54 protein-coding genes (1 of these 54 running past the window's edge) are annotated in these 57671 nt (G+C 42.5%); 21 read left to right on the top strand and 33 right to left on the bottom strand.

Annotated features, from left to right (window positions below; all coding sequences use genetic code 11):
* Nucleotides 1–305: the beginning of an HTH-type transcriptional repressor PurR gene (gene purR, locus Xmir_RS16480; RefSeq protein WP_099115292.1), read on the bottom strand. Its footprint begins 721 nt before the window's first position; 305 of the gene's 1026 nt are visible here — the first part of the coding sequence; it begins with the start codon at nucleotides 303–305; its stop codon lies off the left edge, out of view.
* A gap of 556 nt (nucleotides 306–861) precedes the next feature.
* Nucleotides 862–1440 carry a superoxide dismutase [Fe] gene (sodB, locus tag Xmir_RS16475; RefSeq protein ID WP_099115290.1) on the bottom strand — a complete coding sequence of 193 codons (579 nt, stop codon included), beginning with the start codon at nucleotides 1438–1440 and terminating at the stop codon, nucleotides 862–864.
* 368 nt (nucleotides 1441–1808) lie between these two features.
* Between sodB and Xmir_RS16470 the strand changes: the two genes are divergently transcribed.
* Entirely contained in the window at nucleotides 1809–2174 is a 366-nt protein-coding gene (locus tag Xmir_RS16470) for a Grx4 family monothiol glutaredoxin (RefSeq protein ID WP_422646022.1), read from the top strand.
* Nucleotides 2175–2291: 117 nt separating this feature from the next.
* Here the strand turns inward: Xmir_RS16470 and rnt are convergent, their stop codons facing one another.
* From rnt to Xmir_RS16440, 6 genes are all read right to left on the bottom strand, one after another.
* Nucleotides 2292–2951: a ribonuclease T gene (gene rnt, locus Xmir_RS16465; protein ID WP_099115286.1), complete on the bottom strand. Its 660-nt coding sequence runs from the start codon at nucleotides 2949–2951 to the stop codon at nucleotides 2292–2294.
* 232 nt (nucleotides 2952–3183) lie between these two features.
* Complete coding sequence (gene gloA, locus Xmir_RS16460) at nucleotides 3184–3591, bottom strand: lactoylglutathione lyase (RefSeq protein WP_099115285.1); 408 nt, start codon at nucleotides 3589–3591, stop codon at nucleotides 3184–3186.
* A gap of 132 nt (nucleotides 3592–3723) precedes the next feature.
* On the bottom strand, nucleotides 3724–4569 hold the full coding sequence (gene fghA / locus Xmir_RS16455; protein ID WP_099115283.1) for an S-formylglutathione hydrolase: 846 nt from the start codon (nucleotides 4567–4569) through the stop codon (nucleotides 3724–3726).
* Between the two features lie 155 nt (nucleotides 4570–4724).
* Nucleotides 4725–5834 carry an S-(hydroxymethyl)glutathione dehydrogenase/class III alcohol dehydrogenase gene (locus tag Xmir_RS16450; protein ID WP_099115281.1) on the bottom strand — a complete coding sequence of 370 codons (1110 nt, stop codon included), beginning with the start codon at nucleotides 5832–5834 and terminating at the stop codon, nucleotides 4725–4727.
* Nucleotides 5835–6266: 432 nt separating this feature from the next.
* Nucleotides 6267–6662: a structural protein gene (locus Xmir_RS16445; RefSeq protein ID WP_099115280.1), complete on the bottom strand. Its 396-nt coding sequence runs from the start codon at nucleotides 6660–6662 to the stop codon at nucleotides 6267–6269.
* A complete protein-coding gene (locus Xmir_RS16440) occupies nucleotides 6662–6976 on the bottom strand; it encodes a phage holin, lambda family (RefSeq protein WP_099115278.1) in 315 nt (104 codons plus the stop codon). The genes Xmir_RS16445 and Xmir_RS16440 overlap by 1 nt, the downstream gene beginning before the upstream one ends.
* A gap of 928 nt (nucleotides 6977–7904) precedes the next feature.
* Here Xmir_RS16440 and adiA point away from each other — a divergent pair.
* The 7 genes from adiA to Xmir_RS16405 all read left to right on the top strand — a co-directional run bounded on the left by adiA (nucleotide 7905) and on the right by Xmir_RS16405 (nucleotide 16531).
* Entirely contained in the window at nucleotides 7905–10178 is a 2274-nt protein-coding gene (gene adiA / locus Xmir_RS16435; protein ID WP_099115276.1) for an arginine decarboxylase, read from the top strand.
* 17 nt (nucleotides 10179–10195) lie between these two features.
* Nucleotides 10196–11524 (top strand): arginine/agmatine antiporter, encoded by a 1329-nt coding sequence (gene adiC, locus Xmir_RS16430; RefSeq protein ID WP_099115275.1) that lies wholly within the window; start codon nucleotides 10196–10198, stop codon nucleotides 11522–11524.
* Nucleotides 11525–12025: 501 nt separating this feature from the next.
* Nucleotides 12026–13117 (top strand): PfkB family carbohydrate kinase, encoded by a 1092-nt coding sequence (locus tag Xmir_RS16425; protein WP_099115273.1) that lies wholly within the window; start codon nucleotides 12026–12028, stop codon nucleotides 13115–13117.
* Entirely contained in the window at nucleotides 13114–14058 is a 945-nt protein-coding gene (locus Xmir_RS16420) for a pseudouridine-5'-phosphate glycosidase (RefSeq protein WP_099115272.1), read from the top strand. Before Xmir_RS16425 ends, Xmir_RS16420 begins: the two co-directional genes overlap by 4 nt.
* A 114-nt stretch (nucleotides 14059–14172) precedes the next feature.
* Entirely contained in the window at nucleotides 14173–15429 is a 1257-nt protein-coding gene (locus tag Xmir_RS16415; protein ID WP_099115270.1) for a NupC/NupG family nucleoside CNT transporter, read from the top strand.
* 128 nt (nucleotides 15430–15557) lie between these two features.
* Nucleotides 15558–15986, top strand: a complete 429-nt coding sequence (locus Xmir_RS16410) for a universal stress protein (protein ID WP_099115269.1) — start codon at nucleotides 15558–15560, stop codon at nucleotides 15984–15986.
* 107 nt (nucleotides 15987–16093) lie between these two features.
* The gene (locus Xmir_RS16405; protein WP_099115267.1) at nucleotides 16094–16531 is read left to right on the top strand and encodes a universal stress protein; all 438 of its coding nucleotides are present in this window, start codon (nucleotides 16094–16096) and stop codon (nucleotides 16529–16531) included.
* A gap of 97 nt (nucleotides 16532–16628) precedes the next feature.
* On the opposite strand, the gene Xmir_RS16400 is transcribed toward Xmir_RS16405, so the two are convergent.
* Entirely contained in the window at nucleotides 16629–16811 is a 183-nt protein-coding gene (locus Xmir_RS16400; RefSeq protein ID WP_047964321.1) for a hypothetical protein, read from the bottom strand.
* A gap of 281 nt (nucleotides 16812–17092) precedes the next feature.
* Here Xmir_RS16400 and Xmir_RS16395 point away from each other — a divergent pair, with 281 nt between their 5' ends.
* Both Xmir_RS16395 and phoH read left to right on the top strand, forming a co-directional pair.
* Nucleotides 17093–18097, top strand: a complete 1005-nt coding sequence (locus Xmir_RS16395; RefSeq protein WP_099115266.1) for an endonuclease — start codon at nucleotides 17093–17095, stop codon at nucleotides 18095–18097.
* Between the two features lie 460 nt (nucleotides 18098–18557).
* Entirely contained in the window at nucleotides 18558–19346 is a 789-nt protein-coding gene (phoH, locus tag Xmir_RS16390) for a phosphate starvation-inducible protein PhoH (protein WP_208620450.1), read from the top strand.
* Between the two features lie 77 nt (nucleotides 19347–19423).
* Here phoH and Xmir_RS16385 read toward each other — a convergent pair whose 3' ends face one another.
* The 4 genes from Xmir_RS16385 to Xmir_RS16370 all read right to left on the bottom strand — a co-directional run bounded on the left by Xmir_RS16385 (nucleotide 19424) and on the right by Xmir_RS16370 (nucleotide 23214).
* The gene (locus Xmir_RS16385; RefSeq protein ID WP_099115263.1) at nucleotides 19424–20662 is read right to left on the bottom strand and encodes an ATP-binding protein; all 1239 of its coding nucleotides are present in this window, start codon (nucleotides 20660–20662) and stop codon (nucleotides 19424–19426) included.
* A gap of 66 nt (nucleotides 20663–20728) precedes the next feature.
* A complete protein-coding gene (locus Xmir_RS16380) occupies nucleotides 20729–20911 on the bottom strand; it encodes a DUF2474 domain-containing protein (protein WP_099115262.1) in 183 nt (60 codons plus the stop codon).
* Nucleotides 20868–21875 (bottom strand): cytochrome d ubiquinol oxidase subunit II, encoded by a 1008-nt coding sequence (gene cydB / locus Xmir_RS16375; protein WP_099115260.1) that lies wholly within the window; start codon nucleotides 21873–21875, stop codon nucleotides 20868–20870. The genes Xmir_RS16380 and cydB overlap by 44 nt, the downstream gene beginning before the upstream one ends.
* On the bottom strand, nucleotides 21865–23214 hold the full coding sequence (locus Xmir_RS16370) for a cytochrome ubiquinol oxidase subunit I (RefSeq protein WP_099115258.1): 1350 nt from the start codon (nucleotides 23212–23214) through the stop codon (nucleotides 21865–21867). Before Xmir_RS16370 ends, cydB begins: the two co-directional genes overlap by 11 nt.
* Nucleotides 23215–23354: 140 nt before the next feature.
* Between Xmir_RS16370 and Xmir_RS16365 the strand changes: the two genes are divergently transcribed.
* A complete protein-coding gene (locus Xmir_RS16365) occupies nucleotides 23355–24776 on the top strand; it encodes an aminotransferase-like domain-containing protein (RefSeq protein ID WP_099115257.1) in 1422 nt (473 codons plus the stop codon).
* Between the two features lie 126 nt (nucleotides 24777–24902).
* Nucleotides 24903–25472 (top strand): HutD/Ves family protein, encoded by a 570-nt coding sequence (locus Xmir_RS16360; RefSeq protein WP_099115256.1) that lies wholly within the window; start codon nucleotides 24903–24905, stop codon nucleotides 25470–25472.
* A gap of 111 nt (nucleotides 25473–25583) precedes the next feature.
* Here the strand turns inward: Xmir_RS16360 and Xmir_RS16355 are convergent, their stop codons facing one another.
* The 4 genes from Xmir_RS16355 to Xmir_RS16335 all read right to left on the bottom strand — a co-directional run bounded on the left by Xmir_RS16355 (nucleotide 25584) and on the right by Xmir_RS16335 (nucleotide 30783).
* Complete coding sequence (locus Xmir_RS16355) at nucleotides 25584–26243, bottom strand: methyltransferase (RefSeq protein ID WP_099115254.1); 660 nt, start codon at nucleotides 26241–26243, stop codon at nucleotides 25584–25586.
* Between the two features lie 285 nt (nucleotides 26244–26528).
* A complete protein-coding gene (gene lhgO / locus Xmir_RS16345; protein WP_099115251.1) occupies nucleotides 26529–27719 on the bottom strand; it encodes an L-2-hydroxyglutarate oxidase in 1191 nt (396 codons plus the stop codon).
* Nucleotides 27712–29685, bottom strand: coding sequence for a TRAP transporter permease (locus Xmir_RS16340; RefSeq protein WP_099115250.1), 1974 nt, complete (start codon nucleotides 29683–29685; stop codon nucleotides 27712–27714). Before Xmir_RS16340 ends, lhgO begins: the two co-directional genes overlap by 8 nt.
* Before the next feature lie 54 nt (nucleotides 29686–29739).
* Entirely contained in the window at nucleotides 29740–30783 is a 1044-nt protein-coding gene (locus Xmir_RS16335) for a TAXI family TRAP transporter solute-binding subunit (protein ID WP_099115248.1), read from the bottom strand.
* Between the two features lie 246 nt (nucleotides 30784–31029).
* Between Xmir_RS16335 and Xmir_RS16330 the strand changes: the two genes are divergently transcribed.
* Complete coding sequence (locus Xmir_RS16330) at nucleotides 31030–31881, top strand: alpha/beta fold hydrolase (RefSeq protein ID WP_099115246.1); 852 nt, start codon at nucleotides 31030–31032, stop codon at nucleotides 31879–31881.
* 195 nt (nucleotides 31882–32076) lie between these two features.
* Here Xmir_RS16330 and Xmir_RS16325 read toward each other — a convergent pair whose 3' ends face one another.
* Nucleotides 32077–32256, bottom strand: a complete 180-nt coding sequence (locus Xmir_RS16325) for a hypothetical protein (RefSeq protein WP_099115245.1) — start codon at nucleotides 32254–32256, stop codon at nucleotides 32077–32079.
* Nucleotides 32257–32845: 589 nt separating this feature from the next.
* Here Xmir_RS16325 and Xmir_RS16320 point away from each other — a divergent pair.
* A complete protein-coding gene (locus Xmir_RS16320; RefSeq protein ID WP_099115243.1) occupies nucleotides 32846–34234 on the top strand; it encodes an amidohydrolase family protein in 1389 nt (462 codons plus the stop codon).
* A 680-nt stretch (nucleotides 34235–34914) separates the two neighbouring features.
* Here the strand turns inward: Xmir_RS16320 and ychF are convergent.
* Both ychF and pth read right to left on the bottom strand, forming a co-directional pair.
* On the bottom strand, nucleotides 34915–36006 hold the full coding sequence (ychF, locus tag Xmir_RS16315; protein ID WP_099115242.1) for a redox-regulated ATPase YchF: 1092 nt from the start codon (nucleotides 36004–36006) through the stop codon (nucleotides 34915–34917).
* A gap of 111 nt (nucleotides 36007–36117) precedes the next feature.
* Nucleotides 36118–36708, bottom strand: a complete 591-nt coding sequence (pth, locus tag Xmir_RS16310; RefSeq protein WP_099115241.1) for an aminoacyl-tRNA hydrolase — start codon at nucleotides 36706–36708, stop codon at nucleotides 36118–36120.
* 274 nt (nucleotides 36709–36982) lie between these two features.
* On the opposite strand from pth, the gene ychH reads away from it, so the two are divergent.
* On the top strand, nucleotides 36983–37258 hold the full coding sequence (ychH, locus tag Xmir_RS16305) for a stress-induced protein YchH (protein WP_099115240.1): 276 nt from the start codon (nucleotides 36983–36985) through the stop codon (nucleotides 37256–37258).
* Between the two features lie 116 nt (nucleotides 37259–37374).
* Here the strand turns inward: ychH and Xmir_RS16300 are convergent, their stop codons facing one another.
* The 5 genes from Xmir_RS16300 to lolB all read right to left on the bottom strand — a co-directional run bounded on the left by Xmir_RS16300 (nucleotide 37375) and on the right by lolB (nucleotide 44859).
* On the bottom strand, nucleotides 37375–39357 hold the full coding sequence (locus tag Xmir_RS16300; protein WP_099115239.1) for an autotransporter outer membrane beta-barrel domain-containing protein: 1983 nt from the start codon (nucleotides 39355–39357) through the stop codon (nucleotides 37375–37377).
* 279 nt (nucleotides 39358–39636) lie between these two features.
* Nucleotides 39637–41580 (bottom strand): autotransporter outer membrane beta-barrel domain-containing protein, encoded by a 1944-nt coding sequence (locus Xmir_RS16295; protein ID WP_099115238.1) that lies wholly within the window; start codon nucleotides 41578–41580, stop codon nucleotides 39637–39639.
* 785 nt (nucleotides 41581–42365) lie between these two features.
* On the bottom strand, nucleotides 42366–43313 hold the full coding sequence (prs, locus tag Xmir_RS16290; protein ID WP_145956918.1) for a ribose-phosphate diphosphokinase: 948 nt from the start codon (nucleotides 43311–43313) through the stop codon (nucleotides 42366–42368).
* 59 nt (nucleotides 43314–43372) lie between these two features.
* Complete coding sequence (ispE, locus tag Xmir_RS16285) at nucleotides 43373–44248, bottom strand: 4-(cytidine 5'-diphospho)-2-C-methyl-D-erythritol kinase (RefSeq protein WP_099115236.1); 876 nt, start codon at nucleotides 44246–44248, stop codon at nucleotides 43373–43375.
* Nucleotides 44248–44859: a lipoprotein insertase outer membrane protein LolB gene (gene lolB / locus Xmir_RS16280; protein WP_208620452.1), complete on the bottom strand. Its 612-nt coding sequence runs from the start codon at nucleotides 44857–44859 to the stop codon at nucleotides 44248–44250. Before lolB ends, ispE begins: the two co-directional genes overlap by 1 nt.
* 316 nt (nucleotides 44860–45175) lie before the next feature.
* On the opposite strand from lolB, the gene hemA reads away from it, so the two are divergent.
* The 5 genes from hemA to kdsA all read left to right on the top strand — a co-directional run bounded on the left by hemA (nucleotide 45176) and on the right by kdsA (nucleotide 50166).
* The gene (gene hemA, locus Xmir_RS16275) at nucleotides 45176–46438 is read left to right on the top strand and encodes a glutamyl-tRNA reductase (protein ID WP_099115234.1); all 1263 of its coding nucleotides are present in this window, start codon (nucleotides 45176–45178) and stop codon (nucleotides 46436–46438) included.
* A gap of 30 nt (nucleotides 46439–46468) precedes the next feature.
* Complete coding sequence (prfA, locus tag Xmir_RS16270) at nucleotides 46469–47551, top strand: peptide chain release factor 1 (RefSeq protein WP_099115233.1); 1083 nt, start codon at nucleotides 46469–46471, stop codon at nucleotides 47549–47551.
* A complete protein-coding gene (prmC, locus tag Xmir_RS16265) occupies nucleotides 47551–48411 on the top strand; it encodes a peptide chain release factor N(5)-glutamine methyltransferase (RefSeq protein ID WP_099115232.1) in 861 nt (286 codons plus the stop codon). The genes prfA and prmC overlap by 1 nt, the downstream gene beginning before the upstream one ends.
* Complete coding sequence (gene sirB1 / locus Xmir_RS16260) at nucleotides 48395–49204, top strand: invasion regulator SirB1 (RefSeq protein WP_099115231.1); 810 nt, start codon at nucleotides 48395–48397, stop codon at nucleotides 49202–49204. The genes prmC and sirB1 overlap by 17 nt, the downstream gene beginning before the upstream one ends.
* 107 nt (nucleotides 49205–49311) lie before the next feature.
* Nucleotides 49312–50166, top strand: coding sequence for a 3-deoxy-8-phosphooctulonate synthase (gene kdsA, locus Xmir_RS16255; RefSeq protein WP_099115230.1), 855 nt, complete (start codon nucleotides 49312–49314; stop codon nucleotides 50164–50166).
* Nucleotides 50167–50292: 126 nt separating this feature from the next.
* On the opposite strand, the gene Xmir_RS16250 is transcribed toward kdsA, so the two are convergent.
* From Xmir_RS16250 to Xmir_RS16220, 7 genes are read right to left on the bottom strand one after another with little or no spacing between them, the layout of a single operon-like run.
* Nucleotides 50293–51621 (bottom strand): MSMEG_0569 family flavin-dependent oxidoreductase, encoded by a 1329-nt coding sequence (locus Xmir_RS16250; RefSeq protein ID WP_099115229.1) that lies wholly within the window; start codon nucleotides 51619–51621, stop codon nucleotides 50293–50295.
* 12 nt (nucleotides 51622–51633) lie between these two features.
* Nucleotides 51634–51924 carry an MSMEG_0570 family nitrogen starvation response protein gene (locus tag Xmir_RS16245; RefSeq protein WP_099115228.1) on the bottom strand — a complete coding sequence of 97 codons (291 nt, stop codon included), beginning with the start codon at nucleotides 51922–51924 and terminating at the stop codon, nucleotides 51634–51636.
* A 50-nt stretch (nucleotides 51925–51974) separates the two neighbouring features.
* Nucleotides 51975–53027 (bottom strand): sll0787 family AIR synthase-like protein, encoded by a 1053-nt coding sequence (locus Xmir_RS16240; RefSeq protein WP_208620449.1) that lies wholly within the window; start codon nucleotides 53025–53027, stop codon nucleotides 51975–51977.
* Complete coding sequence (locus Xmir_RS16235) at nucleotides 53027–53599, bottom strand: MSMEG_0567/Sll0786 family nitrogen starvation N-acetyltransferase (RefSeq protein WP_099115227.1); 573 nt, start codon at nucleotides 53597–53599, stop codon at nucleotides 53027–53029. Before Xmir_RS16235 ends, Xmir_RS16240 begins: the two co-directional genes overlap by 1 nt.
* Nucleotides 53600–53611: 12 nt before the next feature.
* On the bottom strand, nucleotides 53612–54691 hold the full coding sequence (locus Xmir_RS16230; RefSeq protein WP_099115226.1) for an MSMEG_0568 family radical SAM protein: 1080 nt from the start codon (nucleotides 54689–54691) through the stop codon (nucleotides 53612–53614).
* Nucleotides 54692–54717: 26 nt separating this feature from the next.
* Nucleotides 54718–55719, bottom strand: a complete 1002-nt coding sequence (locus Xmir_RS16225) for a Nit6803 family nitrilase (RefSeq protein WP_099115225.1) — start codon at nucleotides 55717–55719, stop codon at nucleotides 54718–54720.
* 29 nt (nucleotides 55720–55748) lie between these two features.
* A complete protein-coding gene (locus Xmir_RS16220) occupies nucleotides 55749–56231 on the bottom strand; it encodes an MSMEG_0572/Sll0783 family nitrogen starvation response protein (RefSeq protein WP_099115224.1) in 483 nt (160 codons plus the stop codon).
* Between the two features lie 435 nt (nucleotides 56232–56666).
* Between Xmir_RS16220 and Xmir_RS16215 the strand changes: the two genes are divergently transcribed.
* A complete protein-coding gene (locus Xmir_RS16215) occupies nucleotides 56667–57482 on the top strand; it encodes a phage tail fiber protein (RefSeq protein WP_099115223.1) in 816 nt (271 codons plus the stop codon).
* 27 nt (nucleotides 57483–57509) lie between these two features.
* On the opposite strand, the gene Xmir_RS16210 is transcribed toward Xmir_RS16215, so the two are convergent.
* Nucleotides 57510–57671 (bottom strand): tail fiber assembly protein (locus Xmir_RS16210; protein WP_208620451.1); only part of this gene is annotated, 162 nt, incomplete at its 5' end.

The raw sequence follows: 57671 nt of genomic DNA, 5'->3' as shown, positions 1-57671 counted from the left end.
TCAAGATTGTTATGAGAATTACACAAAATCAGCGTGTAGCCTTTGCCATAGCAGCTATTTTCAACAGATTCTATGATTTCAGCAAAATAAGGGGCTTCACTTGATGTTGCCAACAATCCAATGGATTTAGTGTGATTAACTTTCAAGCTGCGAGCAACCGCGCTGGGAGAATAATTCAGCTCCTTAATCGCAGCCCAAACTGTAGCCTTTGTATCTTCGGCGACGAAGCGGGTTTTATTGATAACATGGGACACGGTTGTGGTCGAAACACCAGCGCGTTTGGCCACATCTTTAATCGTTGCCATGATAAAAAGGACTCCTGACCTTATGGTCTAAATTGATATACCCTTCATTTTTCAGGCTGCCACATAGTTGATTGCTCTAACTTGTGTCACTTTGCAACCTGAAATCTATTGGATGTAGATATTTGTTAAGCGTTTGCCAATATATTTATATATAGAGTGATGGTTGGCAATAATTTAGCAATGAACCTTGAATTTTGTCTGATCTAGCTCAAAAGTGAAAGTAATAATCGATGTTATAAAGAGTATGGCTCAAGGATTACAGTATAGTTTTTTAGATAATGCGATAAATAACCATCTAGAGCTTATGGTATTGAGATATCTTAATTTTCACATTGAGGATAGTCTATGGATACAGATCTGAAGTTGGGATTATTGGCTGCCAGCAGTGCATTAATCATGATTGTTTTTCTGGGAAGCCTTTGCCTTATCTGATCGAGTTCGAGAAAAAGAATTGAGTATAACATCACTTGTTCTAAGGGTAGGTGCACCTGTTCATAATGTGATGAATAGGTGCACTTGCCCTTGTTATTTCAAACAGGGACGAGAATTAACCTTATTAAGCCAGGTTTTCTTCAACAAATTTCCAGTTAACTAAAGCCCAGAAGTGCTCCAGGTATTGAGGGCGCGCATTGCGGTAATCGATGTAATATGCGTGTTCCCAAACGTCAACTGTCAGTACTGGCTTATCTTCGCCTGTCAGTGGAGTTGCTGCGTTAGAGGTATTAACGATAGCGAGGCTGCCGTCAGTCTTCTTGACCAGCCATGTCCAGCCAGAACCAAAGTTTTTTAGGGCGGCGTCAGTAAACTGCTGTTTGAACTCAGCAAAAGAGCCGAAAGCACTATTGATAGCATCTGCTACTTTTCCGGTTGGTTCGCCACCGCCATTTGGTGACAGGCTATGCCAGTAGAAAGTATGGTTCCAGACTTGCGCTGCGTTATTAAAAATGCCGCCTTCAGATGTTTTGATGATCTCTTCCAGTGATTTTCCGGCAAACTCGGTCTCTTTAATCAGATTATTCAAGTTTACAACATAGGCGTTGTGATGTTTGCCGTAATGATATTCTAGAGTTTCTGCAGAAATGTGTGGTTCCAGGGCATTTTTGGCATAAGGTAATGCTGGTAATTCAAAAGACATTGCATGCTCCTTTTTAATATCGGGATTTTAGCTCTGTAAACCATGACTTAGATACTGAATCATGGGCAGAGCAAATTTAAGCTTATTATCATGTTGCTGTTTTGATAATTATCTTAACAACTTTTTTGCTAAATAACAGAAGAAAAGATGCTACTTAGCTGCGAACTGGCGTAGAACTGAGCTATAACATGAACTTAATACGGCTAATTAGGATAAAATAACTGATGAATACTTGTTGTAAATCATGGCAAAAATTTGCCATGGAAAGTTCGCGGTAGAAAAATCAGAGTAGAAAGTGGTATTCTGAATCAAACTTTTCTGATGCTGATGAATAGCACTTGCAGTTTAAGGAAGCAAAAATGACGACTATGAATACGAACACAGTTACTAATACAACAACTGAAGAAACCATTGAAAAAATCAAACGCCAAATTAGTGAGAACCCAATCCTGCTGTACATGAAAGGTTCTCCTAAATTGCCGAGCTGTGGTTTCTCTGCACAGGCGGTTCAGGCATTATCTGCCTGCGGTGAGCGTTTTGCTTATGTGGATATTCTGCAAAACCCAGATATTCGTGCTGAATTGCCTAAATATGCGCATTGGCCAACGTTTCCCCAGTTGTGGATTGATGGTGAACTGGTTGGTGGCTGTGACATTCTTGTTGAGATGTACCAGCGCGGTGAATTACAGGCTTTAATCAAAGAAACTGCTGACAAATACCGTGAACAAGAATAAATAAGTGAGTAATTCATCGGAATGATGAATGATTCCTGTAGCCCCATTCCCATAATAGGAGTGGGGCTTAATGTATCAGAATTAATATATTAGAATTAATGTATTAGAATTAATGTATTAGGGCTCGTTGTCAGCAGTATCTGCGGAAGGTAATGGCCAGCCACCCAGTCGTTTCCAACGATTGACGAGTTCACAGAAAAGCAGGGCAGTTCGATCGGTATCATAAAGCGCGCTGTGTGCCTGATTACTGTCAAACGGTATTTCCGCAGTGATGCAAGCTTTGGCAAGGATCGTCTGACCAAGAACCAACCCACTGAGAGCCGCAGTATCAAATGTCGCGAATGGATGAAATGGATTCCGCTTTAACCCGGAACGCTCTGCGGCTGCCATAACAAAATTATGATCAAAACTGGCGTTATGGGCGACCATGATTGCACGGTTGCAATTAGTGTTTTTCATACCCTTGCGGATCATTTTGAAAATAGCATGCAATGCAGTGTATTCGCTGACTGCTCCTCTTAAGGGATTTGTGGGGTCAATGCCTGTGAATGCCAGAGCGGCAGGATCAAGGTTAGCACCTTCAAAAGGGTCAATATGGAAATGCAGTGCATCAGCGGGCATCAGCCAGCCTTCTTCATCCATTTTTAAAGTGATTGCAGCAATTTCAAGTAAAGCATCTGTACGCGCATTAAAACCACCGGTTTCGACATCAATGACAACAGGATAGTAGCCGCGAAAGCGCCCGCTTAGCGTGTTTTGATCGTTTTTATTAGGCATCTGATTTTTAGTTCTTAACTTCAGGATTCTGTTCTTAAATCTGGAATAGGACGTATTATGACAAAATTTGCTATGTCTTGCAGAAGTAATATTTATCCAATGGAAAGGATCTACTTAATAGATTTCAAAATGCAGAGCGGTTATGAAAGAAGGAATTACTGAGAGTATAGTGAACTATGTGGCTGGAGTGAGAGCAGCCAACAGGGCTGCAACTCAAAACTTACCGTGTTAATTAATTTCCTAATGCACTACTCGCGCTTGTGTTTTCAATAAGCTCGATCTTATAGCCATCGGGATCTTCAACAAAAGCAATAACAGTTGTTCCGCCTTTAACAGGCCCTGCTTCGCGGATGACATTCCCGCCAGCGAGTTTAATACGCTCACAGGTCGCCGCAACGTCATCAACACCTAACGCAATGTGCCCAAATGCAGTGCCCATTTCGTAGCTTTCAACTCCCCAATTATAGGTTAGCTCAATAACTGCGCCTTGGCTCTCGTCGGTATAACCAACAAATGCAAGGGAATATTTATACTCTGGATTTTCACTAGTGCGAAGTAAACGCATGCCCATTACTTGAGTATAGAAATCAATCGAGCGCTGCATGTCGCCAACACGGATCATAGTATGGAGTAAACGCATAATTACCTCTTGATATTTATGGTGTTAGGGTGCCATATCGACAGCACCCAGCGGCTATTAATAGTATCTTATTTAGGTATATGATGAGAAATATATCTGGCTTTATGGATCACCGAATTACATATTTAAAATTCACCTTTTCCCAGCGCACTTTTGCATTGCTTTGGCATGGTAGATAATATGATTCTCAATGAAGCTGGCAATAAAGTAGTAGCTGTGGTCATACCCTGCATGAAAGTTGATGGTCACTGGATAACTGATTTTATCGCAAACAGCCTGTAGTAATTCAGGACGTAACTGCTCCTCAAGGAAATCATCATTGAGCCCTTGATCAATCAAAATTGGGAGCTGTTTTTTTGCGTTCTTAATCAACTCCACAGAGTCATATTGTTTCCATTCAGACTTGTTTTCACCAAGATAGTTGGAAAATGCTTTTATACCCCATGGAATTTGACTGGGAGCAACAATGGGTGAAAATGCCGATACGCTGCAATAACGATCAGGGTTTTTCAGGGCAATCACCATTGCGCCGTGGCCTCCCATAGAATGACCGCAGATCGACCGTATGTCCGTTACCTCAAAGTTTGCTTCAATCAGTTCAGGCAATTCCGAAACCACATAATCGTACATACGATAATGTGAAGACCAGGGTTGTTTTAACGCATTGAGATAAAATCCAGCCCCTTTTCCAAGATCATAAGCAGGATCATCAGCGACATCGTCACCTCGTGGGCTGGTATCTGGAGCAACAATAACCATACCATGCTCAGCTGCGTAACGTTGAGCGCCCGCTTTTGTGACGAAGTTTTGTTCGGTGCAAGTCAATCCAGAAAGCCAGTACAGTACAGGTAATTTTCTTTCTCTAATCTGGGGAGGCAGGAAAACTGAAAAACGCATCTGGCAACCCAAAACCTTTGATTCGTGTTGATAGACATCCTGCCATCCACCAAAACAGGCGTGATGTTCGATTCTTTCCATTACCTTTCTCTCTAAGGCTGATTATTTTAAGGTTAATTGTTTTAAGGTTAATTGTCTTAAGGTTAATTATTGTGGTAATTTTCAGGTTTTCTCAGAAACCGTGTTAGCTGACAACACGGTTTGCTGCTTATGGTAACTATTTAAAATCAAAAAAATCAGTAGTGAATAACTGTGCGGATCGACTTACCTTCACGCATCAGGTCGAAAGCCTCGTTAATGTCTTCCAGAGGCATTGTGTGGGTAACGAAAGGTGCAAGCTCGATTTCACCTTTCATGGCGTCTTCTACCATTCCTGGCAATTGGCTGCGTCCTTTCACTCCACCGAAAGCAGTACCTTTCCATGTACGTCCCGTAACAAGCTGAAACGGACGAGTAGAAATTTCCTGCCCAGCGCCGGCTACTCCAATGATTACGGACTGTCCCCATCCACGGTGCGCACTTTCGAGTGCAGCACGCATTACGTTGACGTTACCAATACATTCGAAAGTATGATCAACACCCCATTTTGTCATGTCCAGAATGACTTGTTGAATGGGCTTGTCATAATCATTTGGGTTGAGGCATTCAGTGGCACCAAACTGTTTGGCCAGTTCGAATTTGGCCGGATTGGTGTCAATGGCAATAATGCGCCCGGCCTTTGCTTGACGAGCGCCTTGAATGACGGCAAGTCCAATTCCGCCAAGTCCGAAAACGGCGACAGAATCTCCGGGTTGCACTTTGGCTGTATTATGTACCGCACCAATTCCGGTAGTAACACCACAGCCTAACAGACAAACATGTTCATGATTTGCTGCTGGATTGATTTTTGTCAGTGAGACTTCAGCTACAACAGTATATTCACTGAATGTGGAACATCCCATGTAATGATAGATAGGTTGCCCATTGTAAGAAAAACGTGTGGTGCCATCCGGCATAAGACCTTTACCCTGAGTATCACGCACTGAGATACAAAGGTTAGTTTTACCTGACTGGCAGAATTCACATTTACCACACTCCGCTGTATATAATGGAATAACATGGTCACCCGGTTTTACACTGGTAACGCCTTCACCAACTTCTACGACGATACCCGCTCCTTCATGACCCAGAACAACAGGAAATATGCCTTCAGGATCACTGCCTGAGAGAGTAAAAGCGTCAGTATGGCAAACACCTGTGTGGCTGATTTTTATCATTACTTCACCCGCTTTCGGGGGAGCAACATCAATTTCGATAATTTCGAGTGGTTTGTTTGGTCCAAAGGCAACGGCAGCACGTGATTTCATATAACCCCTCTTTTTATTAACGGTATTTTTTCTGTTAACGACATTATAGGTAATTGCAATATTCTGAAAGATAAGAAGATATTTATCCTCTTTATCAGGAATGCAACTAAGAGTCTATCCCTGTAGTTTTTTGATACTGCTATTTATTCTTTTTCTTAGATAACAATTTATTTTGTAGTTGTATCACAAAATAAATAAAAGGTGATTAGATATAACTAAATTAATACATTAAATCAAATGAATACATGATGTTATTGGTATGCTTGATAATGATTATGTGACATTGAAATGATGCTGTTTTTTATCACAGGAAAGTTTTACGGGAAATAGAGGATAGGATTTTTTATCAAAATGATCATTAGAATTCAGCAAAAACATTTTTAGAGAAAATCACCGCCAAGGCTTTGGCGGTGATTAGATGTTGGCTGAACTTTATAGCAATTCAAAGGCTCGTTTAATAACAGCATCGGAATAAGGTTGCTGACCATTTTCCATCTGAATGATAGCCTTAACCAGTTTGCTCATTGTGTTGACATTTTCTACATCTATCACAACACTACTGGGCACACCGACCACTTTACATACATAGGCAATGTAAGCTTCGGTATTATTTTCATTCGGTGGTGCCCAGCGGGAAATAATCTGGCGAATAGTATTCAACCCATACTTGCGTTCGTAATTGCGCAGAATTTTCAGCATCGCCCGGATACCGTATTCAGGTGCCACAAACTGGCAAAATGATTTATCTGTCTGTATATCGCGTAAACCCTGCCATTTATCACCATGGCGAATATTACCTGGGTTATGGTTACGAATCCCTCTTGTCATTATTTATCTCCTAAGCGTTTGTTGATGGCCCGGTTCGCAACTTCTCGTATTTTTTCCACGCCAATAAAGCCGACGGCACCGCCGAGAGCGGGTGAAACACTGCTTGGAATACCAAATAGTTCTAATCCACTGGAAAATCCCCACGACAGCGCTCCGCATAGTAGCGGTTCGACCCAGCGATTTTTCCGCTCCACACCGTCATAAATCAGCCGGCCATAGCAAATCATGATGGCCAAAATAGAGCCTGATATCTGTGGCCATGCGTTCTTCAGACCGTTTAGTAAGTCGGCCCATAAATCAGGATGTTCTTTCATTCTTAGTCCTATAATTTAATGATGGAGGTCACAACAGCAGGCGCTTTTAATCAATTCAATCCAGGAAAAATAAGGTGCACTAATCCTCAATCGAGATTGGTTTTTAGTGCCTGCTTAATGACGCCCCGTACTCTTCCATAGTAATGTCAGTAAAGAAAATCCACATTGTTATGCTATTGTGCTCTGGCTCTTACTAAATCAACGCTATAATTGCGTGAGCGGTATGGGTGGGAGTTGGCTATTATTATAGAGCCAACTTTAATAAGCATCTAAGATACAAAGGAGGGTTATTTCATTGATATGGAGATATTCAATAAAGTAATTAAAAGATCAAAAAATTAAAATAAGAACGCTTATCAGGTTGTTTTGTTAATTAACAGATTTACCATCTTTCAACTCCATATCGGTGCTTGTAATGCAAAGCCGTGAGTAACCAAACAGAGCATATTATCGCGATTATTTTTTCCTTTAGTTTACTTAAGGATTAAAACGCAGTCATTCAACGGGCTGATTATACAAAAAATAAATTAAAGTAATAAAAAACAATCAAAAAACTAATTACGATTACATATTAACACAACGGTTATTAACTGTTTTTCCTGATATTTCAATATTGATAGCTTCAACTTTGTATAGCAAAGCCAATTTCTATGCTATTACCAAAATTGCACAAATCCAAATAGACACTATATTGATCAGTGTGATTTTAAGCATAAAAATTTATATTTTAGAAAATAGTTAACCAGTGTTACTACATTAATGGAATTTATATTATGGCTCACTCAGTACCGTTAAAAATGCTTTTTATACCGCATTAGCCGAATGAAAAACATCCAATTCCCTGATTGTGTCAACCATTCTATGGCAATTGCCAATAACACTAAATTTTCTTGTTGGTTCAAGTAGAGATAGCGTAAGGAAGAATGTCATGAAAGTATTGATAGCAAAAAACGAAGTGGGTACACAATATCATAATCACTATATTGAAAATGCAGTGCAGCGGTTGGCAGATAAATTAATCGAGAGAGATGTTGGTGTTGTTATTTCGGATTCTCTTGAGGATAGCTATACGATAATTTCGGCCAATGAACCATTCGATTGTCTGATGGTAAGTTGTGCACTGATGGATGATGATTTATATCGTAATATACACCAATTATTGAATAAACTGTCTGAACGACAGGAAAATGTCCCGGTTTTTTTATTAAGTGACCGAGAAAAAACGGTATTTTTGCTGAGCCATGAGTTGCTGGAACAATTCGCTGAATTTGCTTGGATATTAGAAGATTCGGCAGATTTTATTGCTGGCCGGGCTATTGCGGCTATGTATCGTTATCGCCAACAATTGTTGCCTCCCTTAATGTCGGCTTTAATGAAATACAGTAAAATCTATGAATATTCCTGGGCTGCACCCGGGCATCAGGGGGGCGTTGGATTTAATAAAACACCGGTTGGCCGTTTCTATCATGATTATTATGGGGAAAACCTCTTTCGTACTGATATGGGTATTGAACGGGCCTCATTGGGATCGTTGTTGGACCATTCGGGTGCGTTTGGGGAAAGTGAAAAAAATGCGGCCAGAGTATTTGGTGCAGACCATTCTTACTCGGTTGTCGTCGGAACATCAGGATCTAACCGTACGATTATGCAGGCTTGCATGACCGAGAATGATGTTGTCATCATTGACCGCAATTGCCACAAATCCATTGAACAGGGGTTAATCCTGACAGGCGCGAAACCTGTCTATATGCTGCCAAGCCGTAACCGTTATGGCATCATTGGGCCTATCTACCCGCAAGAAATGCAGGCAAAAACACTCCAGAGAAAGCTAAAACAGAACCCGTTGACTCAGGATATGGCTAAGCTTAAGCCAGTTTATAGTGTAGTCACAAACTGTACGTATGACGGTGTTTGCTATAACGCCAAACATGTACAGGAATTGCTGGATAAAAGTGTGGACAGAATACATTTTGATGAAGCATGGTATGGTTATGCACGTTTCAATCCGATTTATCATGATCATTACGCCATGCGTGGGGAACCTAAAAGCCATTCAGGGCCGACGGTATTTGCCACTCATTCATCCCACAAGTTGTTGAATGCACTATCACAGGCTTCTTTTATCCATGTACGTGATGGGCGTAATCCTGTGGACTTTTCGAGGTTTAATCAAGCCTACATGATGCACGCGACAACCTCTCCTTTATATGCTATTTGCGCTTCAAACGATATTGCAGTTTCTATGATGGACGGCAATAGCGGTTATTCCCTGACACAAGAGGTGATTGAAGAAGCTGTTGATTTTCGTCAGGCATTGGCACGTTTGCATCGGGAGTTCAGCAAAGAAGGTCGTTGGTTCTTTAAACCGTGGAATCAGGAGAAAGTAACAGATCCTGCAACAGGTAAAAAAATTGCCTTTGAAGACGCTCCCAGAGAATTACTGACAAAAGAGCAAAGTTGTTGGGTGATGCGTCCGGGGGATAGTTGGCACGGGTTTGAAGATTTACCGAATGACTGGAGTATGCTCGATCCGATTAAAGTCAGCATTTTGGCGCCAGGGATGGGAGATAATGGTAAATTGCAGAAAAAAGGCGTGCCTGCGGCCTTGGTAACGGCATGGTTAAGCCAGCACGGCATTGTACCTACCCGTACCACAGATTTTCAAATTATGTTCCTGTTTTCGATGGGGATTACTAAAGGAAAATGGGGGACATTACTCAACACCTTGTTATCTTTCAAACACCATTATGATGCGAATACCCCTTTGAATAAGGTTTTGCCGGATTTGGTGCAACACTATCCAGAGGTATATGGTCATTTAGGATTAAAAGAATTGGGCGACAAGATGTTCGATTATTTGCGGCAGAATAATCCGGGCGAAAAATTGAACCAAGCGTATGCGGGTCTACCTGAAATGGCGATGACGCCTCGAGCCGCTTATCAGGCTATTGTCACCAATCATGTGGAAATGGTAGCACTGGACGATTTACCTCACCGCATCGCAGCAAATTCCATCATCCCTTATCCACCCGGAATTCCAATGTTGCTTTCAGGAGAAAACTTCGGGGCCAAAACCAGCCCACAAATTGGATATCTGCATGCACTGCAAAAATGGGATCACGAATTCCCCGGTTTTGAACATGAAACGGAAGGTACGGAAGTTATCAACGGTATTTATCACGTTATGTGTATCAAAAAGTGAGTACGGGAAAATAAATTATGGCTACAGTTTCAGAGATGAAAAAAGTCGGATTGATCCCCGTTACGTTGATGGTTGCAGGTAACATTATGGGATCTGGGGTTTTCCTTCTGCCCGCCAGTCTGGCTTCGACAGGAGGCATTGCCATTCTGGGGTGGTTAGTGACCATCATCGGTGCGGTGGGATTATCGATTGTATACGCCAAGATATCTTCACTGGATGATAGCCCCGGTGGTTCTTATGCCTATGCACGACGGGCCTTTGGGCCTTTTCTGGGCTACCAGACCAACGTCTTGTATTGGCTGGCGTGCTGGATCGGAAATATCGCGATGGTCGTGATCGGGGTCGGTTACCTGGGTTACTTTTTCCCCATCCTGAAAGATCCGATAATCCTGACCATCACTTGTACGGCGATATTGTGGATATTTGTCTTTTTGAACATTATCGGGCCGCATGTCATTACCAAAGTACAAGCGGTGGCAACAACGTTGGCGTTGATTCCGATTGTAGCGACGGCGGTTTTTGGATGGTTCTGGTTCAGCGGTAAGACTTACATGGATGCGTGGAACGTAAGTGGGTTAAATACTTTCGGGGCTATCCAAAGCATTTTAAACGTGACGCTGTGGTCTTTTATTGGCGTTGAAAGTGCTTCGGTTGCTGCGGGTGTGGTTAAAAATCCTAAGCGTAACGTACCCATTGCGACCATTGGTGGCGTGCTGATTGCGGCTGTTTGTTATGTTTTGTCCAGTAGCGTGATTATGGGGATGATCCCCAATGCGGCGTTGAAAATTTCATCTTCGCCTTTTGGGGATGCTGCCAGATTAGCATTGGGAGATACCGCAGGGGCAGTCGTTGCCTTTTGTGCAGCGGCAGGATGTTTGGGGTCACTGGGGGGCTGGACATTACTTGCCGGACAGACAGCCAAGGCGGCTGCGGATGATGGATTGTTTCCTTCAATCTTTGCCAAAGTGAATAAAGCAGGAACACCAGTTGCTGGTTTGCTGATCCTTGGCGTTTTGATGACAGTGTTCCAGCTCAGTAGCATATCTCCAAATGCCGCGAAAGAATTTGGGTTGGTTTCTTCTGTCTCAGTTATTTTTACCCTGATACCTTATTTGTATACCTGCGCAGCCTTGTTGCTAATCGGTCATGGGCATCTTGGGCAAGAGAAAATACGATATGTTGTTATTACTTTTATTGCCTTTATTTATTGTATCTGGGCGGTTATGGGAACGGGAGCAAAAGAAGTGATGTGGACATTGATTGTGATGATGGTAATAACGGCTATGTATACTTTTAACTATAACACTAAACATCCTGTACCTTTCCCCTTAGATAAAAAGGAATAATTCAGACTGTCAGGATTACAAGGTGCTGAAATATCAGCACCTTTTTACATTTATGTGTATTAATAAATGATCCCCTTTATTTTCTAGCAAAGAATTATCCCAGAATCATCACATCCAGCTCATTTGCTTGCACAAATTGAATTGTGAGATGAGTCACTTTTTGATACAGCAAATGATTCTCTTTGTGTTCAAAAAATAAACATATGTAGAAAATCAAACAAGTGTTTGTCTGGTTCAGTATTTTATCAATCCAATTGTTTTTACAGTGATTATCACAAAATAAAACATTACCTTATCAACTAATTGATATAAAATAATGACATTTTGTAAATTTTTGCTATATAAAAAGTGATCTAAATCACTTTTTTGAGGCAAAAAATTTTTTTCATCAGCTCTACGATCTATTTCTCACAATGACAATAAACAGTATAAATTAACTTTACTGCCGGGTAGTGATGAAATAGAAAGCTTTCATGTTCAAAAAATTAGTAAGGACATGATATGGCAAATCGAGAAAAACAGATATTGCAGCTTATCAGGCGAGACCCCTTCATTCAGCAACAGGAAATTGCCGATATTCTTGGAATTAGCCGTTCATGTGTCGCAGGACATATTATGAACCTGAGCAAAAAGGGGTATATAAAAGGCAAAGGATATATTCTTTCAGAAAGTAGGTACGCCGTTACAGTGGGCGCTGCCAATATGGATGTAACCAGCTATGTATTCTCTAAATTAATCTATGAGGACTCTAATCCAGGGAAAAATAAATCCACAGCAGGGGGCGTAGGACGAAATATCGCACATAATATCGCTTTATTAGGACTAGAAAGCTATTTGATTTCTGTTGTTGGTGATGATTTTTACGGGAAGACTTTATTTGAACAAACGAAATTAGCGGGTGTTTATACAGATTATTTCCATAAATTATCCGGCGAAAGTACATCAACATACAATTCATTAATTGATGAGCATGGTGAAATGCGCGTTGCCGTCAATGATATGAGTATACTGGAAAAACTTACGCCAGCATTATTATCTCAATCTAAGGCATTAATTCAACATGCCGGTGTATTAATTATTGACTGTAACCTGACGGAAGACACATTAGAGTGGTTATTCAGCCATGCGGGAAATATTCCGATCTTTGTTGATACCGTATCAACATTTAAAGCACCCAAAATTCGCCATTGGTTATCTCATATTCATACTTTGAAACCTAACCGGCTTGAGGCTGAAATACTGAGTGGAATAAAAATTACGACATTGGCAGATGCGGCTGATACGGCATCGTGGTTCCATCAACAAGGCGTCCAACGATTGGCTTTGAGTATGGGAACAGAAGGCGTGTATTACAGTGAAATAGGCGGTGTTTCGGGGAGTTCACCCGCGATCCCGATTAATATTATCAACACCAATGGCGCTGGTGACGCGATGATGGCCGGCCTTGCCTATTGTTGGCTGGAAAATATGACGTTGGAAAAGAGTATCCGTTTTGCCCAAGGCTGTTCTGCACTCACCTTATCTTCAGAATTTACCAATCATCCGAATTTATCCTGTAGCAGAGTGAATAAACTGTTGGAATTAAGATCATGAATAAAAATATTGCATTAAATGAGTATTTGGATATTTCCCCGGAAGTGGTTCACGCACTGGCAAATAATCGTCCTGTAGTTGCGTTAGAATCTACCATTATTTCTCATGGCATGCCTTACCCGCGAAATAGGGAAACTGCTTTAGACGTTGAGCAGTGTATTCGGGAGAATGGTGCGGTTCCTGCGACCATCGCGATTATTGAAGGACGAATGAGAGTTGGGTTATTGCATGATGAAATTGAGTTATTGGCGAAAGATAGTCACTTAGTAACAAAAGTCAGCCGTCGTGATTTACCTTTTGTTATCGTGTCAGGAAAACATGGTGCCACCACCGTAGCTTCAACCATGATCATTGCAGAAATGGCAGGCATTACCGTCTTTGCAACGGGAGGAATTGGAGGCGTTCATCGTGGAGCTGAACACTCTTTTGATATTTCAGCCGATTTGCAAGAATTAGCCATGACGAATGTCGCTGTTGTATGCGCCGGAGCCAAATCCATTCTGGATTTGGGATTGACGATAGAGTATCTGGAAACTCATGGTGTACCTCTGGTGGGATACCAGACAGAAAAATTACCGGCATTTTTCTGCCGCACCAGCCAATTTCCGGTTAGTGTGAGGCTTGATGATCCGCGACAAATAGCTCATGCCATGAGAGTAAAATGGCGTTCGGGGCTGAAAGGTGGTGTTGTTATTGCCAATCCTATTCCTGAATTATTTGCCATGCCAGAAGAGCAAATCAATGCTGCTATTGAACAGGCCATTAAGGAAGCTGAAAATCAGGGGATTAGCGGCAAAGAAAGTACGCCATTCCTGCTGGCCAGAGTGACTGAACTGACTGGAGGTGAAAGCTTACAGGCAAATATCGAATTAGTTTTCAATAATGCTAAGTTGGCTGCGAAAATTGCCATCGCTTATCAAGAGATAAATAAAAACCAGTAACTTAAATCCAATCTGTTTTATCCGGAAATCGTAATAAATGCTAGCCTGGAAAGGCACAGTATAATATCCTTTGTGGGAACTTTGGGTTGGCTAAAAAACAATGAGGATATAATTATGGATATTTTACGCAGTTTACTTGGTATGGTAATGCTGCTTTTAATTGGTTATCTGTTTTCTGTCAATAAAAAAAGAATCAGCTTGCGTACTGTAGGGGCTGCATTATTTCTACAAATAAGCCTTGGTGCTATTATGCTCTATGTCCCTGCGGGAAAATGGCTGATTAATAACATCGCCAATGGAGTCAATAATGTTATTTCTTATAGCGCATCAGGTAGTTCATTTATTTTCGGAAGCTTAGTTGGCCCCAAAATGAATGAATTGTTTGATGGTGCTGGTTTTATTTTTGCGTTTCAGGTATTGCCCTCCATTATTTTCATCACTTCTTTAATATCTATTCTTTACTATCTTGGCATAATGAAATGGATCATTAATATCTTGGGATATGTGTTCCAGAAATCGATGAAAATTAGCAAAGTAGAAGCTTTTGCGGCAGTAACGACAATATTTTTGGGGCAAAACGAACTGCCTGCGGTTTTAAAACCATTTGTCAATAAAATGAATCGCAATGAACTATTTACTGTGATGTGCAGTGGAATGGCTTCCATTGCAGGATCAATGCTGGTTGGATATGCGGGATTAGGCGTACCGATAGAATATTTACTGGCTGCATCATTGATGGCAATTCCGGGAGGTATTCTGTTTGCCCGATTGCTCAGCCCTGCAACAGAGCCTTCACAAGTCCGGTTTGAGCAAATTTCATTCAGTGAGAAACGCCCGACCAGTATTATTGAGGCAACGGCTGGTGGAGCCATGTTGGGATTGAAAATTGCCGTTGGTGTCGCGACCGTGGTAATGACCTTCGTAGCCCTGATAGCATTAATCAATGGCCTTATTGGGGGTATTGGTGAGCTGTTTGGTTTACAAGGAATAAGTCTGGAACGTTTACTTGGCTATCTTTTTTCACCTTTGGCCTACATCATGGGGGTAAACTGGGAACATGCTGATTTAGCCGGGAGCCTGATCGGTCAAAAATTGGCAATCAATGAATTTGTGGCTTATGTTAGCTTTTCTCCTTACTTAAATGATCCTGTAGTGGCTTTGGACACTAAAACCATTGCTATTATCTCATTTGCTCTTTGTGGTTTTGCCAACTTCGGCTCAATTGCTGTTGTGGTTGGTGCATTTATCACGGTAGTCCCGGAACGAACTTCGGACATTGCGCGGCTCGGGTTCAGGGCATTACTGGCAGCAACGCTTTCTAATCTTATGAGTGCAACAATTGCAGGGTTGTTTTTGGGTTTATCAGGCTAGTCCCTATCTATGTATCTGAATAGGCGCTAACATGTTTAGGTGTTAGATAACTCACAGTAAGTTGCCTGAATTTCAATATAATAAAGAAATCAGAATAACTTGGTATTTCAGTAGATAGGAGCATGCATATGTACAAAACTATTTTAGTACCAGTAGATATTTCAGAAGAAGATCTAACCAACAAGGCCGTTGATAGCGCGCTTAAGATCGCTAGAGAAACAGGGGCTAAATTACATTTCCTGCATGTATTACCTATTTCATCAGCTATCATCAATGCTTACGCATTAGGCTATATGGAGATTAAGGACAAGGCGACTATCAAGGCGGAGCAAGATTTGGGAAAACTCGTCGATTCCCTTGAATTACCGCATGATCGCATTGCCTATTCGATTGCATTTGGTTCACCAAGAGATGAAATCACTGCGGCGGCGGATGAAATTGGGGCTGATTTGATCGTCATTGGTTCAAGACGACCCAATATCACTACACACTTATTGGGCTCTAACTCTTCTGGTGTTGTCAGGTACGCAAAAGTGTCTGTATTAGTAGTGCGGTAATGATTTCCGATGGAAATGGTGGATTAGTAATAGTAATAGGCTTTTGTGACGGCTTGATGGTTGATATCCAATAGCTAGAGGTTATATCCGATTACAGGGGAGTATATATGTATAACACAATTTTAGTTCCAATTGATATTCCAGAAGATCAATTAACGGATAATGCAATTAAACATGCAGAATATTTGGCAAAAATATCTAATGCAAAAGTACACCTGTTCCACTCAGTGCCAGATATCTCCAGGTTTTCTGTGAGTTATAGCTATCATTATGATTTACTAAGTGCTTTTGCCAAAAAGGCGATTGCGAATTCTGAAGAGGAACTGAAAAAAGTCGTAGAAAGAATCGACCTGCCAAAAGATAAAATATCATACTCTGTTGCTTTTGGTTCCCCGCGAGACAAAGTGTTGTCTACAGCCCGTGAAATAGGGGCAGATTTGATTATTGTTGGATCAAGGCGACCCGATATTTCAACCCATTTACTGGGTTCAAATGCGTCGGGTATTGTAGGGTATGCTGAAATCTCAGTTTTGGTTGTAAGATAATCGATTTTATTCAGCGAAAAATGCCATAAATCCTCGCCCCGGCACGGGCGGGGATAATAGTACATTCTGATAATGATACAAATACAGAGAATTTTGGTTAATCAGAAAATGAATTCAGGGTAATATCTAACTGATTTTTACCAGCGATAATAACTTGAATCTGTAAATTATTTTCTGAACTGTTAGTAGTAATGACGGTGACTTCTTCATTCCCTGAATATTTCTTTACAACTTCCTGCAACTCTTGTTCAAGCTGTTTGATTTTAGTGCTAATGGTCATTTATCCTAATGAATTTAACTGAGTGTTTTAAGTAATTGATTTAATATTACTCAAATAAACCGAGATCAATAGTTTAATTAACGTGATATTTTAGTACTTAAAATTCCAATAAAAAGGGCTGTTTAGTGCATTAAGTCATATTAATATTAATTAATCCAAATAATGGATTAATTCCGTTGCCGCTATCAATAAAATTTCCACGAATTATATTTGTCATTTTATGGTGTTGTCAGGCAGGATAATAGATGGATGTTATGCACAATAAGTAAATAGGTATTATTTTGAACAATAAAATTGGCCTGTGGGCACGTTATCTTTTGATTTTCGGATTAACTATTTCGTTTAATGTATGGAGCGCTCCAACCAGTTTTGAGCAAGCAAAAGTGGAATCAAGAAAGAATGTCTATAATGGGCAAACGAAATCCGGCATAGGGACATTATATTGTGGCTGTGACTGGCAATGGGTCGGCAAGAGTGGTGGACGTGTTGATTTAGCATCTTGTAGTTACCATGTAAGATCACAGCAAACAAGGGCAGAACGTATTGAATGGGAACATATGGTGCCTGCATGGGTATTTGGGCACCAGCGCCAATGTTGGCAGACCGGGGGCCGGAAGAACTGCGTTGATACTGATCCGGTATTTCGCATGATAGAGTCAGATATACATAATTTGGCTCCTTCAATTGGTGAAGTTAATGGCGATCGCAGTAATTTTGCTTATGGAATGGTTGCCAGAAACACGCCTAATATGTATGGCGCTTGTAGCAGTAAAGTGGATTTTCAATCACGTTTGTTTGAACCACGTGACAGAGTGAAAGGAATGGTTGCCAGAGTCTACTTTTATATGTATGACCGCTATAACTTGACGATGTCACGCCAACAACAACAATTGATGATGGCATGGGATCGCCAGCATCCGGTGGAAGCTTGGGAGCGTGATAGGGATAACCGAATTGCCCGGATCATGGGGCACCATAATCCATTTGTGACTGGCAGTAAAAAATGGGAATTGGGGCATAAAAACTCAGGCCAAGGGCTGGTGGCACAACCTAGTACGCCAAAACAAAATAGACTCCATACGGGGAATAATCAGGCACTCACTCAAAGAGCCGTATCAAAAGCGGAGCAGGAAGCCATAATTAAAGGCAATAAAAACAGCCAGATTTATCATTTTGCACATTGCTCTGGTTATAAGACGGTAGCAGATAAAAATGCAGTTTATTTCCATTCAGAAGCAGAAGCCAAAAAAGCGGGATACCGCTTGGCAGGTAATTGTAAAAAATAATGGAGAATGTAAGGTCATTATTTTTCTGTAGTTACGGAATGAATAGTTACGGAATGAATAGTTACCGAATTGAGCCTTTACCAGTAAAAAAATCAAGAATGTTTCAGTAAGGTTTAACCTTTCATCTTGTCATAAATAAAAAACTGTCATTATACTGACATCATAGTCCGTTAGGTTACACCAAAGAAAGCGGAAAGATGCGAGGAATGCTAATGACAGAGACTGAAACTGCATTCTCGGTTAGGAACCGGCGATTGGGATCAATGTCACTAATAAAAATAGTGGCGATCTTAGCGCCGGTTTTTTTATGGGCCTTAATGAGCTGAAAAGGGAGCTCCTGCCTGTTCGATATATACCCGATACCTTTCAAATTGTAGCGTGAAAGGTGAAGGGCATAACTTAGTTATTCTATCAATGATAGAACACCGCAATAGTGAAACTAACGATAAGGTGTATGACTATGGGTAGACAGAAAGCAGTGATCAAATCGCGTCGTGAAGTAAGAAGAATGTTAAAAAAGGACATGCGGCAATCACGTTATCGGAATCATGATAATGTCACCTCATTGGTGCAAGTTGGAGGCGTTGAAACTATTGGAATGGCGCGTGAAAACAGGGACACTTCAGAAATTCTGCCACGTAGTGAAGTTCAGTACCGCTATATGCGGGCGATCAATAATAAGCAATTGATTATTGCTAATGGTGAAGCTGGATGTGGAAAAACATACATTAGTGCAGTAATGGCAGCGGATGCCTTAATCAATAAAGAAGTTGATAAAATTATTGTGACACGCCCTGTATTGCAGGCAGAAGAAGATCTTGGTTTTCTCCCCGGAGATATGGCAGAGAAATTTGCTCCTTATTTCCGACCCGTTTATGACGTGTTATTAAAACGCATGGGGGCTTCATTTTTGCAATATTGCTTGCGCCCTGAAATCGGCAAAGTAGAAATTGCGCCTTTTGCCTATATGCGCGGAAGAACATTTGAAAATGCGTTTGTGATCCTTGATGAAGCGCAAAATGTTACTGTTAATCAAATGAAAATGTTTTTAACGAGATTGGGAGAAAATGTAACAGTGGTTGTTAATGGTGATGTGAGTCAATGTGACTTGCCGGGAAACATGACATCTGGATTGGTGGATGCCTTAGAAAGGTTTTTCGATGATGAATCTGTCAGTGTAATTCATTTTTCCCAACAGGATTGCGTGCGTTCCAGATTGTGCCAGAAAGCATTGTTGGCTTATAGCTGATAGAGCTGAGCATACACATACATATCGCTGCAAAGAAACCCATCCCCCAGTTAATCCTGTGGCTGGGGGAATAACGTTTACAGCGGAAATTGAATTTCAATTTCTGTGCCACTTTTTCTGCGTTTTTTAATTTTCATCTTCCCTGAAATCAAAGATACCCGTTCTCGCATAATTGCCAGACCAAACTGTTCTTGTTCTGTCAGAGTCAGAGGCACTCCACGACCATTATCGCTAATAACGGTAATAATCTTTTTCCCGACAGGATAAATACGAATGCTGATCCAAGTCGCAGCGGCATGTTTATAGCAATTATTCAGCGCTTCCCTGATAATCTGCACCAGATGCCGGCCATGACCAATGGGAATAATTTGGTGCGTGATCCGGTAATGAAATTCAATGTTAAAACCCAGTCGGTGGTTGAATTCTTTGATTAACGCTTTCAATGAGTCAAATAAATCATGATGGTTTCTCTCTGTACGTAGTGAGACCAGCATTTCTCTGAATTGTTGGCCAGCGATATCCAACTCTTCTTTGATCATTCTTAAGGAGATCAATCCTTGTCGAGAGAATTTATCGGTGCGAAAATGCAGGCTATTAATCTGAATCTTCAGGAATAGAAATGATTGCGCTACAGTGTCATGCAGCTCTCTGGCAATGGCTTTCCGGTCATCGCTGATACTTTGTTTAATTTGTTGGCGCACTGTATTTTTGATCGATATATGCCTTGCCAGTGCATCAACAACGGATTGAATCAAATTTTTTTCATAAGAAGATAAAACCTGATCCCGATGAATCAGGATCTGGATCATACCGTGGAAAGTCTGTTTATCATATAAATCCCATTTCATCATCCGTGGAAGATAGCTATTTAAGATATTATCCGGGTACTCAAAATGGTATTTCCTTTGTGGGTGATAAAGCGTGATCCTGACTTCATTGAAAGGCACTAACTGGTTAAGTCGGTAAAATGCCATATGAAAATTATCAGATAATGCAGTATTAAGATTTAGCTGAGAATGAACGGAGATGAGAAAACGTAAATATTGTTTTTCCTGTTTCAGAATCGCTATTTTTCTTTGCTTCTTTGTGAAAAATAATTTTGAAAATAATGTGATACGAAATGAAATGAAATTTGCTCTATGAAGCAGAATAAATAAAAGTAATATATTCAAAACGTTAAAAATTGCCCACAGTTTTTCAATCAACGAGAGTGGGGTATTGAATCCCAGAAACAGAAGCACAAACAAATTAATGGCGATAGCCGTACCACACAACCAGCTTATTGCCGTTACTGGATTGTCAGAGAAGGTTTTCATCAGTTAAACAATCCTCTTGTTGTCCTGATCAAAACCTTAGCTCAATTAATTAAAAAAGGTTAGTTATCACTTGATTTTCATGCCCGCTGTTGTCATTAAGGCGCGAAATAACGTGGATACGGCGTAGAGAGCAAGTACACTGCAAAGCCAAATTGTAACCAGCCAACCCAAGCGTTTCCATATTGAGGGACGTAGTGGATCAGTTTCAGTGATAACCTTGTTCGTGAGTGATTTTTCCTCGGAAGACATAATAACTCCAAAAGGTATAAGTCAAAATGATCGGAATGATAAATAAGGCACCAACCAACATAAAACCTAATGATTGAGGCGGCGATGCGGCCTCCTCATAACTAATGAAAGGAGGAATAATGCTAGGCCAAATGCTGATCCCCAACCCACTGAACCCCATGAAAATCAGTAACAATGCGGTAAAAAATGGGGAGTAATGGCTTGAATTCTGTGTGGCTTTCAATAGGTGCCAGCTTGACCACAATACCAGTAATGGTACGGGCATGAAGAAAAACAGATTTGGCAGGCTGAACCAGCGTTCCGCAATCGTTGAATGGGCCAAAGGTGTCCAAATACTGATGATGGTAATGACTGCAAGCATCAGTAATGTCAAGGGGCGCAGGATGCGATACATTTGTTGTTGCAGGTGCCCTTCGGTTTTCATCACCAACCAGCCACAGCCTAATAAGGCATAGGCGACAACAAGACCAAGCCCGCAAAATAGAGGGAAAGGTGCCAGCCAGTCAAAATAACCCCCAGCATAAACACGATTGTCGACGGGAAAACCTTCAATAACCGCACCAACAACGATACCCTGCATAAAGGTGGCAAGTATTGAGCCGATAATGAACGCCTTATCCCAAAGATGTTGGTGTTTCGGGGTGGCCTTGAAACGAAATTCAAAAGCAACACCACGAAATATCAGGCCTAACAGCATAATGGTCAGCGGGATTGCCAGAGCATCTAAAATCACAGCATAGGCTAATGGGAATGCACCAAATAACCCGGCTCCTCCCAATACCAACCAAGTTTCATTACCATCCCAGACGGGAGCAACAGAATTCATCATTAAATCCCGATCGGATTGTTCCTTGATTGCCGGATATAACATACCGATGCCGAGATCAAAACCATCCATCACGATATACATCATGGTGCTGAATATGATGATCAGGAACCAAATCAGGGGGAGATCAATACCCATTTGTTAACTCCTTATTGGGATCTTGATTGAGACCTTTACGGATAAGTTTCATCATATAGATGTAACCGATACCGAAAACAGCAGCATAGACGACAAAGAAAATCAGCAGGCTAATGCTCATGTGGATATCACCATGTGCCGATACGGCATCTTTGGTGCGCATCAGGCCATAAACAACCCATGGCTGGCGACCAATTTCCGTAGTAAACCAACCGGCCAGAATTGCGATAAGACCAGAAGGTGCCATTAAAAGCATAAAACGAAGAAAAAGCCGATTTTCATACAAGCGTTTTTTATGACGCAGCCATAGCCCCCAAATTCCGGCAACAATCATTAATATCCCAAGCCCTACCATGACACGGAATGACCAGAACACCATAAAGACGTTCGGGCGATCTTCGGGTACAAATTCTTTCAGTGCCGGAACCTGCTTATCCAGACTGTGTGTCAGGATCAGGCTGGCAAGGTAAGGAATTTTGATGGCATAACGTGTCTCTTCCGTTGCTTGATCAGGGATGCCAAACAGAATTAATGGCGTGGCTTCACCTGCGTGATTTTCCCAATGGCCCTCCATTGCGGCAACTTTAGCAGGCTGGTGTTTTAATGTATTTAACCCGTGCATATCGCCAATCATGGCCTGCAACGGCGCAATGAACAAAATCATCCACATTGCCATTGACAGCATTTTCCGTATGGCTGATGAATCATTACCTTTTAGCAAATGCCATGCAGCAGAAGCAGCAATGAAAAATGCCGAGGCGAGGAATGCAGCAGTTCCCATATGCAGTAAACGATAAGGGAAAGAAGGATTGAAAATCACCGCGAACCAGTCAACAGGCACGACTTGATTATTAACAATCTCATAGCCTTGTGGCGTCTGCATCCAGCTATTGGAGGCTAATATCCAGAATGTGGAAATAATCGTACCAAGTGCCACCATACAAGTTGCGAAAAAGTGCAGCCTTTCTCCGACCCGGCTCCAGCCAAACAGCATGACGCCTAAAAATCCGGCCTCAAGAAAAAATGCCGTCAGCACCTCATAAACTAGCAAAGGGCCTGTGACAGAACCAGCAAAATCAGAGAAGAAACTCCAGTTAGTACCGAATTGGTAAGCCATTACCAGGCCAGAAACAACGCCCATACCGAAATTAACTGCAAAAATTTTTGACCAGAAGTGGTATAACGTTTTGTAATCAGTATTGCGTGTTTTAAGCCATAAACCTTCCAATACCGCGAGGAAGCTGGCTAAGCCTATCGTAATAGCGGGGAAGATGATGTGAAAAGAAACTGTAAATGCAAATTGTATCCTTGCAAGTTCAAGGGCATTTAACCCGAACATAGTGACCTCTTATTGAAATCGATTGGGTATATGGGCAAACGAAGTTAGAAAGTGTGGATAAGTAGAACATAGAGATTTTGGGTATAATAGTTACAATTTTTTGTTTATTGACTATAACAGTTAAACCGGAAGCCTGGCATATGACGCGTTATGAACAATTAGCTGGAATGATACGCCAGCAGATAGAAGACGATATCTGGCAAGTTGGTGACAGGTTACCATCGCTACGGGAATCGGTGAAATCGTCAGGGTTGAGCTTGATGACGGTGCTGCAAGCCTATCAATTGCTGGAAAGTCAGGGATGGATCGTCGCGCGACCGCAATCAGGATATTATGTCGCTACTCGGTTAAAGCCCTTTGCGGCGGCAAAGGGAGGGAAGGAACTTAATTTAAGTGAAAATGTGGAAATTAGCGCATCTATTTTTGATGTTTTGCAGGCATGCAAAGATCCGCAAATTATCCCTTTCGGCTCGGCTTTTCCTGACCCTTCCTTGTTGGCAGAACCCAAACTTTCAAAAATACTGGCTTCAGTCGCCCGTCGCTTTGTTCCACATAATTCGCTGGCAAATCTGCCGCCGGGTAATGAAAAGTTACGGCGCAATATATCTCGCCGTTATGCTGCCCACGGTATCCACGTTTCACCGGACGAGATTGTTATTACTGCGGGGGCTATGGAATCATTAAGTTTCAGCCTGCAATCCGTTACTTCTCCGGGAGATTGGGTAGTGATTGAATCTCCTGCTTTTTATGGTGCGTTACAAGCGATAGAGCGATTGCGATTGAAAGCTATCGCGATTAAAACAGATCCACATACAGGCATTGATTTAGACACATTGGAAGAAATCGTGCAAAAATATCCAATAAAAGCCTGTTGGTTGATGTCGCGTTTTCAAAACCCACTGTGCAGCACGATGCCATCTGAAAATAAACAGCGGCTGGTGGAAATTCTAAATCAAAACCAGATCGCCCTGATTGAAGATGATGTATATGGTGAACTGTATTTCGAACAGGAGCCTCCTGCGCCAGTAAAGGCATGGGATACAGAAAATAATTTCATGCACTGTTCATCATTTTCAAAATGCCTTGCACCCGGATATCGGGTCGGTTGGGTTGCTGCGGGTAAACATGCGAAGAAAATTCAGCAATTACAAATGATGAGTACAGTATCTGCCAGTACACCAACCCAGTTGGCCATTGCGGATTATCTGGCGCAAGGAGGGTATGACAATCATCTGCGGCGGCTGCGACGTCAGTTGGAGCAACGGCAAGGCCAGATGTTACGGGCAATTAGTGAATATTTCCCTCAGTCAGTGAAAGTAAACAGTGCCCGTGGGGGGTATTTTCTTTGGTTGGAGTTTGAACCGCCTTTCAATGCCAATCGACTATACCAATTGGCACTGGCTAAAAATATTAGTATTGCGCCGGGTAGTATGTTCTCCACCAGTTCCCAGTTTGATCATGCCTTTCGTCTGAATACTTCGTTTGCATGGGATGAAATGCAGGCTGTTGCAATGAAAGATTTAGGGAACATGTGCCACATGTTTCTCAAGGAATGCGGGTAATCAATCACACTTCAACTATCTCAATATTGTCGTAGGAAGAATTATTTGCGAATGTTCCTATTAACAATCTGACATTAATCATCTTTTGACGCTGTAAACAGAATATAAAAGTGGTGAGGGAGTGGCATGAAAATGAAATGTTTCGATTATGCAGCATTACCAAAAGAGCAATGGTCTGAAGGGAGAGGCGAAACAAGGGATATTGTTTGCTGGCCAGTTTCTGATGATTTTGCCTGGCGAGCCTGTTTCACGACCATTCATCAAAGTGGCGCATTGGGGCAGTTCCCTGATATTGAACGCTCCATTGTTTTATTAAAAGGGAAAGGTGTTCGCTTGACCAGTCCGGGTTTTTTGGAGCATGAACTGGTGAAAAAGATGACACCATTCCATTTTTCAGGCGATATTCGGGGGAATGCTGAATTGTTGGATGGCCCGATTCAGTGCTTCAATATTATGACTCGCCGTTCCTGTTGGACTTCTGAGATCTCATTGGTTTCCGATGAGCGATTATTACCGACATCTCACAGTGGCGTACTTTATGTTTTAAAAGGCCGTTGGGAAATGACAGGTGCAAATAGTGCTCAGCTTGCTTTTGGTCAGGGAGCATGGTGGTTGCCGGATATCAGGGAAGGGGTTATTAAGCCATTAGTTGCGGATAGCCAATTATTGTGGGTTGATTTACGCCCTGTTGGGTAAATCAGATACCCGATCACCTTTTAAGTAGACCCTCGTTGGTTGCATTCACTCACACCCCCCAGAGACATAGTTATCTATGTCCTGGGGATTTTCTCCCTTGTAGCCGGGTACTTATTTGCTTATTTCATGAAAACTCCACCATACTCCAAATTTTGTCTCTCTCTTTTCTTTGTGTATAACGGAATTTTTTTGCAGCGTTTTGTAGAAAGCCTCCGTTGGGCCAAATTCTGCGAATGTCATAAACATCATCCCTTCATCAGTCAGATAGTCACGATACTGACTAAAAAGAGTTTCCCCATAACTTGATATGGTATGTCCGGACAGTTTTTTTTCTGGCCAGGATTCAGGAGAAATTGGCCCATTGGCAAATATGTAGTCATATTTACCTTCGACAGATTCAAAGAGATTACTATTTATAAAATGGATGTTCGTAACCTTATTCAGATAAGCATTATGTTTGGCATGGTGTAATATATCGTTATTGATATCTGTTGCTGTTATCAAAGATGCACCATTAAGGGCAGAATAAATGGCAAGAATGCCACTGCCAGTTCCTATATCAAGGACTTTTTTTCCGGTAAAATTATGATGCTTAATATTTTTTATAAGTAATGGTGTAGAGTGAGTTTGTAATGGGGATGGAAGAAATACTTGGGGAATAACATATAATTTAATTCCTGCCAGTGTTATTTTTACAGGGACTCCATTATTTGTTCGTAATCTTTCCTGCTCCAACCACCATTCTACATAAAATTTGTAATTATTGTTCATGGTAAACTCTTTTTTAGGATGATTTGCAAGGATGAAGGATAGCTGGTTATTGTTATTTCTTGATATTTTTGTGGTTAAGCCAGTCTTTATGGAATATCGCTGCCATCAATTCTATCAGTGTGCTATTCATTGTCGCTATTACAGATTTTATTATGGGGTGCTTTTTGAACGAAGATTATCTCAATATGAAAATAAATTGATTCGCATTAATTAAGGTTATCCTAATTAATCCAAACTGACAGTTACCATTTTTTCGGTATCTGTCAGTTTAAAATATATCAATCCTCAAAACTCAGTGAAATATTGCCTCACAATTTCCCTGCCAATTTCTATCGACGCCGTAGCCGCTGGAGAGGGAGCATTGCATACATGCAGTGAACGGCGACCTTTTACAAAGTGAAAATCATCCACCAATTTGCCATCGTCGGTGAGTGCCTGAGCGCGGACGCCGGCAGGTCCCGGTTTGATATCTTCTGGCTGCAAATCAGGAATAAGCTGACGGGCATTCTCAGTGAAAAGACGGCGTGAAAATGAACGCTGCATTTCTGCCACACCTTCGCAAAAATAGCGCGTAGCAATCTTCCAAAATCCTTTGTATGTCAGCACTTCTGCTAAATCCCGTGGGTTGAAGTCTGTTTTATGATATCCCTCGCGTTTAAATGCCAGTACCGCATTCGGGCCGACATCCCGCTTGCCATTGTGCATCCGTGTAAAATGAACGCCGAGAAAAGGAAAATCAGGATTGGGCACCGGGTAAATCAGATGGTTAACCAGATAATTTTTACTGCTATTCAGTACATAATATTCGCCCCGAAATGGAACGATCTTCATGCCGGTTTCATAACCTGCCAACCGGGTAATTCTGTCACTGTGCAATCCGGCGCAATTCACCAGCCATTTGGCTTGATAACAAGTTTTCTGAGTTTGTACTTCAACATAATCCCGGTGTTCACAAATACCTTGAACCTGTTGTTGATAATGAATATCTCCACCTTTGGCCTGAATAATTTCAGCCAGTTTTGCGGCAACTTCCGGGTAATTTACAATACCTGCATCCGGCACCAGAATTGCCTCAAGGCCATTCACATAAGGCTCGCGTTCTTTCAATTGAGCTTGTGAAAGGCGTTTGACCTCAAGGCCATTCTGTACTCCCCGTTGATAGATATTCTCCAGCAAAGGCAGCTCTTTGAGTTGGGTTGCAACAATTACTTTACCGCAACGGTCGTAATATAACCCGTGTTGCTGGCAAAACTGATATATCGTGCGGTTTCCCAGTTTTGCCAGCCGTGCTTTTAAACTGCCGGGGGGGTAGTAAATGCCAGAGTGAACAACGTTGCTGTTATGGCCGCTTTGATGCGCTGCCACCCCATTTTCTTTATCCAACACGAGCAAGCGCAGGTGCGGATGACGTTCTTGCAGGGCATTGGCAGTGCCAAGCCCGACTAATCCTGCTCCAATGATAATCACGTCATACATTTTTAGAATGTTCCTCATGATTTTTATTTTTCAAGTGTCCCCATTTATTGCGTAAAAAATGCGTGGTTCCTGCGGTGATAATCAATACTATTCCAGCCAGATCAGTCAGCATTCCCGGTTTGATTAAAAGAATCGCGGCGATCGCGAAGAGAATCCTTTCTGACCAATGGGTGTTGCCCATCCAGAAATTTGCGCAGGCAATGGAAAGTGAATAGATGCCAATCAGGGCAGTCAGAATCATATAACTGATGGACAGGGCGTTTAAATGGTCGCCCTGCATCAATAATGCTGGGTTGTACACTAAAATAAATGGAATGATAAAGCCCGGCAAAGCCAGCCGTACCGCGTTCCATGAAGTCTGCATTGGATCGGCACGAGCAATGCTGGCTGCTGTGTAACTGGCAAGTGCCACAGGGGGTGTAATATTGGAAAGCGCGCCAAACCAGAAAACAAAGAAGTGAGCCGCCAATGGTAAAACACCGGCTTTGATTAATATAGGTGACACTGTCACGGCAACGACGATATATAAGGCAGTTGAAGGTAATCCCATACTGAGGACAATACAAACCGCCATTACAACAAGCAAAATCATCCACAGGGTATTATTGGTGAGTGAAACAATATTGAAGGCAAGAGTAGAGCCAATGCCCGTCATGGTGACAACACAGATAATTACGCCAATAGCAGCACAGGCAACGGTAACTTGAATAGCCCCGCGAGCAGCCTCATTCAGGGCAGCGGCAATTTTTTTTGGTGTCATGCGTACAGAAGTATCTGGTGTTATCCAGCTTGCGATGATAATCGTGATGATGCCGAGGAAACCGGCATAAATCGGGGTTTTTCCGGTTAATAGCGTCCCGATCACAATAAATAGTGGTAATAATAACAAACCACGCGCTTTCAGTACGGCTTTAACTTGGGGAATATTATCCTTACTGAGGCCTTTTAATCCTTGTTTCTTGGCCTCCAGATCAATAGCGATAATCAGGGCTGCGTAATAGAGCAGAGACGGAATAATGGCTGCAATCACAATAGTGGTGTAGGAGATACCCAGAAAACCCGCCATAATAAATGCGGCTGCGCCCATAATAGGCGGCATGATCATGCCTCCCGTTGATGCCGCAGCTTCGACCGCACCGGCAAAACGGGGAGATAGGCCGATGTTCTTCATCAGAGGAATAGTAAAGGTGCCGGTTGTAGCAACGTTGGCAACAGCACTGCCACTGAGTGAACCTGTCAGGGCAGAAGAGATAACAGCAACCTGCGCTGGCCCGCCCCGGCGACGTCCGGCTATTGATAGAGCAAGGTCATTGAACAAGGCAGTCGCACCACTGACACTTAAAAATGCGCCAAACAGAATAAAGGTGATGATTGCTGTTGATGCGGTAGATAACGTAATACCAAAAATGCCTTCACTGGTCATGAATAAGCGGAACAGCAGACGTTCAAGCGAAAACCCGGCATGCCCGAAGATCCCCATGAAATATTGGCCGAATAGGGCATAGATAATGGCAAAAAGAGATAAACCCGGTATGAAATAGCCTGTAGTGCGCCTTGCTGCTTCAAACAGCACCCCAATACCGATAACGGACATGACATAATCTGTGGTGTTGGGAATACTGTTACGCACAACATGCAAATCAGTGTAAGTAAAATAAAAATATCCATAACTTATCAGTGTAAGCAGAATAAAAAAGTAATCCCAATAATTGAATTTAGAAGTTGAATAACGTTTAGAAATTGGAAACAGAATAAAGCCTAAAATCAGAATGCCACTAAGGAAAGTTGCATTGCGGTAAAATTCTTGCGTATTGGATAACGCATTGGAATAAATAGAGTAAAGAGAAAGAGTGACAGCAAGTATGGTTGTGAACTTCAAATAGACACCCATTAAATGGCGGTTGCCGGAACCGCTTTCTTTATCCAGCTCAGCAGCAGAAGATGACGTTACATTGTCAGTATTCATAGTAACTCCATAATAATATGGTCAATAGCATCCCGGTGAAAATCGGAGTGAAAATTATGGTTGATTGATCGCAGATTTAAGTTCTGGAGGCACAAGATAATCAGGGATATTCAGACCTATTTCGCGATAATATTGATAGGCACCAAGATGTAATGGAACAGAAACACCTTTGAGGGCGTTTTCGGGCAGAATGTATTTCGCAGCGCTGTGGATTTGGTGAACTTCTTTCTGGTTTGCAAACATCGCTTTTGTTAATTCATAAATGGTTTTTTCATCTATTTTGCGTGTTGTCATCAGAATATTGGGTTGAGCGATTGTTTGAACGGGCTGTTTTTGGCGAGGATAAGTTTCTGGCTTGATGATAAAACGAAACCACGAGTTAGCGATGGCGTTAATCTTCTCCAGTTGTTCATTTGTCACATGGAGGATACGGGCAGGAACCCCGCTGGCATACATATCTGTGATAGCCGATGCCGGCACACCGGCAGGCAAGGCCCCGCCATCAAGACGTCCATCCCGCATGGCAGAAACGGTATCGCCATAGCCAAGATATTCCGGTTGGATATCCTGCTTGCTTAGATTGATGCCTTTGAGAATAATCAGTGTAGATTGTTCAGTGCCACTGGCTTGGGGCCCGACAGAAAAACGGGTTCCGGCAATATCATTCAGTGTTCCATCCTTGATCTTATTGTCTAATAAAACAAAATGTTCAACATTTGGCCAGAGCACGGCTATGGAACGCAGGTCTTGATAAGGACGATTTTCGAAATGACGGACACCCTGATAGGCTTCAACAGCGATCAAACTCTGTAAAATAGCGAGTTGTGCTTCATCTTTCTGGAGCAGGTCAATATTTTCAATCGAACCGGCTGAAGATTGCCCCGTGACCTGAATATTTTCCTGTTTCAGATGGTTACTCCATACATTGGCTAACCCGACACCTATCGGGTAATAAGTTCCACCCGTGGAAGCGGTAGCTACGGAGAGAAAACGTTTATTGGCATTTTCTATCTTCCCTGCAATGGCTATGAAGACCAAAATGATGGCGGCAATTATTGCCAACAGAAGTTTGAGTTTTTTCGACGTTCTCTTTTGCATAACTTAATTACCAAATGTTGTGTAACAAGTGTTTAATGGTTTGTTAAATTGTATACAGTATGGCACGTTAAAATCAGAGTTTAATATTGCTAATTTGTGATAGGTGTTTTGAAAATATCAAAACAAAAGATGTGTAATGGCATATGGATTTTGTGTAAGGAAAGTACGGAATAATCTTTTAACGGATCACTAATGCCGATAGGTTGCCTGAGTTAATTTGTTATTGATTCTTGAGGAGATAGTATAATGACGACTACACATGATGATATTAACTATTATGATATTCAAACCCGTTATGCTGGTATATCGGTCATAGATACTGGCGGTAATGGTTTACCCGTTCTTCTGATACATGGCAATTCAAGTTGTAAAGAAATATTCCGTCATCAAATTAACTATCTAAAAGGGAACTCTCTAAAAGGGAAATACCGAGTTTTGGCGTTAGATTTGCCTGGACATGGTGCATCATCAAATGCCAGCGAACCACGTCAAGCGTATTCAATGCCGAGTTATGCCCGTACTATTATTGAAGTATTGGAAAAGTTAGGAATTAACAGAGTTGTGGTTTTTGGCTGGTCATTGGGAGGGCATATTGGCTTGGAAATGTTGGCTCTGTTTCCCAAAATGATTGGGTTAATGATTTGTGGTACTCCACCGGTAGCGATTGGTGCAGATAACGTGGCCCTTGGTTTTAAACCCAGCGAACATATGGGGCTTGCTGGCAAAGCTGATTTTACTGAAGAAGATATTAAGCATTTTGCATACGAAACTTGTGGGGTCAATGCACCTCATGAACCTTTCCTTATTGAAGCGGTAGCAAGAACAGATGGATTGACACGACAATATATGTTTGAAGCCTTTCTTTCATCTCAAGCGACTGATCAAAAACTATTGGCTGAGACCAGTGAAATACCGTTAGCGATTGTTAATGGTGCTGGTGATCCATTTATTAACATTGACTATATTAATGGGTTGAATTACCGAAATCTCTGGAAAAATCAGGTATTCAATTTAGCGAGTGTTGACCATGCCCCATTCTGGGAAGTTCCAGACGAATTTAATCCGATTTTGGCTGAGTTTCTCAATGATTTTCAATGAATTTAATGGCTGTCCATTCTACTAATGTGCCCATTTTTTATTTTCATAAGACAATATTAAGGATACCCTTTTTGTTAAGAAAGGGTATCCTTATCTTCTTATTCATATTGTATCAGTTATTTTTAAATGACAGTTTATTTCCCTGTATTAACTTCCTGAATAATGGAGTTTATTAGGCATATATTTAGGGCCTAATTATATACATCCTTGTCTCACTACACTCCAAACACCACGGTCAGGAATTTTTTCACATACTTTTACGCAAACCTCTTTTACAACATTTGTAAAGATATTACAAGCAAGCGCATTTGCGTTGGTAGTAACAGTGACTCCGATAATTAATGAAAGTATACAAGCAGCTAGTTTTCTATTCATGATTTAATTCCTCAGTAAGAATATAAGTATTTACATGATAAAGATTTGTACTAATGCTAAAAGTAATCTATCTTTCACAATTGAGTGGAACATTGTTTATATTTAACAACATGCCACAGCAATAACGCATTGATCTCTTACACTGTATATTCAAGTTGAGATTTGTTGAGTATATGTTTCAGTTCATTGAGATGTTAGCTAATAACCAATATTGATAAGCTTATGCAGCTTAAATATTTTGGATATCGTGTTTTTCATTTGTTATTTCCGATGGTATATATTTAATTTTACCTTGACTACAGGTTTATTTATCCTATTTATATTTCATTGAAAATAACAGCAACGCTCCTTGTAATCATTTAAATTTATTGATTTTTTTATAAAAATAATGGGTTGTTGCATTTATTAAGGTGTCGGTGTGATTACATCATAAATTCCAGAAGCCTATACTCTAACTGTTCTATAAAATACCAAAATAGGTAAACCGCGATCCATTCGGGCAATTATCATCGGAGGGCGGAATATTTCGGTATCACACGGTACAGTAAGGCGGGTATGTGTTTTGTCACCGACTAAAAAGGAAGAGGGCATGAACGAAAATAAAAGCCGTCGTGAATTTTTAAGCCAGAGCGGTAAAATAGTCACCACTTGTGCGTTGTTGGGCGCAGCCAGCCCTGTCGCGTATGCTGTTCAGTCAGTTACAGTAGACTGTGAAATGGACAATTCCATGCAGTCAACTGATAAGCATTACTATTTAGATAATGTTTTGCTGGAATCGGGGTTTGCATTTGAGGGACAAACGGTAGTCGGTACCCTGACTGAGCTGAAAACTCTGGAAATCAATAATGGTAAAATTGTTACGTTGTGCGGAAATAAACAGTACCTGGACAGCCCATTACCACGTTACGATGCAGGTGGTAAATTGATACTCCCGGCAATGCGGGATATGCACATTCATCTGGATAAAACCTATTATGGTGGCTTGTGGCGTGCACTTAACCGACCGGCTGGCACCACAATTCAGGACATGATCAAACTTGAACAGAAAATATTACCGGAACTGCAACCATACACTCAGGAGCGTGCGGAAAAACTGATTGACCTTATTCAGTCGAAAGGCTCCACCATTGCCCGCAGTCACTGCAATATTGAACCAACTTCTGGACTGAAAAATCTCGAAAACCTGCAAAAAGTACTGGCACGTCGTCAAGCGGGTTTTAGTTGTGAGATTGTGGCTTTTCCGCAGCATGGCCTTCTGCTTTCTGAATCAGCATCGTTGATGCGTGAAGCGATGCAGGCGGGGGCACACTATGTGGGTGGTCTTGATCCCACCAGCGTTGACGGCATGATGGAAAAGTCCCTTGATACTATGTTCCAGATTGCGCTGGACTATGGCAAAGGTGTGGACATTCATCTACACGAAACCGATCTGGCAGGCGTAGCGGCGATTAATTACATGATAGAAGCCGTTGAAAAAACGCCGCAGTTAAAAGGCAAACTGACCATCAGCCATGCCTTTGCATTGGCAACGCTGAACGAACAACAAGTGGATGAAATAGCTACCCGCATGGCAGCGCAGCAGATAACTATTGCGTCGACTGTGCCTATCGGTACGCTGCATATGCCGCTCAAACAGTTACGCGACAAAGGCGTATTCGTGATGACCGGCACCGATAGCGTCATTGACCACTGGTCACCATATGGTTTGGGTGACATGCTGGAAAAAGCCAACCTGTATGCACAGCTCTATATTCATCCGAACGAGCAGGCGTTATCTCGTGCACTGGGGATTGCCACTGGCGATGTTCTGCCGCTCAATGATAAAGGCGAGCGAGTATGGCCTAAAGTGCAGGATGATGCCAGCTTTGTGCTGGTGGATGCCTCCTGTTCTGCTGAGGCAGTAGCGCGTATTTCGCCGCGAACCGCGACATTCCATAAGGGAAAAATGGCGTGGGGAAGTGTGAGGAAGGTGATATAAAGTGTAAGGAAAGTGATATAAAAGGCTTTTCATATCAATTCAATGTCATTGTCGGGTAACATACTAGAAATTTAATATGTTACCCGAATAATACTTAGAACCTATCCCATTACTTTCTTAATATGACAAAATCTATGATGTACTTTTTTAAGAAGAATGATTAATTGATTAATTCAATCGCATTCAGGTTATTATTATTGGTTAAATTCTTCCCATTGAAGAATCGGATAAGAAGATCGGCCAGCACATCCGGGCGTTCTACCATGATGAGATTTTTGATAATCTTAGTTAGCGTTTTATGAAAACAGGTAGTTTTTGATGAATAAATAGACAGAAAGTGGACATTAGATCATTTCTAACAATAAAAAATAACATATAGAAATTATTATTTAATAATATCAATAGGATAATTAGATAGTGATTGAACTTTTAGGAGGCTTGTGAGGTGGTATTTGTCGATGTTACAAAACGGATTTTACTGCGCAGTGACGCTTACTATATGGTTGGAAATATCTATCTGATACGATAAAGAAGACATTAAACGGTTTTTTGGACAAACTGCTTGAAATTGCTTAGTAAAAAAAACCGCTACTGCATATTCTTTCCGTAGAAATGAATACGAAAATGGCGGTTTTCAAATTCAGATTATGCTGTTCAGGCTTTAGGGCATCTAAAACAAATCAGACGTTAAATAAGAAATTCATCACATCGCCATCTTTAACGATGTAATCTTTCCCTTCTGCCCGCATTTTACCGGCTTCTTTCGCGCCTTGTTCGCCTTTGTAAGTAATGAAATCTTCAAACGCGATCGTTTGGGCACGGATAAAGCCTTTTTCGAAATCGGTGTGGATTTTACCCGCAGCCTGTGGAGCTGTCGCGCCGACTGGAATAGTCCAGGCACGAACTTCTTTTACGCCAGCAGTAAAGTAAGTTTGCAGATTCAGCAGTTGATATCCCGCACGAATAACACGGTTCAACCCCGGTTCTTCCAGACCCAGTTCAGCCATGAATTCTTCGCGGTCGGCGTCTTCCAGTTCTGCGATATCCGCTTCAATGGCCGCACAAACAGGAACCACCGCTGAACCTTCAGCTTCCGCAATAGCACGGACGGTGTCAAGGTATGGGTTATTCTCAAAACCATCTTCATTGACGTTGGCAATGTACATAGTTGGTTTCAGCGTCAGGAAGCTCAGATAACGAATAGCGGTTTTTTCTTCCACGCTTAAGTCTAAAGAGCGCAGCATGCCGGCTTGTTCAAGGTGAGGAAGACATTTTTCCAAAACTTCCAGCTCTGCTTTGGCATCTTTATCGCCACCTTTGGCTTTCTTCTGTACACGTTGGATAGCGCGTTCGCAAGTATCCAGATCTGACAGCGCCAGCTCAGTATTGATAACGTCAATATCAGCGGCAGGATCAACCTGACCAGCAACGTGAATGATGTTGTCGTTTTCAAAACAGCGTACAACATGGCCGATAGCTTCTGTTTCACGGATGTTGGTCAGGAATTGGTTACCCAGACCTTCGCCTTTTGAAGCACCTTTTACCAGACCCGCAATATCCACGAATTCCATCGTGGTTGGCAGTATGCGCTGTGGTTTGACGATCTCAGCCAGTTGGTCGAGACGTGGGTCTGGCATCGGCACAACACCTGTGTTTGGCTCGATAGTGCAGAACGGGAAGTTTGCTGCTTCGATACCTGCTTTGGTCAGCGCATTGAATAATGTAGATTTCCCAACGTTAGGCAGGCCAACGATACCGCATTTGAATCCCATAAATTTATCACCTTAGATCACTTATAAACCAACGAGCATATGCTTGTCGGTGAGTTATACAAAATTGGCGCCATTATACACGCAATAGTCGGCTGCGCCACGCACTCTCAGCTAGGCGCTGGCTTTAAAGGCATGCAGACGGTTAATCGCTTTGGGCATACCATCTTTGATGAGGATATCGGTGCAGCGCAGTGCTTCATCAATCGCATCGTCAATCAGCTTTTGCTCGCTGGCAGGCGGCTTGCCAAGTACGAAACCCACAACTTTGTTTTTATCCCCCGGATGGCCGATACCAACACGCAGTCGATGAAAGTTAGGGTTATTACCGAACTTGTTTTGGATGTCTTTCAACCCATTATGGCCGCCATTGCTGCCACCTAATTTCATTTTTACTACACCGGGGGGGAGATCCAACTCATCATGAGCCACCAGAATTTCATCTGGTTGAATGCGATAGAAACCGGCAAGGGCAAGGACAGATTTGCCACTGAGGTTCATGAAAGTCGTGGGCACCAGCAGGCGGATATCTTGTCCGTTGATGTTGATGCGGGCTGTATAGCCAAAAAATTTACTCTCTTCTTTCAGAGACTGGTTATGGCGTTGTGCTAACAAATCGACAAACCATGCTCCGGCATTATGCCTGGTCTGTGCATATTCAGCACCGGGGTTTGCCAGGCCAACGATTAATTTTATGTTACTCACAGTTTAGATTCGCTTATTGGCAATAAAACAAAAAAGAGGATTAGTTTACCCATCTCAAGGCTTGAGTACAAAATTCATTAATAGTGTTCTTAATAAATATTATTTCAATGAAATGTAAAAGGTTAGGTCTAAATTTGTACGGCTTGTGATCAAGGCCGCAATAACCTTTTAATCTACAAGGCTATAATTAATACAAAAGAAGATATCTACTTTCGTGCTTTTTAGTTCGTTGTTTTTACGCATTGGCGTTCACAAAAAGTATTGGAGGTTGGTTATGAGGCGTAAAAAGGCTTTTGTTTTTGGCAATATTCTCATGGGACTGGGAATGTCGGCAATGCTAATCAGTTTAACTTATGTATTGTTCAGTCATATTTTCAGTTTTGGGCAATCTGAATTACTGTCAGGCATTGCATTAATGGGATTATTTGTTGGCGCATTTATTTGGTTGGCAGGTGCCAATATTGGCGGTCGGGAACAGGTTACCGACAAATATTGGTGGCTGAAGAATTATGATGGGCGTTATCGTCGTAAAAAGTACAGACATCCGTGATTGTTTCAAATGTTGAACTCTAATGAGTTTGGATAAGGCGGAACTTTGTTACCGCCTTATCCTGTCTGTGGGATTTCCTTTCGCATTTTTTCTGGGTTTATCCTGTATTTCACATCTTAGAAGCTGATATTAAAACCGAGACTGAAATCATAGTTATGATTCGATGAGCTATTACTTTTTTCATGTGATACGGCTGCGAATGCACGAAAGTTATCAGTCAGGTTGGCATTAACCCCGATTGTGTATTGAAAACGGTTTCTATCTTGTTGTTCTCCCCGTTGAATGAAAGTTCTTTTAGCTGAATTAATTGCGCTGCGGAGTGTATAGCGTTCATTGTCGAATTGGTGCTTGTACAGGATAGAAGCGTAAGGATTGAAACGACCTAATTGCGTATCTACCCGCCAGCCAATAGAGCCAACTTTAGATGTGTAGTGCTGACTTCCAAAATGCATAGAGGTACTGTTGTTATCAGATTCACGATAGCCATCAATACTTCCTTTATCCCAACTATATTGGATGATTGGGCTGGTGGTCAGATAATCAGTGACAGGGATATTCCAGCCTGCGGTGATCCGCCAACCCCATTGCTTGCCGGTGGTTGAGCCTGATTCCCTGCGTATGGCCTGACCAAGTTGGATAGAACGTGACAGGTTATCGTAATTGGCGCGCGAATAATGGACATCGCCGCTTAACCAACCGTTGTCGTTGTAGTTCCATAGTGTATAAGCTGTTACGACATGACCCGTAGCTGCATAATTGAAATCCGGGGTTAAATCTTGTTCATCACGATAATGTGAAAGGGTTGCTCCTAATAGTAGATTATCTGTTAGTTGGTAATCGCTGCCTAATATGAGCGTGGTATTGTTATTGCCTGTATAACCACCGAATACACCAACTTTACCTTGGGCGTTATGGCTATTGCGAAGTTGTTGCAGATGCCCATCAAGTGAGTTTAAGGCGTTTGTAACGGGGATGCGGTTGGTATAATTCAGCTTCATCACTTGTAGCGGAGCGTCATGGATTGACATAATGTACTGACCGACGACATGGTGTACATAAGGTGTCGGGTGGAAACCATCAGAAAACAAGTATGACTGGCTTTTATCAAACTCGGGGTCAGAAGAAGAACAAGACATAGCCAATTTGCCTTGTGGGCAAGCATAACCAAGGGTATTATCAATGCCATAAATAGTTGGGTTTTCAATCACTTCTCGTAAGAGGAGATTGGTATCAGCAAGGAGGATATTGCCATTACCGAGCTGAGCTTCCTCTTTCTGGTTGTATTCAGCAGACAATTGGGAAGCAATTTTGCTGTTTTGATCATAGGCATCAATCAGTTGTTGATAGATTTCTTGTGCTTTTTTTGGATCTTGGGGAGATGCACCTTCGGCAATCTTTTTAAAAACACCCTCAATAACCTGACGCCGGACAGCGGCATTCGGTGTAGGGTATTTATTGAGAGCCTCATGGGTTTGTTTCAGAATCTGGGAAATTTTTTCATCAGGGATTTTGCTTTTTTTCAAGGCTCCCTGTAGTACTGCCTCCATAATTTTGGGGCTTGTACCAATATCAGGAACATTCGGTACAATAATCAAATCAGCTCCGGCCTTAGTGAGTTGATTGATCTGTGATGCTGCGGAGGCGGAGCTGTTATTGATAATTTTTTGTGCTGTTTTTTTATCGCCTTTTGCTATAAATTCCAAAGCCTCAGCGATATTATTTCCCCCTACCCAATGTATATATAGAGCATCAGGACTTGCTCGCCCAGAGTGTGTTTTCAAGTAATTATCGACCTGTTTTTTTGTCGTATTCCCCAAAATGCTACACAATCCTTTTAATGCGCCATTGGCAGTTGCACAACCTTGTGCATAATTAGTTCCACCATTTCTGGATGGGGTTAGTTTTTTTCCGGTGAGTTTACGTGTTATATATTCATCATAGAGTTCTGACTTTTCTCCATCCGTTGTAAATCTTCCTACATTACCGCCATCACTTAGACTATCGCCAAAAACATAAACATTGTCATAAGCATGGGCATGTGTAATGAAATTAAATAAAAATGCTGTCGTGGTCGATATTAAAAAAAATGCTTTTTTCATCCTCGTTCTCCAGAAAGAATGGTTCACTATTTATTATCTTTTTCACTATTTATTATCTTTGGTTGAGATTTGACTGATTTTTTGATGATTTCAGGGCAGGTTCGATGCTACTTCTCTCTACCTATATGAAGAGTCAACATGATGTTGGTATGTTTATATGAAAGCTAAACGAAGAGAAAATAAAAACGCAAGACAGCGATATTACTGCCTTGCGTTTCTTATTGAGTTGTCTGTGTCTGTTTTTCGATGATTCGATTATATCGTTTTATCTATACAGAATTAGAAACTCGCGTTGATACCTAAGCTAAAGTTATAGTTAGGATCTTGAGCATTGCCGTCATTACGGGCCACAGAAGCAAAACCACGCAGTTTACTGGTCAGGTTTGCATTCACGCCGACAGTATATTGACGCCAATTGGTGCTTTGTTTATCACTTTCCGTTACAAAAGAAGTTCTAGTGGAATTAATGGCACTACGCAGCTTATAGCTTGTATCACCAAATTGGTGGTTAAACTGGACAGAAGCGTAAGGATTGAAACGGCCTAAATTAGTATCAACTCGCCAGCCCAGTGTGCCAACCTTAGAAGTATAGTTTTGATCACTAAAGTGCATGGAAGTGCTATTGTTGCCGGATTCACGATAGCCGTCGACATCGCCTTTATCCCAAGCGTATTGGATAATTGGGCTGGTAGTCAGATAGTTGGTAACAGGAATATCCCAACCTGCGGTGATACGAGCTCCCCACTGTTTACCTGTGGTTGAACCTATTTCTCTGCGTGTGGCCTTGCCAAGCTGAATGGTACGGGTCAGGCTGTCATAATTGGTATGTGAATAATGGACATCACCACTTAACCAGCCATTACTATAATAGTTCCACAGCGCATAACCTGTAAAAACATGACCACGACCTCCGTAAGAGAAATCAGCAACTGGCGAGCGTTCTTCTTTATAGTTAGAGTACATTGCCCCCAAGAGCAGGTTATCTATCAACTGATAATCGCTACCTAGTGTAAAAGTTTTATCCCGGGTGCCAGTGAAGCCACCAAAGACACCAATTTTACCTTGAGGATTGCTGCCACTACGCAGTTGTTGCAGGTGACCGTCAAGGGAGGAAAGGGCGCTCTTAACTGGTGCACGGTTGACTTGATTTAGTGTCAATACCTGCGATGGTGATACATAAATGGATTCAAGATACTGACCCATTATCTTGTGCCCCAACGGTGTTGGGTGGAAATTATCAGAGAATAGAAACTCTAAGTCTTTTGTAAACCCCGGGTCATTGGAAGAACATTTATCAGCTTCCTTACCTTGTTCACAGGCATAACCTAACGTGTTTTGGATGCCATAAATCAGTGGGTTGGCGATCACTTCATTAAGCAATCCATTGATATCTGCACGCAGGATATTGCCATTTTTTTTGCTGATTTCTTTGTCTACTAAATCGTTATAGGTATCAGTGAGTTTTGAAGCATCTTTGCTGATTTTTTCATAGCGTTCTGTAAGTTCTTTTTCAATTGCTTCAGCGGAAGCCCCTGGAATTAATTTTGCACCTTTTTCTGCTAGCCCATGAAAAACATTTTTTAATGCAAGATCACGCGCTGCACCATTAGGAATTTCATGTTTATTAATTTCCGCATGAATGTCTTGTAAAATAAGGTTGACCATACCTTCGGGGATACCTTTGTCTTTCAATCCTGTTTTTATCATACTTTCTAGTAGCTTAGGTGTTGTTCCTACATCAGGAACGGTAGGCGCGATAATCAGCCCGGCACCTTTTTCGACCAGTTCATTGATTTGATTTGCTGCTGCGGTAGCGCTGGTATTAACAACGTTATAACCCTGACGAGGATCTTGCTGACCAACAGTCAGGGCGTAGGCAAGATCATTGCCACCTATCCAATGAATATATATGGTATTGGCGTCGGCTTGCTGATTATGAGCATTCAGGTAGGCTTCTACCTGTTGTTTTGTATTTTTCCCGCCTTTAATATATTCAAGAGCTGTCGCCCCACCCTGAGCATAGTTAGTGATATCCTTTATGCTTGTGAATTGAGCAAAATAGTCATAATATAACTTACTGGTTTTACCATCTGTGGTATATCTTGTTTTACCATCGGTCAAGCTATCACCCATCTCCACGATTTTGTCGTAAGCATTGGCAGTAGAAATGGCATTGATTGAAAGCGCTAACAGTGCAGGTGTAAATAAAAATGCCTTTTTCATTGGCACTCTCCTTAAAAGTAGTTTTTTTTATTGATCAGCATATCGCTTTTGAATGAAAAACATCCGGTGCTTTTTCTTTAATGAAACAGGAGATGCTGATGTATTGGATATTCAAAATAAATTTAAGGCAGACAGCTAACTGATTGATAATGACTGCCTTAAGGTTAAGTATGGTTCCCTGTTAACGATATTCCATATTGATCCGAATTTTTTATACACAATGTGATGCGAATACATTCAGTTTTTAAATATTTCCCTGAACATGGTCTAGTGAAAACATGGCCATTGGATTCAACAAAAAAAATCCATCACTGCTTAGTTTTCAATACCGACATCTAGTCGCATTAACAATATTTATTTTTTTAGTTTAGAAATAATATTTTTTCGGTGATATTAGCAAGTAAAAAACCGCTTTCATCAACCGCCCGACAGGTTAGCAGTAACTTTTCAGCGACACCAGTATTGTTAGAAGCTTTGGCAACTGGACGTACCAGATAACTGATTATATTTGCAGAAGATGATTCTTTTTATTGTTGATAAATTCCGCAAGAAAATGTTTTGAAAAGAGTTGATGGTAAAATGGTTAACTAATTGATATAGTTAATTGTTTTCAGAAAGTTAAAATTAATAATAGTTATTAGTTTATGATGAAAGTATTAATTAATAGTGTGTAAAATAAACAGAAAACCCCGCTACTGTGGATGCAGTAACGGGGTTTCTTAAGCAATGAGTTATTTAATCACTTGAATAAGTTAACGCTTAATTTCAACGCTGAACTTTAAACATTAGTGCTCAAACATAGCAGAGATTGACTCTTCATTGCTGATACGGCGAATAGCTTCAGCAAGCATGCCAGACAGTGTCAGAGTGCGCACTTTGTTCAACGCCTTGATCTCATCAGACAGAGGAATGGTGTCACAGACAACAAATTCATCGATCATGGAGTTCTTGATGTTTTCCACTGCATTACCGGAGAAAATAGGGTGGGTTGCATAAGCAAATACCCGCTTCGCCCCGCGCTCTTTCAATGCTTCTGCCGCTTTACACAGTGTGCCGCCTGTATCGATCATGTCATCAACCAGAACGCAATCACGGCCAGCAACATCGCCAATGATATGCATAACTTGAGAAACGTTTGCACGTGGGCGACGTTTATCAATGATAGCCATATCTGTGTCATTCAGCAGTTTGGCAATCGCACGGGCACGGACAACACCACCGATGTCTGGAGAGACAACGATAGGGTTTTCCAGATCTTTCTGGAGCATGTCTTCCAGAAGGATTGGACTGCCAAATACATTATCAACCGGGACATCAAAGAAGCCTTGGATCTGCTCGGCGTGCAGGTCAACAGTGAGAACACGGTCTACTCCAACGCTGGACAAAAAGTCCGCGACAACTTTGGCTGTGATAGGTACACGAGCTGAACGAACACGGCGATCCTGACGGGCATAACCGAAGTAAGGAATAACAGCGGTAATACGGCCAGCAGAAGCACGACGTAAGGCATCGACCATAACAACTAATTCCATCAGGTTGTCGTTGGTTGGTGCACAGGTAGACTGGATGATGAAAACATCACCACCGCGTACATTTTCATTGATTTGAACACTGACTTCACCGTCGCTAAAACGACCGACGGCAGCGTCTCCCAGGCTAGTGTACAGGCGGTTAGCAACACGTTGTGCTAGTTCAGGTGTAGCATTACCAGCAAAAAGCTTCATATCGGGCACGGGATAAACCTCAGGCTTGCGTCCAGAGAGATATTGTTGACCAATCAAACAAACATTGCTCATTGGTTCAATAACATGGTTATCCCAGAGCGGAATTTATGCAACGGAGAAATGTTAACGCCACGCGTAACAAAGCCCTGCATCCACTCTGGGGCTTGATTTAACACCCTACGGGCCGATGCTTCAGATTCGAACTCGCCGAAAACACATGCACCGGTTCCGGTCAGGCGTGACGGTGCGTATTCTAACAGCCATAAAAGAAGCTGTTCAACCTCACGAAAACGTTTTCTTGCGATTGGCTCACAATCATTTGCAAATGGTGCCTGTAATAATGCGGGTAGAGCACGAATCGGAGAATTTCTTTTTAATTCAGGATCTGTGAAGAGCGTCGGGGTTGAGATCTCAATCCCGGGGTGAGCAACCAGAAACCATTTTTCTTCCGGTGAGGCGGGTTGAAGTTTTTCTCCAATGCCTTCGGCAAAAGCGGCATGACCTTTGACAAAGACCGGAACATCTGCGCCAAGGCTAACCCCCAGTTGTGCCAGTTCATCATCGGACAAGTTAGCTTGCCAATGATAGTTCAGGGCGACTAATACCGTTGCGGCATTGGAAGAACCGCCACCCAATCCTCCGCCCATCGGCAGGCATTTATCAATGTGGATATCAGCCCCCAGATGTTCGGTGCCCATTTGGTGTGTTTTTAAATGATGCTGCAATAATCGGGCAGCCCGCACGATCAAATTATCATCATGGGCGACTCCTTCAACAGGGGTCAACAGGCGGATTTGATTATCCTGACGGGGGGTAATGGTGATTTCATCGCCATAATTTAAAAATTGGAACAGCGTTTGCAGTTCGTGGTAACCATCAGGGCGTTGTCCTGTGATATACAAAAATAAATTCAATTTTGCCGGGGAGGGCCAGGTTAAAGTCATTATTGTGTTGTCCAATTATCCATCTTTAGTTTTATGCGGTTTTTTCCTTGCGTAAGTTCCAGGCGATTAGGTAAGGCTGGGATCGTGGATGTATCATATCCCTGATAAGTTACCCGCCAAATTTCACCATTTTGTTGATCACTTACGGATTTAAGTAGGTAATTCGCATCCAGTTGAAAATCTTTGGCATTACCGGGCAAACCGATAATCCAATTTTTAAGGTTATCCAGAGGGATATTCATATTGGTAAGCTGGTAAATTAAGGATTCCGGGTCATCACTGAGATATTTTTTACCATTATTATCAGTGAGCTGAATCATATTGGGTTTGACAAATAATTCCAACTCAGTCGTACCCAATGGATTTAGCAGCAGTAATTTATAATTGTCATGTGAATATTGTTGCCAGAAAAAACGGGCATACACTTTTTTTTCATCTGCCAGATAAGCAAAAGAGCCCCGGGTCTGGTAATGCTCTAATTTTTGTAATTTTTGTTCGCGGGCATGCCATTGAGGGGTATCCGCTGATCCGGTGCCTGTGGGAGGTTGCGTGACTGTACAGGCAGTCAGTAAGGCAGCGGAGAGGGGAAGCAAGCGAAAAAACAAAGACATTTTCATAAGGTAACCCTTGGCAATAAGAGAGTCTGAAACTTGGAATCTATCGGGACATTTATTGGGTATAGGTATTGGGTATAAGTACGGGTATAGGGCATGCTATCCAAGTCTATAATCAAGAGGCTAATTTAGCGAAAATTTGGTAAGAATTCTCGAATAAATTATCGCATAACTGTCTGATTGACTTTTATTGCATTGACGCATCAAGTAAAATGCCCATCCAATGAGAGTCCTTATGAAGGGTGTGAGTTTATGAGAATAGTTATTAATATCATCATGAATTTGATCCCTGTGATAACTCAACGCAGTTAAAATGACTTTATTAGCACTTGGTATCAACCATAAAACAGCGCCTGTTTCTTTACGTGAGCGGGTAGCCTTTTCTCCTGACACGATAGGGCTTGCACTTGATGACTTGCTCCGGCAACCGCTGGTGCGGGGCGGTGTCGTGCTGTCAACCTGTAACCGGACAGAGCTTTATCTCAGCGTTGAACAGCAGGATAATTTTAAAGAGCAGTTAATTAATTGGCTATGCAGGTATCATCAGCTCAAGTCTGAAGACTTGAAATCAAGTCTCTATTGGCATTTGAATGATGAAGCTGTCAGTCATTTAATGCGAGTTGCAAGTGGCCTTGATTCCCTTGTATTGGGGGAACCTCAGATTTTGGGGCAGGTGAAGAAAGCCTTCGCTGAGTCGCAAAATTATCAGTCCCTATCAGGTGAGTTGGAACGCCTGTTCCAAAAATCTTTCTCAGTAGCTAAACGGGTCAGGACAGAAACAGAAATTGGTGCAAATGCCGTTTCTGTGGCGTTTGCCGCCTGTACACTTGCCCGGCAAATTTTCGAATCTCTTTCTCAACTGTCTATCCTGCTGGTGGGAGCAGGGGAAACGATTGAACTGGTAGCACGTCACCTTAAAGAACATGGGGTGCGTCACATGATGATTGCCAACCGTACGAAAGAACGGGCTCAGATGCTTGCCAGTGAAGTTAATGCCGAAGTTATTTCCCTGCCGGATATTGATGCTCGGTTGGCTGAAGCCGATATTGTGATCAGTTCCACCGCCAGCCCATTGCCGATTATTGGTAAGGGTATGGTTGAACGGGCGTTGAAATTACGTCGCAACCAGCCGATATTGCTGATTGATATCGCCGTTCCCCGTGATATTGAGCCGGATGTTGAAAAATTAAGTGACGTTTATCTGTACAGCGTTGATGACTTACAGGCCATCATTCAACAAAACCTTGCTCAGCGTAAAGCCGCCGCCATTGTTGCAGAAGGTATTGTGCAACAAGAAAGCAGCCACTTCATGGATTGGTTGCGTTCTCAGGGGGCAGTTAATACAATTCGCGAATACCGGGAACAAGCAGAGAAAATCAGGGCTGAAATGACGGCAAAAGCGCTGATGTCTATAAAACAGGGTGCTGATGCTGAACAGATCATTAACCAATTGACTCACCAATTGACGAATCGTCTGATTCATACACCAACTAAATCTCTCCAACAGGCTGCCAGTGATGGCGATTTGGAACGCCTGAATCTATTACGGGACAGCCTTGGGCTGGATCATAACTAACCCTATTCTAAATAAGGTCTGATATTACGAATGAAGCCTTCTATTGTCGCTAAATTGGAAGCATTACAAGAACGCCATGAAGAAGTTTTGGCTCATCTCGGCGATGCTGAGGTGATCGCTGATCAGGAGCGTTTTCGTGCATTATCAAAGGAATATGCTCAACTTACTGATGTGACTAACTGTTTTAAAGCCTGGAAAAGCGTTCAGGATGATATCGAAACAGCCGAGATGATGCTTGATGATCCCGAAATGCGGGAAATGGCGCAGGAAGAACTCAAAGACGCAAAAATTCGTAATGAAGAGTTAGAACAGCAATTACAGGTGCTGTTATTGCCTAAAGATCCGGATGATGAGCGCAATTGTTTTCTGGAAGTTCGTGCAGGAACCGGCGGGGATGAGGCTGCGATATTCGCCGGGGATTTATTCCGCATGTATAGTCGTTATGCAGAATCCCGCCGCTGGAAAGTAGAGATCATGAGCGCCAATGAGGGCGAACATGGTGGATACAAAGAAGTCATTGCCAAAGTTTCTGGTGAGCAAGTTTATGGTCACTTGAAATTTGAATCAGGTGGTCATCGTGTCCAGCGCGTACCAGAAACCGAATCTCAGGGACGTATCCATACGTCGGCCTGTACTGTGGCTATTTTGCCAGAAATTCCTGAAGCAGAATTACCGGAAATCAGTTCCGGTGATTTGAAAATTGATACTTTTCGTTCATCCGGGGCGGGTGGTCAGCACGTTAATACCACTGACTCTGCCATTCGAATTACCCACCTGCCAACCGGCATTGTCGTAGAATGTCAGGATGAGCGTTCCCAGCATAAAAACAAGGCAAAAGCGATGTCTGTGCTTGCTGCGCGCATCCGTGCTGCCGAAGCACAAAAACGTCAGGAAGCCGAGGCCTCTGAACGTCGCAATCTGCTTGGTTCCGGCGACCGTTCAGATCGCAACCGGACTTATAACTTCCCACAAGGGCGAGTTACCGATCACCGCATCAACCTAACGTTATACCGTCTTGAAGAAGTCATGGAAGGCAAACTGGATATGCTTATCCAGCCTATTATTACTGAATATCAGGCAGACCAACTATCTGCATTATCAGAGCAGGATTGATGAATTATCAATATTGGCTCCAGCATGCGGCCATGCAGTTGACCGAAAGTGACAGTCCTAAACGTGATGCGGAAATTTTATTGCAACATGTGACAGGGCGTTCCCGTACTTACTTAATTGCATTCAATGAAACGCCAATTTCGGCAGAAGAAGCTGACCAGCTTGAAGCCTTGCTGGCTCGCCGTATTCAGGGGGAGCCGGTCGCTTATATTGTGGGTGAACGTGAATTCTGGTCATTGCCTCTCTCTGTATCACCAGCGACCCTGATTCCTCGCCCTGACACGGAATGTCTGGTTGAGAAAGCATTGGAATTGTTGCCCGATTTACCCGCACAGATTTTGGATCTTGGGACAGGAACGGGGGCAATTGCCTTGGCTTTAGCCAGTGAGCGACATGATTGTCACGTAACAGGGGTCGATATTAACCCTGATGCAGTGGCATTGGCGAAACACAATGCTGAAAAAAATGCGGAAAACCTGTCTTTTCACAATGTGAATTTTTTACAAAGTGCGTGGTTTTCTGCGGTGGCAGGTCGACAATTTGATATGATTGTCAGTAATCCTCCGTATATTGATGAGCTTGATCCTCATCTGCGTGAAGGAGATGTCAGGTTTGAACCGGCCACTGCATTGATCGCGTCCCAAAATGGTATGGCAGATTTGCAGACAATTGTGGAGCAGGCTCGCCATTTCCTGTTATCAAACGGATGGCTGTTATTGGAACATGGCTGGAAACAGGGAATCGTTGTCAGAAACCTATTTTTGGAAAAAGGTTATCAGCAGATAGCAACTTTTCAGGATTATGGTGGTAACGAACGTATTACGGTAGGTCGATGGAATAAAAATGAAAACCATAGTTAATTATGAATTCAATAATGCTCCCCTGATTGACGGTATTATTCTGGTGACACAGGCCATTCGTCCTGATTTTCCTCAAAGGTTGGTGACTGAACAGTTAGCTGCATTGGTTGAAGAAGCCCGGCAGAAACTCTCTTCTATTACCGACACCAAAGTAAAATTGCAGTCACTGTTGACACTTTTTTACCGCGAATGGAAATTCGGCGGGGCAAATGGCGTGTATTGCTTGTCTGATACCCTGTGGTTGGATAGCGTACTGCATTCACGTCAGGGGGCACCTGTGGCATTGGGGACGGTATTTTTACACATTGCTCAGGCGCTGGATTTGCCGGTACAGCCTGTTATATTCCCGACACAGCTGATCTTACGGGCTGATTTAGTTGATGAGCCGGCATGGTTCATTAATCCCATGAATGGCGATACGCTCAACGAACATATACTTGATGTCTGGTTGAAAGGCAATATTGGGCCAACTATTCGTCTGGAAAAGAAAGACTTACAGGAAGCGGATAATATCAGCATTGTGCGTAAGGTCACTGACACCATCAAAGTTTCCCTGATGGAAGAGAAAAAGATGGAGTTAGCACTCAAGGCCAGCGAAATTGTGCTGATGTTTGACCCCGATGATCCATATGAAATCCGCGACCGGGGGCTTATCTATGCACAACTCGACTGCAATCACATTGCTGTTTCGGATTTGAGCTATTTTGTGGAGCACTGCCCTGAAGATCCTATCTCAGAAATGATAAAAATGCAGATTAACTCCATTGAGCAGAGGCTGATTGTTCTTCATTAATGTTTTTGTTTTTCATTAATGTTTTCATAAGGCGGGATTTCTCAGCGACCTGTTTATTTTTATAGATACAGCAAATTTATTTACCCTTAACAAGAGAAGGTATAAGCATGCAACAGAAAGTGGTTAATATTGGTGACATCAAGGTCGCAAATGATCTGCCTTTTGTACTCTTTGGTGGTATGAACGTCCTTGAATCACGGGATTTGGCCATGCGTATTTGTGAGCACTATGTGACTGTAACGCAAAAACTGGGCATTCCTTATGTTTTCAAAGCGTCTTTTGATAAGGCTAACCGTTCTTCTATCCACTCCTATCGTGGACCGGGTTTAGAAGAAGGGATGAAAATCTTTCAGGAACTGAAACAAACTTTCGGTGTGAAAATCATCACTGATGTACATGAACCTGCGCAAGCTCAGCCTGTTGCAGATGTCGTTGATGTTATTCAGCTTCCTGCTTTCCTTGCCCGTCAAACCGATCTGGTTGAAGCAATGGCGAAAACAGGGGCCGTTATTAACATCAAGAAACCTCAGTTTGTCAGTCCGGGACAGATGGGAAATATCGTTGAAAAATTTAAAGAAGGTGGCAACGATCAAATCATCCTGTGCGACCGTGGCAGTAACTTTGGTTATGACAATCTGGTGGTTGATATGCTGGGCTTTGGTGTCATGCAACAGGCTACTAATGGCTCACCTGTCATTTTCGACGTTACTCACTCATTGCAATGCCGTGATCCATTCGGGGCCGCTTCTGGCGGTCGTCGTGCGCAAGTGTCTGAACTGGCACGAGCCGGTATGGCAGTAGGAATTGCGGGATTGTTCCTTGAATCTCATCCTGATCCGGAAAATGCGAAATGTGATGGCCCGTCAGCACTGCCACTGGCAAAACTGGAACCATTCCTGATGCAGATGAAAGCGATTGATGATGTGGTGAAAAGTTTCCCGGAGCTGGATACCAGCAAGTAATTCCTGAATCCCTTGGGTTTCTTTGATAGTGCGGTTACAGGCAACTTACCCTGTAGCCGCTGATTTATTTGTTTTCCTGCTTGTGGCGCGCTTCACTTACAATACGACAAGTTACCTGAATGACATTCAGGGCACTAAGCCTGTTTCAAAGGCAAAATTGTCACTTTCTGATCTATGTTTCCCAGCCCTTGCACTGATGCGAATTTGTTGCTCAATATGCTGTACTACATAGGCAGCGTCCTGATCGATCCCCATAAAACGCCCGGAACCCCATGTATATAACCACGGCAAACCAATAAACGTGACATCCGGATCAATGGTGATTCCACGGTCATGGTTTGGGTAACCACTGGCTTGAAAAATATCTAAATCAATCCATGAATAATCTGGTTTAAAACCGATACACCAAATTACTGAAGTAATATTTTCTTTTGCTAAATCAATGTGTGTGATTTCCTGCTCAGGATGCCAAACAGGCTGATATACTGATGCTGGCTCGTCGGTTGTAATATTGTTTTTATCCAAATATTCATCAATTGAGGCATTAATACGATTATAAGTGGCATCGGCGCGGTCCAGGTTTTCTGATAAATCGGCTCTAAACCAGAGTTGACCCTCTTTAAAATCATCGAAACGACCGAACAATTGCATCCCCTCTAAGGCAAATTGGCGCAGGTCAATATCACGCCCGCCATCACGCCCCGTGACATAGTGGTTGGTACTGTTACGTACTTCTTCACTATAACGATGCTCTTTGACGGTAGTTTCGTAATAACCCATATCAAACAACCATTTCACTACATCTTTGCCGCGATAAAATCGGGCGCAACGCGGCGCATCACCTGTCGATAAGTAAACTTTTTTGCCTGCCAAATGTAAATCTTCGGCAATCTGTGCGCCGGATTGCCCGGACCCGACTACTAACACTGCACCCTCAGGTAGTTGATTTACATTTAAATATTCTTCTGAATGTATCGATTTTATATGGTTAGGTAAGGTATCGCTGAGTTTTGGATAAATCGGAGTGTGATACCCACCTGCCGCGACAACGAGATGTTTGGCTGTAGTTGTGCCGTGATTAGTTTCAATGACAAGCTTTTGTTCTGCCACTTTTTTTACATGTTCTGCCTGAATATTTAAAATGGCAGGAGGGTTTGTTTTTTCAATAAATTCATTGAGATATTCCACAATTTCATGCTTCTTCATAAAGCCGTCAGGATCTTGCCCCTGATAAGGGTGTTCTGGCAATAGACACTGCCAGTTAGGTGTTACCAGGGTAAAATTATCCCAACGTTTACGACGCCAGCTATGGGTTAACTCGGATTCTTTTTCCAGTATTACATGGTCAATGCCTGCCTTTTGCAAATAGTGACTAATACATAAGCCTGCCTGACCACCACCAACAATGACCACATCATAATTTGGCTGCAATATTTGATTTTGAGTATTTAACATGGAACATCCTTCTCATTTATTCGTCATTTCAATGACTTCAATTTGATTTTCCGGATTTAGACCGAAGAGTCTGGCTTGGGACTGGATCATCGCCAGATTGTCCATGGCCGAACTACAAGTAAAGCCATAACGTGCACGTACTCTTTCCGATGCCGCATACAGGCCATTTTCAACTTGGTGTAAAAACTGCGTACTTGAGTAACGCTGACCAATGGATAGATATTCATAAATCACCGTTGAAGGTGAGTAATATTGGATCTGTTTTCCATCAGGCCACTTCACAGTAAAATTGACGCTGGGCATAACATAGGCTCCTACCGATGACTCTTAGTCTCAGTTTGTATGGGTTTGCTCTATAATTTTTTTAAAGCGAGTTTTTTCAGAAGGTTGGCGTAGCAAAAGCCGGTAAATATCTGGTGGTTAAAATCCCAAAATATGCTGCTTTGTTCCTGCTGTTGCACCGTCACTACACCACTGATATTGGTTTCACCAATCGCCTTGCAGACAATCCCCTGACTGTGAAACAGCCTGATGATTTCTTCACATTGGTTTGCATCAGCAGTGAGTAAAAAACCAAAACTGGGGAAAATTTGCAGCCATTTAAACCATTCCACATCATCAGGTTTAGGGATCGCATCTAAGTTGATATGTGCCCCTGATGCTGTAGCTTCAAGCAGCATCAACAAACTACCTAAGATGCCGGCATTGCTAATATCACGGGCGGCATAAGCCAAGTTTTCCTCTGCCAGTTGCGGCAGCAAAGCAATTTGTGACTGTAAAATGCGGCCAGATACCTGCTCAAAGCATTTCCAGTAAGTGGTATCGGGGTGGAATTGCCCTTGTAAATTTAAAGCAATCAGAATTTTTTGTTGGGGCCTAACATGTAACACTGAGAGTAGTTTTCGTGCTATGCCCTGAATCGCCACAGATAAAGCGGGCTGATAATCTGATCCAAGATGAGTGTGCCCGCCGACCAAGAGCACACCATAAGCACGGCAAGCATCCTGTATGCCTTGCATTAACTGCTGGGCAGATTCATTACTGGTATGCCACAGACTGTTCACTACTGACAAGGCCCGACCGCCCATTGCTGCAATATCACTAATATTCGCCATGACGGCTGACCATCCTGCAAAATAAGGATAATGGGTCACAAAACTCGGTAACATACCTTCACAGGCATGCAATATATATTGACCGTTTAACGACAATGCCGCTGTGTCATCTCCGGGGCAGGGGTATAAGCTATCCAATGAATCCACATAACAAGTTATATTGTCTGAAGCCATACTGTTTGAAGCTATATTTCCTGAAACTATATTAGTTGAAACACAGTGAGCAATCGCCCGCTTGGACTGCATTGCGGGTGTGTGTTTTAGCTTTTCGAGTAATTGATTGAGCTCCATCAGCACACCTCCTTCTGTATATTCTTCTGTATACAGACTTGCATCGGGATATGTTGTAACGGATAGTTTTCAATCTGCGCCTGCATCAGTACATGTGGAATATGGGCAATGGTCAATTGACGCAAACTATCCCAATGCAACCTTTGGAAATAGCGTTCATTCTGACTTTGCACAGTGGCCAAGAAAGTACGGCATCCTAAGTTCTTGGCAGTTGATACTGCGGCATTGATTAATGCTTTACCGATGGTATGGTGACGTCGGTATAAAGGGTCCACGCATAACCGCCCGCCATACCATGTTTGTTCTCCATCAGGGAAGATCCGCACGGCACCAATCACACGTTTATGTCCACCAGACATTTTCCCGATGGCAATAATGCCTAATGCTTTAAAATCGTGTTCATCACGATCTTCTTTTAAGATTTTCTGTTCATCGCGAAAAGTTGCTTCACGTAAACGATAATATTGGTGAAGCTCCCAATCTTCCGACACGGTCTTGATAATAATGTTATCGCCAAGAGATTTTTTCATCCCTGCATTTAGCTGAAGAAGCCAGGAATAGCGAAGTTCCATACTTCATTCCCCTTATTCATATGCTTTCAGCGAAGAGCAGGCGCCACATTTGGCACAGCCTGCTTGAGTATTTTCCGAGTTCAAACCATGTCGTTTGAGTTGTTGCCCGATTTTCGGATAAAGCGACCGCATAAAAGCCGGATCAGGTTTAGGATGATGTTCCAATGGCGTTCCTTGAATCGGCACAAAGGGTACGACAAAGGGATACACTCCAATTTTCGTGAGTCTGGCGCTCATCTCTACGATTTCTAATTCGGTGTCACCCAAACCTGCCAAAATGTAGGTACTGACCTGTCCCCGGCCGAATACAGCAACGGCTGCTTCAAATGCGGCAAAATATTTTTCCAATGAGACTTCGGCCTTGCCGGGCATAATCTTCTGCCGTACACGTTCGTTTACTGCTTCAAGGTGCATCCCGATTGACACAGCGCCTGCGTCCTTTAAACGCTGAAACCATGCAAAATCATCGGGAGGTTCACACTGTACCTGTATTGGTAAATCGACTTGTGCCTTAATGGCTTTAACCGAGTCATATAAAATTTTGGCTCCACGATCTGCCGTATTTGGTGTGCCCGTGGTGATCACCATTTGCCTGATACCATCCAGCTCAACGGCTGCTTTGGCGACTTCTGCCAACTGTTTCGGGTGCTTACGAATCAACGTCTTCCCATTTTTTATAGATTGATCAATTGAACAGAATTGGCATGCCGTTGCCTTGTCATTCATCCGAATGCAATGCTGTAACACCGTCGTTGCCAACACATCATGGCTATGTAAGGTTGCAATTTGCTCATAGGCAATACCTTCGGCCGTTTTTAAATCATAAAAACGTGGTCGTGCTGGGGCAGTTAAAGTTGCTACAGGGATTCGGTTTTTAAAAATGGTCACCTTGTCAGAGTTCGGTTCAGACTTTGCGGTGTAGGGTGAATCTTGGGCCACAAGGTTCCGTACCGGGATCATCATAGTCTGCCCGTTAAGGCTCAGTGCCTTATGATCGCTTGGCCCTGCGCCACCTTTGCGGGATAAGCCAAACTCGCCTTCCCATTTCAGGCCATGACATTGCAAATCGGTCAATAATTGTATTGTAGACATCCTGATTCCCTATTATTGGTGTTCAATCAATGCGGTTCAGATATGTGCATCATTAAGTTTTGAGCGTTTTCGAGATGGCTTTGCTCTGATGTTTCAACTTTCAGTTCGTGCAATACACGTGTTGGACGACGATCGATCAATAAGCTGAATAATTCGGGGCGGCTGTAATGTCCAACCGAATCCATCATGCGTTTACGTTTATCAATCAGGCTGAAATCCAGATCGGCAATGCAATAACCTTCACCTTGCGTGAGCGGCTCAGCTAAAAACTTGCCTTCGGGGGAAACAATGGCGGTAAAACATCCTCCTGAAATCGGCGCGATGTTACAGCCGGTATCTTGCATAATTTGCTGTTGCTGTTCGGGGTGCAGCCATGCGGTGGCGTTGACCACAAAACAACCAGACTCCAGAGCATGGTGTTGAATGGTTGCGCTGATTTGATCGGCAAACACTTGTCCTACCAACGAACCAGGAAACATGGCAGCATGAATTTGCTCACCATCTGCCATCAAGGCAAAACGAGCCAATGGGTTGTAATGTTCCCAACATGCCAGCGAACCAATACGTCCCACTGAAGAATCGATGGCACGCAGACCGCTGCCATCACCTTGCCCCCATACCATTCGTTCGTGGTAAGTTGGGGTAATTTTGCGGCGATGCTGAATAATTGAACCATCAGCATCGAATAACAGTTGTGCGTTATAAATCGTACCGCCTGAACGTTCATTAATGCCGATCGACACTACCATGTTGGCCTCAAGACAGGCCTGACCAATTGCTGAGGTTGCCTCGGAAGGTACAACCACGGATTCATTCAACAGTTTTAAATGTTCTTTACCCATGGCAAGTGGGGGTTGGACAAAGGAAAAATAAGGGTAATAAGGCACAACGGTCTCAGGAAAAACAGCAAACTGCACTCCTTGTTTTCCAAGCTCTAAAATAATGTCACAGATTTTTTTTACGGTTGCGGATTGGCTATAAAGTACCGGACTGCATTGCACTGCGGCGGCTTTAATGATTCTGTTCATGTCTTATTTCCCTTATAGTTAAGACTGACTTAAACTGTCCAGGTATCAATGACTAAGGCATTGTCACGACGCATCAGCAGTTTCAAATCCATCACATCCAATGGATTAATCGGGCGAATTCCCGGTATAAGCGCTTTTTCGGTTTGGCCATACATCGATTGCAACGCAAAACGACAGGCATAGACTTCACCCCCTTCTTCCATAAAGGCTTTCAATTGATTATTGACGGCTAAATGACCCGGAAAAGCTTCCGCGCCTAAAGTTGGAAAGCCGCGTTGTACACCTAACTGCACACCTGGGCCATAAAGCAAGATTTTGGTTTCAAAACCTTTGCGTAATAGGCGCTTTGCCTGAAATACATTGATCAGGCCAATTGATCCTTCAAACGCAACGGTATGGAAAGTCACTAATGCTTTTTCTCCCGGCAGGGCTTTGACGTCCTCAAATACTTTTTCTTCATAATCAACAAGAAAATCGCCATCTTTATATTGTTCGATATCTACTTTTGGCATAACCGCTCCTAATTCAATGTTATTTTGGAATGAATCAACATGTATGCTTTCTGTGTTATTGCGAAAGTTGTGCCAAGTTATATTGGGGGGAGGGGAGTTATCTTTATCTGATTGAAAAAACAGGGTTTAATTTTTATTAAAATATTTATATGAAGTGTAGCGCGCCGCGTGAATTGAAAAAATGTGCCATTTAAAGCGAGAAAAATTAGCTAGTGTCATATTTTATCAAAATACGCGGCTTATTTAGGTTATTTTATGCTCAACCAATGATAGTGTTTTACTCTTTTCTTCTCATATCCCCATGGGTACGTATTTTGAGCATAAATTGAACTAAATTAGTGCCTAATTGTTACTCTATAACACCTAATCTACCACTTTCGCTAGGCTTGTGTAGCGACATAGGCGTTTCTATAAATCGTTGGTTTGTCGGGGACAGTGGAACAGGCGAAAAATGCAGTCCCCAATAACCGTCGAATTAACGGGCGGCCGCTAACAGGTGACGTGAATTTGACTGCACAGGATGTTGGAGCGTTGACCGTGAGCGATTACGGGGTGGGGTCTAGCGGTCTGGATGGCAGCTCACTCATGGCAAACATGAAAAATGTTGGATATGCAACGGGTTTTTATTCGTCCACATCTACGACATCAAATCGGTTGGGAGGGCCCGGTTCCATCATCAAAACGAGCTATAACCTCAACAATCAACAAATGATCGTATTGTCAAATCATAGCCCGACCATTATGGCTGTACGGCGAATGGTAGATGGATATTTATGGGCAGACTACATAGTCATGACCTCTAATATGTGGACGGTTGTTGATGGAACGTACAAACAGTCCTCGCCCATCATCAAAATCTGGAATGACGGCACATTTACCACCAACGACGAATCAGAGGGTGCCACTGTTGAACGCCTGTCTGAGGGTGTTTATCTCATTAAAAATGTGTTGGGATTCAATGCTGATGCAGCGTGGGGCGGAGTCGATGGCGGGGTTGAAATACCGCTGTGTAAGAACAAGTTGCCGCTGATTTGGGTCGATTACAAAGTGCTGTCGGACGGCACCATCAAACTAATGACCTACCACAGAGAGCACGCTAACGCTCCAGCATTCGCCAAAAATGTCCGTGAGGGTTACGCAGACGGGGATTTGATTGATATCCCTCATGGCAGGTCTGTTTCTGTCCGCGTCCAGATGCCAGAAGATTCTATCTGGAATCAACGGCAGGGAAAATTAACTAAATCAGAGTAGCAATCAAGGGGCGTTGCGCCCCTATTTCTATTTCGGCGGCTCCGGCCATTCAATATCAGGTGCAGTAGTGCAATCTACCCGATTGAGCAGCACCCGATATTTACGCCATGCGGTTAGTGCAGATTGTTCGGCATCGGTGGCGATATCCAAATCAACGGCGTCCTGTAATGGTGCAATAGCATGCATCGC

It is taken from the genome of Xenorhabdus miraniensis, from assembly GCF_002632615.1.
Note: the sequence above shows the minus strand (reverse complement) of the source record. Positions and strands in the feature narration are given on the sequence as shown.

What these genes read in the sequence shown, in the direction of transcription:
- Xmir_RS16330 (WP_099115246.1), top strand. Translation starts at nt 31,030, where the DNA reads ATGACGACTACACATGATGATATTAACTATTATGATATTCAAACCCGT.
- phoH (WP_208620450.1), top strand. Translation starts at nt 18,558, where the DNA reads ATGGGTAGACAGAAAGCAGTGATCAAATCGCGTCGTGAAGTAAGAAGA.
- Xmir_RS16360 (WP_099115256.1), top strand. Translation starts at nt 24,903, where the DNA reads ATGAAAATGAAATGTTTCGATTATGCAGCATTACCAAAAGAGCAATGG.
- Xmir_RS16400 (WP_047964321.1), bottom strand. Translation starts at nt 16,811, where the DNA reads ATGACCATTAGCACTAAAATCAAACAGCTTGAACAAGAGTTGCAGGAA.
- Xmir_RS16295 (WP_099115238.1), bottom strand. Translation starts at nt 41,580, where the DNA reads ATGAAAAAGGCATTTTTATTTACACCTGCACTGTTAGCGCTTTCAATC.
- Xmir_RS16250 (WP_099115229.1), bottom strand. Translation starts at nt 51,621, where the DNA reads ATGTTAAATACTCAAAATCAAATATTGCAGCCAAATTATGATGTGGTC.
- prmC (WP_099115232.1), top strand. Translation starts at nt 47,551, where the DNA reads ATGAATTATCAATATTGGCTCCAGCATGCGGCCATGCAGTTGACCGAA.
- Xmir_RS16385 (WP_099115263.1), bottom strand. Translation starts at nt 20,662, where the DNA reads ATGAAAACCTTCTCTGACAATCCAGTAACGGCAATAAGCTGGTTGTGT.
- Xmir_RS16230 (WP_099115226.1), bottom strand. Translation starts at nt 54,691, where the DNA reads ATGTCTACAATACAATTATTGACCGATTTGCAATGTCATGGCCTGAAA.
- sirB1 (WP_099115231.1), top strand. Translation starts at nt 48,395, where the DNA reads ATGAAAACCATAGTTAATTATGAATTCAATAATGCTCCCCTGATTGAC.
- Xmir_RS16300 (WP_099115239.1), bottom strand. Translation starts at nt 39,357, where the DNA reads ATGAAAAAAGCATTTTTTTTAATATCGACCACGACAGCATTTTTATTT.
- hemA (WP_099115234.1), top strand. Translation starts at nt 45,176, where the DNA reads ATGACTTTATTAGCACTTGGTATCAACCATAAAACAGCGCCTGTTTCT.
- Xmir_RS16415 (WP_099115270.1), top strand. Translation starts at nt 14,173, where the DNA reads ATGGATATTTTACGCAGTTTACTTGGTATGGTAATGCTGCTTTTAATT.
- Xmir_RS16245 (WP_099115228.1), bottom strand. Translation starts at nt 51,924, where the DNA reads ATGCCCAGCGTCAATTTTACTGTGAAGTGGCCTGATGGAAAACAGATC.
- ychH (WP_099115240.1), top strand. Translation starts at nt 36,983, where the DNA reads ATGAGGCGTAAAAAGGCTTTTGTTTTTGGCAATATTCTCATGGGACTG.
- Xmir_RS16370 (WP_099115258.1), bottom strand. Translation starts at nt 23,214, where the DNA reads ATGTTCGGGTTAAATGCCCTTGAACTTGCAAGGATACAATTTGCATTT.
- Xmir_RS16225 (WP_099115225.1), bottom strand. Translation starts at nt 55,719, where the DNA reads ATGAACAGAATCATTAAAGCCGCCGCAGTGCAATGCAGTCCGGTACTT.
- Xmir_RS16355 (WP_099115254.1), bottom strand. Translation starts at nt 26,243, where the DNA reads ATGAACAATAATTACAAATTTTATGTAGAATGGTGGTTGGAGCAGGAA.
- Xmir_RS16410 (WP_099115269.1), top strand. Translation starts at nt 15,558, where the DNA reads ATGTACAAAACTATTTTAGTACCAGTAGATATTTCAGAAGAAGATCTA.
- adiA (WP_099115276.1), top strand. Translation starts at nt 7,905, where the DNA reads ATGAAAGTATTGATAGCAAAAAACGAAGTGGGTACACAATATCATAAT.
- Xmir_RS16450 (WP_099115281.1), bottom strand. Translation starts at nt 5,834, where the DNA reads ATGAAATCACGTGCTGCCGTTGCCTTTGGACCAAACAAACCACTCGAA.
- fghA (WP_099115283.1), bottom strand. Translation starts at nt 4,569, where the DNA reads ATGGAAAGAATCGAACATCACGCCTGTTTTGGTGGATGGCAGGATGTC.
- Xmir_RS16235 (WP_099115227.1), bottom strand. Translation starts at nt 53,599, where the DNA reads ATGGAACTTCGCTATTCCTGGCTTCTTCAGCTAAATGCAGGGATGAAA.
- gloA (WP_099115285.1), bottom strand. Translation starts at nt 3,591, where the DNA reads ATGCGTTTACTCCATACTATGATCCGTGTTGGCGACATGCAGCGCTCG.
- lolB (WP_208620452.1), bottom strand. Translation starts at nt 44,859, where the DNA reads ATGTCTTTGTTTTTTCGCTTGCTTCCCCTCTCCGCTGCCTTACTGACT.
- Xmir_RS16425 (WP_099115273.1), top strand. Translation starts at nt 12,026, where the DNA reads ATGGCAAATCGAGAAAAACAGATATTGCAGCTTATCAGGCGAGACCCC.
- lhgO (WP_099115251.1), bottom strand. Translation starts at nt 27,719, where the DNA reads ATGTATGACGTGATTATCATTGGAGCAGGATTAGTCGGGCTTGGCACT.
- Xmir_RS16325 (WP_099115245.1), bottom strand. Translation starts at nt 32,256, where the DNA reads ATGAATAGAAAACTAGCTGCTTGTATACTTTCATTAATTATCGGAGTC.
- adiC (WP_099115275.1), top strand. Translation starts at nt 10,196, where the DNA reads ATGGCTACAGTTTCAGAGATGAAAAAAGTCGGATTGATCCCCGTTACG.
- Xmir_RS16440 (WP_099115278.1), bottom strand. Translation starts at nt 6,976, where the DNA reads ATGAAAGAACATCCTGATTTATGGGCCGACTTACTAAACGGTCTGAAG.
- Xmir_RS16470 (WP_422646022.1), top strand. Translation starts at nt 1,809, where the DNA reads ATGAATACGAACACAGTTACTAATACAACAACTGAAGAAACCATTGAA.
- ychF (WP_099115242.1), bottom strand. Translation starts at nt 36,006, where the DNA reads ATGGGATTCAAATGCGGTATCGTTGGCCTGCCTAACGTTGGGAAATCT.
- Xmir_RS16420 (WP_099115272.1), top strand. Translation starts at nt 13,114, where the DNA reads ATGAATAAAAATATTGCATTAAATGAGTATTTGGATATTTCCCCGGAA.
- sodB (WP_099115290.1), bottom strand. Translation starts at nt 1,440, where the DNA reads ATGTCTTTTGAATTACCAGCATTACCTTATGCCAAAAATGCCCTGGAA.
- Xmir_RS16240 (WP_208620449.1), bottom strand. Translation starts at nt 53,027, where the DNA reads ATGGAGCTCAATCAATTACTCGAAAAGCTAAAACACACACCCGCAATG.
- Xmir_RS16320 (WP_099115243.1), top strand. Translation starts at nt 32,846, where the DNA reads ATGAACGAAAATAAAAGCCGTCGTGAATTTTTAAGCCAGAGCGGTAAA.
- kdsA (WP_099115230.1), top strand. Translation starts at nt 49,312, where the DNA reads ATGCAACAGAAAGTGGTTAATATTGGTGACATCAAGGTCGCAAATGAT.
- Xmir_RS16340 (WP_099115250.1), bottom strand. Translation starts at nt 29,685, where the DNA reads ATGAATACTGACAATGTAACGTCATCTTCTGCTGCTGAGCTGGATAAA.
- Xmir_RS16405 (WP_099115267.1), top strand. Translation starts at nt 16,094, where the DNA reads ATGTATAACACAATTTTAGTTCCAATTGATATTCCAGAAGATCAATTA.
- Xmir_RS16365 (WP_099115257.1), top strand. Translation starts at nt 23,355, where the DNA reads ATGACGCGTTATGAACAATTAGCTGGAATGATACGCCAGCAGATAGAA.
- rnt (WP_099115286.1), bottom strand. Translation starts at nt 2,951, where the DNA reads ATGCCTAATAAAAACGATCAAAACACGCTAAGCGGGCGCTTTCGCGGC.
- prfA (WP_099115233.1), top strand. Translation starts at nt 46,469, where the DNA reads ATGAAGCCTTCTATTGTCGCTAAATTGGAAGCATTACAAGAACGCCAT.
- Xmir_RS16380 (WP_099115262.1), bottom strand. Translation starts at nt 20,911, where the DNA reads ATGTCTTCCGAGGAAAAATCACTCACGAACAAGGTTATCACTGAAACT.
- Xmir_RS16445 (WP_099115280.1), bottom strand. Translation starts at nt 6,662, where the DNA reads ATGACAAGAGGGATTCGTAACCATAACCCAGGTAATATTCGCCATGGT.
- cydB (WP_099115260.1), bottom strand. Translation starts at nt 21,875, where the DNA reads ATGGGTATTGATCTCCCCCTGATTTGGTTCCTGATCATCATATTCAGC.
- Xmir_RS16220 (WP_099115224.1), bottom strand. Translation starts at nt 56,231, where the DNA reads ATGCCAAAAGTAGATATCGAACAATATAAAGATGGCGATTTTCTTGTT.
- Xmir_RS16335 (WP_099115248.1), bottom strand. Translation starts at nt 30,783, where the DNA reads ATGCAAAAGAGAACGTCGAAAAAACTCAAACTTCTGTTGGCAATAATT.
- ispE (WP_099115236.1), bottom strand. Translation starts at nt 44,248, where the DNA reads ATGACTTTAACCTGGCCCTCCCCGGCAAAATTGAATTTATTTTTGTAT.